This is a genomic window from Sphingobium sp. (genome assembly GCF_032153725.1).
Lineage (GTDB): Bacteria > Pseudomonadota > Alphaproteobacteria > Sphingomonadales > Sphingomonadaceae > Sphingobium.
Genome location: NZ_JALDYQ010000004.1, coordinates 1 through 56578 on the forward strand (window position 1 = coordinate 1; position 56578 = coordinate 56578).

Annotated in this window: 54 protein-coding genes, 1 tRNA gene, 1 other RNA gene and 1 pseudogene (1 of these 57 cut by a window edge); 29 read left to right on the top strand and 28 right to left on the bottom strand. The window is 63.8% G+C overall.

Translation table 11 applies throughout. The features are described from left to right. The 4 genes from RUH75_RS02465 to glgX all read left to right on the top strand — a co-directional run. Positions 1-178 (top strand): alpha amylase C-terminal domain-containing protein (locus RUH75_RS02465; protein WP_313802074.1); only part of this gene is annotated, 178 nt, incomplete at its 5' end. Positions 179-228: 50 nt separating this feature from the next. Continuing rightward, complete coding sequence (gene glgC / locus RUH75_RS02470; RefSeq protein WP_313801851.1) at positions 229-1488, top strand: glucose-1-phosphate adenylyltransferase; 1260 nt, start codon at positions 229-231, stop codon at positions 1486-1488. Between the two features lie 19 nt (positions 1489-1507). Next, complete coding sequence (glgA, locus tag RUH75_RS02475) at positions 1508-2950, top strand: glycogen synthase GlgA (protein WP_313801853.1); 1443 nt, start codon at positions 1508-1510, stop codon at positions 2948-2950. Continuing rightward, complete coding sequence (gene glgX, locus RUH75_RS02480) at positions 2947-4824, top strand: glycogen debranching protein GlgX (protein ID WP_313801855.1); 1878 nt, start codon at positions 2947-2949, stop codon at positions 4822-4824. Before glgA ends, glgX begins: the two co-directional genes overlap by 4 nt. Here the strand turns inward: glgX and RUH75_RS02485 are convergent. Genes RUH75_RS02485 through RUH75_RS02495 form a run of 3 tightly spaced genes read right to left on the bottom strand, consistent with a single transcriptional unit; the run spans position 4808 to position 7204 of the window. Next, positions 4808-5995, bottom strand: a complete 1188-nt coding sequence (locus RUH75_RS02485) for a thiolase C-terminal domain-containing protein (RefSeq protein WP_313801857.1) — start codon at positions 5993-5995, stop codon at positions 4808-4810. The genes glgX and RUH75_RS02485 overlap by 17 nt on opposite strands. A gap of 3 nt (positions 5996-5998) precedes the next feature. Beyond that, positions 5999-6427, bottom strand: a complete 429-nt coding sequence (locus tag RUH75_RS02490) for an OB-fold domain-containing protein (RefSeq protein ID WP_313801859.1) — start codon at positions 6425-6427, stop codon at positions 5999-6001. Between the two features lie 6 nt (positions 6428-6433). Continuing rightward, positions 6434-7204: an enoyl-CoA hydratase/isomerase family protein gene (locus RUH75_RS02495; RefSeq protein WP_313801861.1), complete on the bottom strand. Its 771-nt coding sequence runs from the start codon at positions 7202-7204 to the stop codon at positions 6434-6436. 169 nt (positions 7205-7373) lie between these two features. Here RUH75_RS02495 and RUH75_RS02500 point away from each other — a divergent pair, with 169 nt between their 5' ends. The 8 genes from RUH75_RS02500 (at position 7374) to RUH75_RS02535 (ending at position 17121) form a co-directional block, all read left to right on the top strand. After that, positions 7374-9422, top strand: a complete 2049-nt coding sequence (locus tag RUH75_RS02500) for a PQQ-dependent dehydrogenase, methanol/ethanol family (protein WP_313801863.1) — start codon at positions 7374-7376, stop codon at positions 9420-9422. 169 nt (positions 9423-9591) lie between these two features. Then, entirely contained in the window at positions 9592-10326 is a 735-nt protein-coding gene (locus tag RUH75_RS02505) for a TetR/AcrR family transcriptional regulator (protein WP_313801865.1), read from the top strand. A 95-nt stretch (positions 10327-10421) separates the two neighbouring features. After that, positions 10422-11231 (top strand): enoyl-CoA hydratase/isomerase family protein, encoded by an 810-nt coding sequence (locus RUH75_RS02510; RefSeq protein ID WP_313801867.1) that lies wholly within the window; start codon positions 10422-10424, stop codon positions 11229-11231. 15 nt (positions 11232-11246) lie between these two features. Further along, positions 11247-11900 (top strand): flavin reductase family protein, encoded by a 654-nt coding sequence (locus tag RUH75_RS02515; RefSeq protein WP_313801869.1) that lies wholly within the window; start codon positions 11247-11249, stop codon positions 11898-11900. Positions 11901-12050: 150 nt separating this feature from the next. Then, a complete protein-coding gene (locus RUH75_RS02520) occupies positions 12051-14447 on the top strand; it encodes a CoA transferase (protein WP_313801871.1) in 2397 nt (798 codons plus the stop codon). Positions 14448-14473: 26 nt separating this feature from the next. Further along, entirely contained in the window at positions 14474-15481 is a 1008-nt protein-coding gene (locus RUH75_RS02525; protein ID WP_313801873.1) for an LLM class flavin-dependent oxidoreductase, read from the top strand. A gap of 2 nt (positions 15482-15483) precedes the next feature. Next, entirely contained in the window at positions 15484-16140 is a 657-nt protein-coding gene (locus tag RUH75_RS02530) for a nuclear transport factor 2 family protein (RefSeq protein ID WP_313801875.1), read from the top strand. A 3-nt stretch (positions 16141-16143) separates the two neighbouring features. Continuing rightward, positions 16144-17121, top strand: a complete 978-nt coding sequence (locus RUH75_RS02535; protein WP_313801876.1) for an NADPH:quinone oxidoreductase family protein — start codon at positions 16144-16146, stop codon at positions 17119-17121. 12 nt (positions 17122-17133) lie between these two features. On the opposite strand, the gene RUH75_RS02540 is transcribed toward RUH75_RS02535, so the two are convergent. Genes RUH75_RS02540 through RUH75_RS02585 form a run of 10 tightly spaced genes read right to left on the bottom strand, consistent with a single transcriptional unit; the run spans position 17134 to position 29830 of the window. Then, positions 17134-18174, bottom strand: coding sequence for an SMP-30/gluconolactonase/LRE family protein (locus tag RUH75_RS02540; protein ID WP_313801878.1), 1041 nt, complete (start codon positions 18172-18174; stop codon positions 17134-17136). Positions 18175-18184: 10 nt separating this feature from the next. Next, entirely contained in the window at positions 18185-18601 is a 417-nt protein-coding gene (locus tag RUH75_RS02545; RefSeq protein ID WP_313801880.1) for a Zn-ribbon domain-containing OB-fold protein, read from the bottom strand. Positions 18602-18604: 3 nt separating this feature from the next. After that, positions 18605-19756 (bottom strand): thiolase family protein, encoded by a 1152-nt coding sequence (locus RUH75_RS02550; protein WP_313801881.1) that lies wholly within the window; start codon positions 19754-19756, stop codon positions 18605-18607. Then, a complete protein-coding gene (locus RUH75_RS02555) occupies positions 19753-21828 on the bottom strand; it encodes a 3-hydroxyacyl-CoA dehydrogenase NAD-binding domain-containing protein (protein WP_313801883.1) in 2076 nt (691 codons plus the stop codon). Before RUH75_RS02555 ends, RUH75_RS02550 begins: the two co-directional genes overlap by 4 nt. Further along, positions 21815-23893 carry a PQQ-dependent dehydrogenase, methanol/ethanol family gene (locus tag RUH75_RS02560; RefSeq protein ID WP_313801885.1) on the bottom strand — a complete coding sequence of 693 codons (2079 nt, stop codon included), beginning with the start codon at positions 23891-23893 and terminating at the stop codon, positions 21815-21817. Before RUH75_RS02560 ends, RUH75_RS02555 begins: the two co-directional genes overlap by 14 nt. Continuing rightward, positions 23894-25429, bottom strand: coding sequence for an AMP-binding protein (locus tag RUH75_RS02565; protein WP_313801887.1), 1536 nt, complete (start codon positions 25427-25429; stop codon positions 23894-23896). Further along, positions 25420-26751 carry an MFS transporter gene (locus tag RUH75_RS02570; RefSeq protein ID WP_313801889.1) on the bottom strand — a complete coding sequence of 444 codons (1332 nt, stop codon included), beginning with the start codon at positions 26749-26751 and terminating at the stop codon, positions 25420-25422. Before RUH75_RS02570 ends, RUH75_RS02565 begins: the two co-directional genes overlap by 10 nt. A 32-nt stretch (positions 26752-26783) precedes the next feature. Beyond that, positions 26784-28010, bottom strand: a complete 1227-nt coding sequence (locus tag RUH75_RS02575) for an acyl-CoA dehydrogenase family protein (RefSeq protein WP_313801891.1) — start codon at positions 28008-28010, stop codon at positions 26784-26786. Between the two features lie 23 nt (positions 28011-28033). Continuing rightward, entirely contained in the window at positions 28034-28774 is a 741-nt protein-coding gene (locus tag RUH75_RS02580) for an SDR family NAD(P)-dependent oxidoreductase (RefSeq protein ID WP_313801893.1), read from the bottom strand. A 21-nt stretch (positions 28775-28795) separates the two neighbouring features. Continuing rightward, entirely contained in the window at positions 28796-29830 is a 1035-nt protein-coding gene (locus RUH75_RS02585; protein ID WP_313801895.1) for a phosphotransferase family protein, read from the bottom strand. Positions 29831-29927: 97 nt separating this feature from the next. Here RUH75_RS02585 and RUH75_RS02590 point away from each other — a divergent pair, with 97 nt between their 5' ends. The 5 genes from RUH75_RS02590 to RUH75_RS02610 are packed head-to-tail and all read left to right on the top strand — an operon-like array spanning position 29928 to position 35442. Next, a complete protein-coding gene (locus RUH75_RS02590; protein WP_313801897.1) occupies positions 29928-30647 on the top strand; it encodes a helix-turn-helix domain-containing protein in 720 nt (239 codons plus the stop codon). Positions 30648-30698: 51 nt separating this feature from the next. Next, entirely contained in the window at positions 30699-33092 is a 2394-nt protein-coding gene (cofH, locus tag RUH75_RS02595; RefSeq protein ID WP_313801899.1) for a 5-amino-6-(D-ribitylamino)uracil--L-tyrosine 4-hydroxyphenyl transferase CofH, read from the top strand. Further along, positions 33082-33747, top strand: a complete 666-nt coding sequence (gene npdG, locus RUH75_RS02600) for an NADPH-dependent F420 reductase (RefSeq protein WP_313801901.1) — start codon at positions 33082-33084, stop codon at positions 33745-33747. The genes cofH and npdG overlap by 11 nt, the downstream gene beginning before the upstream one ends. Positions 33748-33761: 14 nt before the next feature. Next, complete coding sequence (locus tag RUH75_RS02605) at positions 33762-34934, top strand: acetyl-CoA C-acetyltransferase (RefSeq protein ID WP_313801903.1); 1173 nt, start codon at positions 33762-33764, stop codon at positions 34932-34934. Between the two features lie 52 nt (positions 34935-34986). Beyond that, a complete protein-coding gene (locus RUH75_RS02610; RefSeq protein ID WP_313801905.1) occupies positions 34987-35442 on the top strand; it encodes a carboxymuconolactone decarboxylase family protein in 456 nt (151 codons plus the stop codon). Between the two features lie 244 nt (positions 35443-35686). Here RUH75_RS02610 and RUH75_RS02615 read toward each other — a convergent pair. After that, a tRNA-Lys gene (locus RUH75_RS02615) sits at positions 35687-35762 on the bottom strand. 45 nt (positions 35763-35807) lie between these two features. Beyond that, positions 35808-36308 (bottom strand): 2-amino-4-hydroxy-6-hydroxymethyldihydropteridine diphosphokinase, encoded by a 501-nt coding sequence (gene folK, locus RUH75_RS02620; RefSeq protein WP_313801907.1) that lies wholly within the window; start codon positions 36306-36308, stop codon positions 35808-35810. Positions 36309-36331: 23 nt separating this feature from the next. Here folK and RUH75_RS02625 point away from each other — a divergent pair, with 23 nt between their 5' ends. Beyond that, entirely contained in the window at positions 36332-36985 is a 654-nt protein-coding gene (locus tag RUH75_RS02625; protein ID WP_313801909.1) for a uracil-DNA glycosylase, read from the top strand. On the opposite strand, the gene RUH75_RS02630 is transcribed toward RUH75_RS02625, so the two are convergent. From RUH75_RS02630 to RUH75_RS02655, 6 genes are all read right to left on the bottom strand, one after another. Next, the gene (locus tag RUH75_RS02630; RefSeq protein WP_313801911.1) at positions 36975-37265 is read right to left on the bottom strand and encodes an antibiotic biosynthesis monooxygenase family protein; all 291 of its coding nucleotides are present in this window, start codon (positions 37263-37265) and stop codon (positions 36975-36977) included. The two genes, RUH75_RS02625 and RUH75_RS02630, sit on opposite strands and share 11 nt — an antisense overlap. Before the next feature lie 15 nt (positions 37266-37280). Then, a complete protein-coding gene (gene aguB / locus RUH75_RS02635) occupies positions 37281-38129 on the bottom strand; it encodes an N-carbamoylputrescine amidase (RefSeq protein ID WP_313801913.1) in 849 nt (282 codons plus the stop codon). Positions 38130-38241: 112 nt separating this feature from the next. Further along, positions 38242-38595, bottom strand: a complete 354-nt coding sequence (locus RUH75_RS02640) for a DUF3147 family protein (protein ID WP_313801915.1) — start codon at positions 38593-38595, stop codon at positions 38242-38244. After that, on the bottom strand, positions 38592-39578 hold the full coding sequence (locus RUH75_RS02645) for an agmatine deiminase family protein (RefSeq protein ID WP_313801917.1): 987 nt from the start codon (positions 39576-39578) through the stop codon (positions 38592-38594). The genes RUH75_RS02640 and RUH75_RS02645 overlap by 4 nt, the downstream gene beginning before the upstream one ends. Positions 39579-39667: 89 nt before the next feature. Then, positions 39668-40225, bottom strand: coding sequence for a PilZ domain-containing protein (locus RUH75_RS02650; RefSeq protein ID WP_313801919.1), 558 nt, complete (start codon positions 40223-40225; stop codon positions 39668-39670). A 189-nt stretch (positions 40226-40414) separates the two neighbouring features. Beyond that, a complete protein-coding gene (locus RUH75_RS02655; protein ID WP_313801921.1) occupies positions 40415-42067 on the bottom strand; it encodes a M28 family peptidase in 1653 nt (550 codons plus the stop codon). Between the two features lie 122 nt (positions 42068-42189). Between RUH75_RS02655 and RUH75_RS02660 the strand changes: the two genes are divergently transcribed. Next, complete coding sequence (locus tag RUH75_RS02660) at positions 42190-44178, top strand: S9 family peptidase (protein ID WP_313801923.1); 1989 nt, start codon at positions 42190-42192, stop codon at positions 44176-44178. Between the two features lie 65 nt (positions 44179-44243). Here RUH75_RS02660 and rpsD read toward each other — a convergent pair whose 3' ends face one another. After that, complete coding sequence (rpsD, locus tag RUH75_RS02665) at positions 44244-44858, bottom strand: 30S ribosomal protein S4 (RefSeq protein WP_046762747.1); 615 nt, start codon at positions 44856-44858, stop codon at positions 44244-44246. 176 nt (positions 44859-45034) lie between these two features. On the opposite strand from rpsD, the gene RUH75_RS02670 reads away from it, so the two are divergent. Continuing rightward, the gene (locus RUH75_RS02670; protein ID WP_313801926.1) at positions 45035-45331 is read left to right on the top strand and encodes a chorismate mutase; all 297 of its coding nucleotides are present in this window, start codon (positions 45035-45037) and stop codon (positions 45329-45331) included. Here the strand turns inward: RUH75_RS02670 and RUH75_RS02675 are convergent. The 4 genes and pseudogenes from RUH75_RS02675 to rpiB all read right to left on the bottom strand — a co-directional run. After that, positions 45328-46041 (bottom strand): annotated as a pseudogene (locus RUH75_RS02675) (RNA methyltransferase); the annotation flags it as partial. The gene RUH75_RS02670 and the pseudogene RUH75_RS02675 sit on opposite strands and share 4 nt — an antisense overlap. Positions 46042-46054: 13 nt before the next feature. After that, positions 46055-46516: a transcriptional regulator NrdR gene (gene nrdR, locus RUH75_RS02680; RefSeq protein ID WP_313801927.1), complete on the bottom strand. Its 462-nt coding sequence runs from the start codon at positions 46514-46516 to the stop codon at positions 46055-46057. A gap of 6 nt (positions 46517-46522) precedes the next feature. Further along, a complete protein-coding gene (gene glyA, locus RUH75_RS02685) occupies positions 46523-47848 on the bottom strand; it encodes a serine hydroxymethyltransferase (protein WP_313801928.1) in 1326 nt (441 codons plus the stop codon). A gap of 11 nt (positions 47849-47859) precedes the next feature. Then, on the bottom strand, positions 47860-48297 hold the full coding sequence (gene rpiB, locus RUH75_RS02690; protein WP_313801929.1) for a ribose 5-phosphate isomerase B: 438 nt from the start codon (positions 48295-48297) through the stop codon (positions 47860-47862). A 102-nt stretch (positions 48298-48399) separates the two neighbouring features. Here rpiB and RUH75_RS02695 point away from each other — a divergent pair, with 102 nt between their 5' ends. Continuing rightward, positions 48400-48594: a hypothetical protein gene (locus RUH75_RS02695; RefSeq protein WP_313801930.1), complete on the top strand. Its 195-nt coding sequence runs from the start codon at positions 48400-48402 to the stop codon at positions 48592-48594. On the opposite strand, the gene RUH75_RS02700 is transcribed toward RUH75_RS02695, so the two are convergent. Next, positions 48591-49676, bottom strand: a complete 1086-nt coding sequence (locus tag RUH75_RS02700; RefSeq protein WP_313801932.1) for an HPP family protein — start codon at positions 49674-49676, stop codon at positions 48591-48593. The two genes, RUH75_RS02695 and RUH75_RS02700, sit on opposite strands and share 4 nt — an antisense overlap. 139 nt (positions 49677-49815) lie before the next feature. Beyond that, positions 49816-50472 carry an alpha/beta hydrolase gene (locus RUH75_RS02705; RefSeq protein ID WP_021319762.1) on the bottom strand — a complete coding sequence of 219 codons (657 nt, stop codon included), beginning with the start codon at positions 50470-50472 and terminating at the stop codon, positions 49816-49818. A 177-nt stretch (positions 50473-50649) separates the two neighbouring features. Here RUH75_RS02705 and RUH75_RS02710 point away from each other — a divergent pair, with 177 nt between their 5' ends. The 8 genes from RUH75_RS02710 to lon form a co-directional block, all read left to right on the top strand. Continuing rightward, the gene (locus RUH75_RS02710) at positions 50650-51714 is read left to right on the top strand and encodes a cysteine desulfurase family protein (RefSeq protein WP_409592311.1); all 1065 of its coding nucleotides are present in this window, start codon (positions 50650-50652) and stop codon (positions 51712-51714) included. Beyond that, positions 51711-52799, top strand: coding sequence for a cysteine desulfurase family protein (locus RUH75_RS02715; RefSeq protein WP_313801939.1), 1089 nt, complete (start codon positions 51711-51713; stop codon positions 52797-52799). Before RUH75_RS02710 ends, RUH75_RS02715 begins: the two co-directional genes overlap by 4 nt. Positions 52800-52874: 75 nt before the next feature. After that, entirely contained in the window at positions 52875-53210 is a 336-nt protein-coding gene (locus tag RUH75_RS02720) for a 2Fe-2S iron-sulfur cluster-binding protein (protein ID WP_313801941.1), read from the top strand. Positions 53211-53212: 2 nt separating this feature from the next. After that, entirely contained in the window at positions 53213-54142 is a 930-nt protein-coding gene (gene blaSGM / locus RUH75_RS02725; protein WP_409592308.1) for an SGM family class A beta-lactamase, read from the top strand. A 111-nt stretch (positions 54143-54253) separates the two neighbouring features. Next, an RNA gene (gene ffs / locus RUH75_RS02730) (signal recognition particle sRNA small type) lies at positions 54254-54351 on the top strand. A 52-nt stretch (positions 54352-54403) separates the two neighbouring features. After that, a complete protein-coding gene (locus RUH75_RS02735; protein ID WP_313801943.1) occupies positions 54404-56011 on the top strand; it encodes a DNA polymerase III subunit gamma/tau in 1608 nt (535 codons plus the stop codon). Continuing rightward, positions 56008-56331 (top strand): YbaB/EbfC family nucleoid-associated protein, encoded by a 324-nt coding sequence (locus RUH75_RS02740; protein ID WP_313801945.1) that lies wholly within the window; start codon positions 56008-56010, stop codon positions 56329-56331. Before RUH75_RS02735 ends, RUH75_RS02740 begins: the two co-directional genes overlap by 4 nt. Positions 56332-56462: 131 nt before the next feature. Beyond that, on the top strand, positions 56463-56578 hold the 5' end (the start) of the coding sequence (gene lon / locus RUH75_RS02745) for an endopeptidase La (protein WP_313801947.1). 2281 nt of this gene lie beyond the right edge of the window; 116 of the gene's 2397 nt are visible here — the first part of the coding sequence; it begins with the start codon at positions 56463-56465; its stop codon lies off the right edge, out of view.

Here is a 56578-nt window from a genome sequence, read left to right on the forward strand (position 1 = left end):
GGGCTACAGGATGCGCTTGCCTTGCGCTGGACGCTGGCGTGAAATCCTGAACAGCGATGCGGCCGATTATGGCGGCAGCGGCATAGGGAATATGGGGGTCGTCGCCGCCGATGAGGAAGGATGGGCCAATATCACCATCCCGCCTTTCGGCACGTTGATGCTGGAACTGGACTATTGAAACCGACGGACGCGCGCCAAGCGATCGCGGGCATGAAGGAGAGGATGCCGATGCCACCCAGAAACCAGCCGATCGCCCGTGACGCCATGGCCTATGTGCTGGCCGGGGGACGGGGCAGCCGGCTTGGCGAGTTGACCGACAGGCGCGCCAAGCCAGCCGTCCATTTCGGCGGCAAGGCGCGGATCATCGACTTCGCGCTGTCCAATGCGCTTAACAGCGGCATCCGGCGCGTCGGCGTCGCGACGCAGTACAAGGCGCATTCGCTGATCCGCCATCTCCAGCGCGGCTGGAACTTCCTGCGGCCCGAACGCAATGAAAGCTTCGACATCCTGCCCGCCAGCCAGCGCGTGTCGGAAAGCCAGTGGTATGAGGGCACGGCCGACGCCGTCTTCCAGAATATCGACATCATCGAAAGCTATGCGCCCGAATATATGGTCATATTGGCGGGCGACCATGTCTATAAAATGGACTATGAGCTGATGCTCCAGCAGCATGTCGACAGCGGCGCGGACGTCACCGTCGGCTGCATGGAAGTGCCAGTGAAGGAGGCCAGTGGCTTCGGCGTCATGCATGTCGATGAAAAGGACGTCATCACCGCCTTCGTCGAAAAGCCGAAAAATCCGCCCAGCATCCCCGGCAATCGCGCCATGGCGCTGGCGTCGATGGGCATTTACGTGTTCAGCACCGCCTTTCTGATAGAGGAACTGCGCCGGGACGCGGATGACCGCGACAGCAAGCGGGATTTCGGCGGCGACATCATCCCGCACATCGTCAAACATGGCAAAGCCGTCGCCCACCGCTTTTCCAGCAGCTGCGTGCGCGCCGAAAGCGAACCCGTGCCCTATTGGCGTGACGTCGGCACGATCGATGCCTATTGGCAGGCCAATATCGACCTGACCGATGTGGTGCCCTCGCTCGATCTTTATGATCGCAGCTGGCCGCTCTGGACCTATTCCGAAGTCACGCCACCCGCCAAATTCGTCCATAATGAGGAGGGGCGGCGCGGGTCGGCCACGTCTTCCCTGGTCGCGGGCGGTTGCATCGTTTCCGGCTCGTCGCTCCATCGCAGCCTGCTCTTTTCGGGCGTGCGGACGCACAGCTTCTCATCAGTCACGGAAAGCGTCATCATGCCGGACTGCGTGATCGGGCGTGGCGCGCGGCTGCATAAATGCGTGCTGGATTCGGGCGTCATCATCCCGCCGGGCCTGATCGTGGGCGAGCATCCCGACCATGACGCGCGGCGTTTCCGCCGCACCGACAGCGGCGTGACGCTGATCACCCAATATATGATCGAACGGCTGGTGGACTGATTTGGGCAAGACGGCTTCGATGCAGGTCCTTTCGGTCGCGTCCGAAATCTATCCGCTGATCAAGACGGGGGGACTGGCCGATGTCGCCGGTGCGCTTCCCGGCGCGCTGATCGCCCATGGCATGGGGGTGCGGACGCTGGTGCCGGGCTATCCCTCCGTCCTGCCACGGCTGGGCAAGGCGAAGGCGGTGCGGCGCTATGACGCGCTGTTCGGCGCGCCTGCGGCGGTTCTCGCCGCCAGGGTCGGGGAACTCGACCTGCTGGTGCTGGACGCGCCCGATTTCTTCGCGCGCGAAGGTGGGCCCTATGGCGACCCCGCCGGGGGGGAATGGGGCGACAACTGGAAACGCTTCGCCGCCTTGTCCCGTGTTGGCGCCGACATAGCCGCCGAGGGGCTGAAGGGTTGGCGGCCCGATCTCGTTCATGCGCATGACTGGCAGGCGGCGATGACGGCGGCCTATATGCGCTTTGGTCCCGCTCATGCGGTGCCCAAGGTGGTGACGATCCATAATCTGGCGTTCCAGGGGCGTTTCGGCGCGGATATCTTCACGCATCTTGGCCTGCCGCCCGAAGCATGGGGCGTCGACGGCGTCGAATATTATGGCGGCACCGGCTATCTGAAGGCGGGGCTGGTTTCCGCCGATGCCATCACGACCGTCAGTCCGACCTATGCCGACGAGATTCGTTCTTCCGTCCATGGCATGGGGCTGGATGGCCTGATCAACGGGCGGGCCGACCGGCTGCACGGCATTTTGAACGGTGTCGATACCGCCATCTGGGACCCGATGGCCGACCCGCTGATCATCAAGCCGTTCAGCGCGCGCACACTTGGCGGGCGCAGCGCGAACCGCCGGGCGCTGGAGGCGCGCTTCGCCCTGGATCGCGATGATGCGCCGCTGTTCATCATCGTCAGCCGCCTGACCTGGCAGAAGGGCATGGACATGGTGATGAGCGCGATCGATCATCTGGTGGGACAGGGCGGCAAGCTGGCGGTTCTGGGATCGGGCGATCACCCGCTGGAGGGCGCTTTCCTTGCCGCGGCGGACCGGCATCGCGGCCGGGTGGGGACGCAGATCGGCTATGACGAACCTCTCTCCCATCTGATGCAGGCGGGGGCGGACGCCATATTGATCCCTTCGCGTTTCGAACCCTGTGGCCTGACCCAGCTTTACGGGCTGCGTTACGGCTGCGTGCCGGTCGTGGCGCGCATCGGCGGGTTGGCCGACACGGTCATCGATGCCAATGAGGCGGCGGTGAACGCCGGGGCTGCGACGGGGATCGTTTTCCCGTCATCCGATCCGCTGGGGCTGCACGGCGCCATCACGCGGGCTGTCCGGCTGCATGCGAACAAGGCCGATTGGCGGGCGATGCAGAAGGCGGGGATGCGCGCCGATTTTTCCTGGACCCACAGCGCGGCGCGCTATGCCGAACTGTTCCGCGCGCTGGTCCGGGAGGCGGAATGAGCCCGAGGGCGCTTGGGCCGGACCTTCATGGGAAGGGAACCCGGTTTCGCGTTCATTCGCCCGATGCCGATCGGCTCTGGCTCTGCCTGTTCGATGCCGACGACGAAGAGACGCGCCTGCCCATGGAGCGGGATAGGGAGGGCGTCTGGTCCATCGATGTGCCGGGCATGGGCGAGGGCGCGCGCTACGGCATCCGGGCGGACGGCCCCTATGATCCGGTGGCAGGACTCTGGTTCGATCCGGACAAGCTGCTGATCGATCCCTATGCGAAAGCGATCGACCGGGCGTTCGCCCATGATCCGGCTCTGGCGGCGCGAAGAGGCGAGGGGAAGGATACCGCGCCGCTGATGCCCAAAGCGGTGGTGACGGCGCCGCTTCCACCTCTTGCCCCGCAGCCGCCGATATTCCGTCCTGGCGGCCTGATCTACGAAGTGCAGGTCCGTGGCTTCACCATGTTGCACCCGGACATTCCCCAGAGGCAGCGCGGGACCATAGCGGCCCTGGGCCATCCCGCCATCATTGATCATCTGCGTCGCCTGCATGTGTCGGCGGTGGAATTGATGCCGATCAACGCCTGGATCGATGAGCGGCATCTGGGGCCGCTCGGCCTGCGCAATGCCTGGGGTTATAATCCCGTCAGCTATTTCGCGCTCGATCCCCGGCTGGCCCCCGGCGGCATGGCGGAACTGCGCGGCGCGGTGGAGGCGCTGCACGAAGCCGGGATCGGCGTCATCCTCGACATGGTCTATAATCATGACGGGGAAAGCGACATGTTCGGGCCGACGCTGTCGCTGCGCGGCCTCGATGCGCGCAGCTATTTTCGGCATGAACCCGATGGCCGTCTGATCAACGATACCGGCACGGGGAACAGCATCGACTGCAATCATCCCATCTCGCGGCGCCTGATCCTGGATTCGCTGCTGCATTTCGTGAACGGGGCGGGCGTGGATGGATTTCGCTTCGATCTCGCTCCGGCGCTGGGGCGTTCGCTGACCGGTTTCGATGCGCGGGCGCCGCTGCTGGAAGCGATGCGCGCCGATCCGCTGCTGGCCAGCCGCATCCTGATTGCGGAGCCGTGGGATATCGGTCCCGGCGGCTATCAGCTTGGCCATTTCGGGGAAGGCTGGCTCGAATGGAACGACCGTTATCGCGACGACGTGCGGCGGTTCTGGCGCGGTGACGGGGGAATGCTTGGCGCTCTGGCGACGCGGCTCGCTGGATCATCAGACATATTCGGTAACGCCCCGGCCACGCGCTCCGTGAATTTCCTGGCCGCGCATGACGGTTTCACGCTCGCGGACCTGACGGCCCATGAACGCAGGCACAATGAGGCCAATGGCGAGCAGAACCGCGATGGCCATGGCGAGAATTTCAGCTGGAACAATGGCGTGGAAGGGGCAAGCGCCGACCCGGCCATCCAGACGGCGCGACAGCGGGACATCAAGGTGCTGCTGACGACGCTGTTCTGTTCCCGCGGCACCATCATGCTGACGGCGGGCGATGAATTCGGTCGCACGCAGCAGGGCAATAATAATGCCTATGCGCAGGATAATGCGGTCGGTTGGGTCGACTGGATCGGGCGCGATCGGGAGGTTCAGGCTCATGCCTTCACTCTTGCGAGCCTGCGCGCTTCGCAGTCTGACCTTGGCGGGACGCGCTGGCTTTCCGATGCGGATGTCGAATGGATGGACGAACAGGGGGAGCCGTTGTCCGTCGCGCAATGGCAGGACCCGGAACGGCGCAGTCTGGCGATGCGATATCGCGCGTCCGGGCTCACCCTTTATGTCAACGGCACGGATCGGCCCCGCTTGTTCGGCGTCATGGAAGTGCCGGCCCGGACGATCCTGCCCGTCCCGCCTACCCATCCCTGCTGAACAGGAAGGCGGTTGATTTCGCCAGCCCGTTGGAGATCGTCGCCAGCGATCGCGACGCGCCCGGCACCTGCCGCGCGCCGGCCCGATCCGTGACCTGCATCACCGCTTCGGCCAGCTGCGTCATGCCGTGCAGCCGTCCCTCGCCCAGTGCCCCGCCGCCCGTGTTGATCGGCAATCTGCCACCTGGCTTGCCCTGCCCCTCCCGCAGAAAGGCCAGGCCTTCGCCATCGCCAACGAAGCCCATGCCCTCCAGCCAGGTGAGGACCAGCACGCTGAAACCATCATAAAGCTGCGCGTTGTCCACATCCGCGGGCGACAGGCCGGTAGCGGCCCACAGTCTGCGCGCGACATCCTTCGCGCCATCCCGCATATCCTCAAGATTCATCGGCGTGCCGCCCGCCCCCTGATAAGTGGATGCGGCAAATCCGGTCAGCAACGCGGGCGGCTGGCGCAGGTGCCGCGCCCGTTCGGCAGAGGTCAGGATCAGGGCGCAACAGCCGTCGACCGGAATGTCGCAGTCGAGGATGGATATGGGATCGGCGATCATCCGGCTGCTCAGATAATCCTCCGCCATGATCGTCCTGCCCCGCCAATAGGCATGGGGATTGAGCTGCGCATTGGCGCGGTTGCCGGCGATATAGGTGGCGAAGTCCGACCGGGCATAGCCATATAGTTCGAAATAACGGCGCAGCACGACCGCCGCCCAGGCAGGCGGCATGCTGAAGCCGTAGGGCGCCAGATATTGATCTGCTCCCACGGCATCAGGGGACTCGAAATTCACATAGCGCCCATCGGGCACATGCAGCGCGCGATAGACCAGCACATGGTCGCAAAGCCCGGCGATGATGGCCAGCGCCCCGTCGATCAGGCTCTGCGTCACCATGCCGTTGGTGGAACCGATCCATTGCACGGCCGGGCCCACGCCCAGCAGGCCGGCCAGATACCAGGGCGTCACCACGTCGATCCCTTCGTCCACACCCTTTCTGCCGCCATAGCGTGGCATGGATGGCGACGTCGCAATGCCGTCAAGGTCGCTGCGTTGCAGCCCGGCATCGGCCAGCGCCGCATCGCACGCTTCCAGCGTCAATGCGGCCAATGTCCGATCCGACCGCCGTTCCAGCTTGCTGTATCCGACCCCGGCTATGGCCACCTTGTCCCGATAGTCCCACATGGCTCAGTGCTCCGCCGGACCGAATTGCACGAGCGTACAGTCGTCCGTCACATCCTCGAACCGTGCTTCAAGGGCCAGGCCGATGCGCAACGCCTCGGGCGCGATGCCGACTAGGTCGCTGCTCATCAGCAGGCGCGCCTGTTCCTCCAGTTCCACCACCGCCAGGATCACCGGCAGACGGTCGCGAAAGCCGGGTGAAGGCGGATCGTGCAGAACCGTCCAGCTGTGCAGCGCCGCCCGCCCGGATACTGGCGTGAAGCGCAGTTCAGTCCCGCCACAGGCGCGGCAGGCGATCTCGGGCGGATAGGCCATGCGCCCGCACGCGTCGCATGTCTGCATATGCAGTTCATGGCGCCGGGCCGCTGCCCAGAAAGGCTCCGACAGCGGATCGGGCAGGGGCAGGGGGCGCTCGGGAGAGTTTGTGTCCGGCATGGATCTTCAAAGCCCTCGAAACTGCGGCGGCCGCTTTTCCCGCGCTGCGGACAGGCCTTCCCGATGATCCTCGGTGGTTGCCATCAACGGCTGCATGGCGAATTCCAGCTCCAGATACTGGTCGAGGGAAAGGGCCTGAGCCGCTTCGAACTGCCGCTTGGCCATGCCGGTGGCAAGCGTCGGCCCTCGCGCCAGCGACCCTGCCATCTCCAGCGCCCGCGCCATCAATGCATCACTCTCGACCAGTTCCAGCACCAGCCCCAGGCTCAGCGCTTCGGGTGCATCGATCATGCGGCCGGAATAAACGATCTCCTTGGCGCGCATCGGGCCGACCAGGCGGCTCAGCTGCCATACGGCCCCTGCATCGGGCACATAGCCGATCCTGCCGAAGCTTTGGCAAAAGCGCGCCCCCGGCGTGGCGATGGCGATATCGCAGGCCAGCGCCAGGCTCCATCCCGCACCGACGCAGGCGCCGTCGATCGCCGCGATCACCGGCTTGCGGATGCCGCTGACCGCCTTCACCATCCGGTGCAGCCAGCGCATCCGGCGCAGGAAGGCCGCCGTGTCCTGCCGGCCCATGTCGCCGGTGTCGGCGCCTGAGCAGAACTGGCCCTTGGCGCCGGTCAGGATGAGGGCGCGGATGGCGTCATCTTCCGCCAGATCGTCAAAAGCGCGCCAGATTTCCTCGCGCATCGCCATGGTGAATGCGTTCGCCCGCCCCGGTTGGTCGAGCGTGACCACGCCGACCTGCTCCTGCCTTTCGACTCGGACGGTCATAGGGGCGCTCCACGGTTCACGATCCTGCTCCTGAAATATGATCTTTAGTGCAATATTAAAGCTGGCACTGCGTTCCTGTCAATCGATGAGTCGCGTTGACAAGTCCATAATATTGCACGATGGTGCAAGAAAAGACGGGCTCGACGCCCCCGACAAGAGGATGGGACCCATGAAGGCAGGATTATCGGTTTTGGCGGCGGGCGCCGCTGCTCTCTCGCTCTCCACCGGTGTCATCTCCCGTTCGGCCCAAGGTGCCGGTCCCGGCGCGGTCAACTGGTCCAGCTTTGGCGGTGACGACAGCGAACAGCATTACAGCCCGCTCCAGCAGATCACCGAAGCGAATGTCGGCAAGCTTGGCCTCGCCTGGTCCTATGATGTCGATAGCTATGACAGCTATACCCAGCCGCTGGCGGTGAACGGGGTCATCTATTTCGCCGTAGGGCTCAGCGTCGTCCATGCGGTCGATGCGCGCACCGGCAAGCTGCTCTGGCAATATGATCCCGACGTGGCGAGCCAGCCTGAAGCCAAATGGCGTATGCGCGCCGGCTGGGGCACGCGCGGCATCGCGTACAAGGACGGCACCATTTTCACCGCCACCCGCGAAGGCCGCCTGATTGCGGTCGATGCCCGGACGGGCAAGCCGCGCTGGTCGGTCAAGACGCTCGATGAGGCCGAGGGTGGCTATATCACCGGCCCGCCATGGGTCGCGGGCGACAAGGTGGTGATCGGCTTTGGCGGGGCGGATTACAGTCCGGTTCGCGGTTATGTGACCGCCTATGACATCAAGACCGGAAAGAAAGCCTGGCGCTGGTATGTCGTGCCCGGCGATCCGGCCAAGGGGTTCGAGAACAAGGCGATGGAAGCCGCCGCCAAGACCTGGACCGGCGAATGGTGGAAGTTCGGCGGAGGCGGCTCCGTCTGGCACGCCATGGCCTATGACGCCAAATATGACCGCATCTATCTGGGCACCGGCAATGGCTTCCCATGGAACCAGAAGATCCGCAGCCCCGGCGGTGGCGATAATCTCTACCTTTCCTCTATCGTCGCGCTGGACGTGAAGACCGGCGAATATGTCTGGCATTATCAGGTGAACCCTGAGAACAGCTATGACTGGAACGACGCGATGGATATCGAACTGGCCGATATCATGATCGGCGGCAGGAAACGGTCGGTGCTGATGCATGCGCCGAAGAACGGCTTTTTCTATGCCATCGACCGTGAAACCGGCAAATTCATCCAGGCCGGCGAGTTCGCCCGGCAGAATTGGGCCAAGCGCATCGATCCGGCGACCGGACGGCCGGAACTCAATCCGGAGGCGGCCTATCCCAATGGATCGGCGTTCATGATGTATCCCTTCCCCAACGGCGCGCACGGGATTCAGGCCATGTCGTTCAGCCCGAAGACGGGTTACAGCTATATCCCGGTCATGGAGGGCGGGCGCGTCGTCACCGATCCGGCGAACCTCAAGGACTGGAACTACAAGCCCGGCATGATGGTGAACACGGGTCTTGGCGCGCCGCCTGCGAACCTCGTCCCGCCGGCCGCCGTCAGCAAGCTCGTCGCCTATGACGTCGCCGGCAACAGGATTGCCTGGTCGGTGCCACAGCCCGGTGTGTTCAACGGCGGAACGCTGGCGACGGCGGGCGATCTGGTGTTCCAGGGCACCAATGACGGCATGCTCAACGCCTTCTCGACAAAGACCGGGCGCAAGCTCTGGTCCTATCCGGCGCAGAACGGCATCCTGTCCGCGCCGATCAGCTATTCGGTTGGCGGCAAACAATATGTCAGCGTCATCACCGGTTTCCGCAGCAGCTTCCCCAACAAGCCGAACTGGGATTATCGCCAGCAGCAGCGGCGCTTGCTGACCTTCACCATTGGCGGGGCCAGGAAGCTGCCCACAGTCGATCCGGTAGACGAACCCATTCAGGACGATCCCGCTTTCGTGGTGGATGCCGACAAGGCGAAGATCGGCGCGGGCATCTACAACAGCAGCTGCGTCATCTGCCATGGCGCGGGCATGATGGCGGGCGGCGCCGCGCCGGACCTGCGCAAATCGGGCGTGCCGCTGGACGCCGAAACTTTTAAATCCGTGGTGCATGACGGCGCGCTGATGGCGCGGGGCATGGGGTCTTTCGGCCAGCTGACCGATGCCGAACTGGAAGGGCTGCGCCACTATATCCGGCAGCGCGCGCGGGAAACCGCGCCGAAGGGAAAGTAGGAAGATGCAAGGTCCGCTCCACTCCCGGCGGGCCTCTGGCTGCCCCGCTCCGCCTTTGGGCGGGGCGGGGCTTTTCTGCGTCCGGGGACGATGAATTTGCACGTTCATGCAATCCCGCTATGATCCCGTCATGGAAGGGACGGTCATTTGGGTATGAAGGCGAGCGACTTTGGCGAGTAAAGCGAACGAAGAATTGAAGGAAAGCGGCGAGCGGCCCCAGACCTATTCCAGCCCGGCGATCATCGATCGGCGGCGCAGAATTCTGGAGGAAACCCGCAAGGTCATCGCTGAACAGGGCATAGCCGCGCTCAGCATGAACGAGATCGGCCAGCGCGCGGGCGTGGCGAAGCGCACGCTTTACAACGCCTTCCAGACGCGCGAACGGATGATCGCGTCGGCCATTCAGGAATATTTCGACGAATATGTTGGCCGCATCGCCTATGCCAGCGCGCCCGGCACGATGCAGCACAATCTGGAACGCATGATCTCCGTCGTGCAGCGCAACCGCAAGATCCGCAATTATATCCGCGCGATCATGGCGCTCTATTTCAGCTCCGATGTCGATCATGACATCTGGGCGGCGATGCACTCGCCCGCGGTTCACCATAACCGCCAGTGGATCGAGGTGCTGGAGGCCAAGAAGCAGCTTCAGCCCTGGGTCGAAGTCGACAAGCTGGTCGAGGATCTGGTGCGTTTCGAATATGCGACGATCAACGACTGGGCGCAGGGCCGCATTCCCGATGACGAGGTGATCGTGCGGCTGGTGAGCAGCTATCTGACCAGCCTGCTGGGCGCGCTCAAGGGCGCCGCGCGCAAGGAAGTGGAGGCGCTGATCAAGGACATCGCCGAACGCGGCATGGCTGCTCTGCCCACGATCCAGCGTCCCAAGGCTGCGGTTGCATGAATTTGCACATGAATGCAAATTTACTTGAAGTGGAGTGCACTGTCGGCTAGTCATTTCCTGCGCCTGACGAAGGGCGCGGGAATGGAGAGCGAGAGATGAACGGGATGAGCGAAGCCCCCGAATTGCTGTTCGATCTGAACGATGACGGGATCGCGCATATCGTCCTTAACCGACCCCGCGCGAAGAACACGGTGTCCTTCGCGATGTGGGAGCAATTTTCCGCTGCGCTCGATATGCTTGAAAATGCGACGCCGGCCCGCCTGCTGATCATCAGCGGGGCGGAGGGCTATTTCTCCAATGGCGGCGATGTGAAGCTGCCTCCGGCAAGGGGCGAGGGCGCTCTGGCTCTCGCGGCGCGACTCGAAATGGGGCAGCGGATCATCAGCCGCATCCGCGCCCTGCCGATCCCGACCGTGGCCGCGGTGGAAGGGGGCGCCTTTGGCGTTTCGTGGAGCCTCGCCATGGCCTGCGACATGATCTTCGCCGCGGAGGACGCGCGTTTCGGGGCACCTTTCCTGGAGTTCGGACTGGTGCCGGATGGCGGCGCCGCCTGGTTCCTGACGAAACAACTGGGCCGGGCGCGGGCGGCGGAGATCATCTTTTCGGGTCGGACTCTGGATTCGGCAGAGGCTCTGTCGCTGGGGCTGGTCAGCCGTGTCGTGGCGCCTGGGATGGCCGTTGAGGCGGCCATTGCGCTGGGGAAAGTGATCGGTGACGGCAATCGCCACGCGGTCGAACTGACCAAGCGGCTGCTCCAGCAGGCGGAAAGCAGCGATCTGGCGACCATCCATGCGTTGGAAGTGGTCTATTGCCACACATGTCAGGCGGGTGAGGAAGTGCCGCGTGCACGGGAAAAGTTCAAGGCCCGTGCCGCCGCCAAAGCGGCCGCCAGGGCAGCGCAGTAGGGAAAGGTCCGGCCCATGCAATTCGACATGCGCGAGCTTCCGATGGTCACGCGGTACAAGATCGTCAATTCCACGATCACGCCCCGTCCCATCGCCTGGATCACCAGCCAGTCGGCGGACGGCATATTGAACGCCGCGCCCTACAGCTTCTTCAACTGCGTCGGGACAGAGCCGCCGCTGGTGGTGCTGGGGCTGCTCAAGGAACCGGCATCGCGCGGCCTCAAGAACACCGCCTCCAACATCATCGCGACCGGCGAATTCGTGGTGAATCTGGTCTGCGAAGCGGATGCGGAGAAGATGAACCTGTGCAGCGTCGATGCGCCCGCGGACGTCAGCGAGATCGACTATGCCGGCATCGAAACCACGCCTTCGGTCGTGGTCGCGCCGCCGCGCATCGCCACCAGTCCGGTCAGCTTCGAATGCCGCAAGGTCGCAGCCATGGATATCGGCGCGATGCAGACCGTGGTGATCGGCGAAATCCTGATGGCGCATATCCGTGATGAATTCATCAGCGACCGGGAACGGGTCTATTTCGACACGCCGGCGATGAAGCTGATCGGCCGTACCCATGGCAGCGGCTGGTATGTGCGCAACAGCGATAGTTTCCAGATGAACCGCCCCCACTATGACCCGTCGCGACTGGCGGCGAAAGACAAGGCGGCCGAATGAATTTGAACCTATGGTGCAAAATTACTTGCACTTGGGGTCGAACTGGTGTTTCTTGCATCCAAGAGCATTTTTCGATCCGTCGGAAGATGCGAGGCCATAAATATAATTCCCAAAAGGCAGCGGGCGTCAGCCCGCCATAGGAGTGATGAGATGCCCGGTCCCCTGGATCATCTGACCGTCATTGAACTGGCGGATCAAATGCCTGTCGCCATTGCCGCCATGCTGCTTGCCGATCATGGCGCCGACGTGCTGAAGGTCGAGCCGAAAGGCGGCGCCTTTTTCGCCCATGATTTGAGCCGCAAGAGCTGGGACAGGTCGAAGCGCAGCGTCGAGCTGGATGTGCGGGCTGCGGAGGGCCTCGAATCCCTGCGGGGCCTGCTGGAAGGGGCGGACATCTTCATTCACGCGCTGGATGAAAAGGATGCGGCCTCCCTCGGCCTGGATGGCGGGAGCCTGGCCCGCGATTTCCCCGAACTGGTGGTCTGCGCGCTCACCGCCTATGGCGCCGACACGCCCTTTGCCGGCCGCCCCCATGGGGAATCGCTTGCCGCCGCGCTGCTGGGGACGATGATCGATCGCTCCAGCTCGTTCCGGCTTGGCCCGGTCTATCTCGGCCATCCGGCATTGCATTATGGGCAGGCTTTTCTGGGCGTGATCGGCGCGCTGTCCGCCGTTCGGGCCCGCCGCCATATCGGCAAGGGGCAGCGCGTGGAGGCATCGCTGCTCGATGCCATGCTCGCCCAATCCCCCATGAACAACTGGTGGCAGGAAGAGGGCATCAGCTACATCAAGGCGGGCGATTCCGGCGCGGTGGACCGTTTCGGGAAAACCCGGCTGGCGACGGGCATGTTCGAATGCGGGGACGGCCTGTATCTCCAGATGCACACGGGCGGGCAGGGCGGCTTCAAGGCGGCGATGGACGTGCTGGGTTTTGGCGACCGGATTCAAACCGTGACGGCGCCGGAAATGTCGGTGCCGCTGACCGACGATGAATATCATATCGCCCGCGTCGAGATTTTCGACGCCTTCAAGACCAGACCGCGCGCCGAATGGATTTCGCTGTTCCACGCGGCGGACGTGGCGGCGCTCCCGGTGCTGGAACCGGCCGAAGTGCTGCTGGACGATCAGGTGGAATTTGTCGGCCAGCGCGTCGCCATGCCGGACAGGGATTTCGGCACCATCTATCAGGCCGCGCCTGCCGTGCGCATGACGAATGCGCCCTGCGCCGCCCCCCGGCCCGCGCCGGAAGTGGGTGCCGACAATGCCGCGCTGGCTGACCTTATCGCCCGCCGCCGCGCAGCGCTCGCCGCCGACGGTAAGCCGCTTGATCGCCCGCTGGAAGGCATCAGGGTGGTGGATTTCTCCTCCTTTTTCGCCGTGGGCTATGGCGGTCGCCTGCTGTCCGATCTGGGCGCGGACGTCATCAAGATCGAAACCCCCGGCGGCGACCAGATGCGCCCGCTGCCCGACTGTTTCGACGCGGCCCAGCGCGGCAAGCGCGACATCGTGCTCAACCTCAAGGACCCGCAGGCGCTGGAAGCGGCGCTCAAGCTGGTGGCGACGGCCGATGTGGTTACGCATAATCTGCGCCCCGGCAAGGCCGACAAGCTCGGCATCGGCTATGAAGCGCTGTCGAAGATTAATCCGCGCCTCATCTATGTCTATCTGCCGGGCTATGGCTCGAAGGGGCCGAAATCGCTGCTCAAGAGTTTCGCGCCCTTGGTATCGGGCTGGACCGGTCTGCTCTATGAAGGCGGCGGTGAAGGCAATCCGCCGACCCGCGCGGTCTTCGGCAATGAGGATTATAATAACGGCTTCCTCGGCGCGGCGGGCATCCTTATGGGGCTCGAACATCGCTCCGTCACCGGCAAGGGCGATTATATGGAGATTCCGCAGCTTCATTCGAGCCTTTGGACCACCTCAGAACATTTCCTCGATGCCGATAAAAAGGTCGTCTATGGCTTCCGGCTCGATCAGGAACAGGCGGGTTTCAACGCGCTCGACCGGATTTACAGGACGACCGATGGCTGGCTCTGCATTTCCTGCCGGTCGGATGAGCGCTTTGCCGCTCTGGCGAAGGCCGTCGGGCAGGAACAATGGCTGCGCGATCCCCGCTTCGCTACGGCGCGCGACCGTTCCGCCAATGATGCGGTGCTGTTGGAAGCACTGAAGCCTTTCTTCGCGGACAAGAGCTGCGAAGACGCCCATGCCCTGCTGGAGGCTGCCGGCGCGCCCAGCGAAATCGCCCGCGAAACCAGTTGGGTCCGCGAAGCGCTTTGGCAGGACTGGGCGACGGCCAGTAACAGGGTGATAGAGAATTTCGATTCCATGTACGGCCATGTCCGCCAGTTCGGCAGCTTCATGCATTTCAGCCTTACGCCCAGCTTCGCCAAGGGTTCAGCGCCGCGTTTGGGCGAGCATACGCGGCAGATATTGGGCGAGGTCGGCTATTCGGACGCCGAGATCGAAGCGTTGATAGAGAACCGCAAGGCGATGCAGGCGGCTGACGTCACCGGTCGCATCGAGTCGCGCGTCTCCGCCGCCTGACAGGACAAGAAGAGAGGAACCGAAAGGTGCAATTGAACCTTCGCTACGACATGAACCGCCCGGATTTCGGTGCCTCCCATCCTGCGCTCTACCGTACCGCGATCGAGCAGGCGCAATGGGCCGACAGGCTGGGCTTCACGCAGGTCTTCCTGGCCGAACATCATGGCGCGGAAGGGGGTTATTGTCCGTCCTCCATGATACAGGCGGCCTCGATCCTGGGCGCCACGCGGAATATCGTCGCGCATCTCTCGGCGCTGGTGGTGACGATGCACGATCCGCTGCGTCTGGCCGAGGATTTGGCCGTGCTGGACAATATCGCGCCGGGCCGTATCTGGCTGACCGCGGGCATGGGCTATCGCCCCCATGAGTTCGAGATGTTCGACCGCGACATGACCAAGCGGTTCGCCATCATGAACGAGGCGATGGCGACGCTGAAAAATGCGTGGACCGGCGAGCCGTTCGAATTCCGTGGCCGTACTGTCCGCGTGACGCCCGCACCGGCGACGCCGGGTGGGCCGAAAATCTATATGGGCGGATCGACCGACAAGTCCGCCATCCGCGCGGCCAAGGGAGGCTATCAATATTTTCCCGGCCATCCCGACCTCTTCACGCTCTACAAGGAAGAGCGGGCGAAGGCGGGCTTCGGGCCGCCGGAGGAACTGCGCAAGCCTGCGGCGAGCTTCCTTTATGTATCGGATGATCCCGATCGCGACTGGCCGCTGGTCGCGCCGCATGTCGCCTATGCCACCAACGCCTATGCCGAATGGGCAAAGGAGCGCGGCACCGGGCAGACCCGCTATCAGCCCGCCGAAACGATCGAGGGGCTGAAGGCCATGCCCAATATCAAGGTGCTGACCCCGGACGAGTGTTTCGCTTACCTCAAGCAATTGGGACGCGGCACGGCGGTCACCTTCCATGCGCTGCTGGGCGGCCTTGACCCCGAGGTTTCCTGGCGCAGCCTGCGCCTGTTCGAAAAGGAAGTGCTGCCCCGTCTGAAGGCCGAGCCGGGCCTGCTGGAAATAGCGGGAGAATGAGCATGGCCATATCTGATCTGGAAAGCCAAAATCGTCGCGGAACGCTGGCCGCCATGCTGGCCGTTCCCTTTGGTCTGGCGGCGGTGGGGCAGGCTTCGGCCGCGACCGCAAAAGGGAAGGGCAAGCCGATGAGCGTGGCCGATCGTCTGGACGTGATCGAATCCAAGCAGGCGATCACCGAGATTCTCTTTGCTTATGCCCGCGCCAATGACCGGGCGGATGAAGCGCTGATGAAGTCGCTGTTCTGGCCGGAATCGACGCATAAACACGGCAGGTTCGAAGGAAAATCGTCCGATTTCGTCGGTTTTGCCTTCAAGATCGTCTCGGCCCTCAAATATGCCTGCCACCATATCTCCAACGTCTCGGTCGAGGTGAGGGGGGATAAGGCCTTTTCCGAATGCTATTATTTCGCGCAGCATCGCCGCGACCGGAAGGATGGCACGGGGGAGGAGGATCAGTTCTTCCAGGGGCGCTATCTGGACGATCTGGAACGGCGTAACGGGGAGTGGAAAATCATTCGTCGCCGGGGGCTGTCGGACTATACATCGCCTGCTTTTCCCTCGGAAACGACCTATGCTCAATGGCCCGCGGGCCAGCATAGCGAGAAATATCCGAACGACGATTACTACAAGATGCGCCAGCAGTTCGAAGGAATCTGATCGATGCGCGCGCTGCTGTGCGAGCATCATGGCCCACCGGAGGAATTGCGCTTTGCCGATGTGCCGGAACCGGTGCCGGGGCCGGGGGAAATCCGTTTCCGGGTGAAGGCAGCCAGCGTCAACTTCCCCGACGCGCTGATGATCCAGAACCTTTACCAGCGGCAGCCGCCCTTGCCCTTCATTCCGGGCAGCGAGGCAGCGGGCGTCATCGATGCTGTGGGGGAGGGTGTCGAAGGGCTGCGCGTTGGGGACAGGGTGGCGACGATCCCCTTTGAGGGCGCCTTTGCCGAACTCGCCATCGCGCCCGCCTTTCGGACGACGGTGATCCCCGAGAGCATGGGCTTCGACATCGGGGCGGGTTTCACCATGGTCTATGCGACGGCGCTCCATGGCCTGGAGCAGCGGGGGCGGTTACGGCCGGGCGAAACATTATTGGTGCTGGGCGCGGCTGGCGGCGTCGGGTTGGCGGCGGTGGAGGTCGGCAAGCTGATGGGCGCGCATGTGATCGCGGCTGCTTCGAGCGAGGAAAAACTGACGCTGGCCCGGGCGCATGGCGCGGATGAGACGGTCAATTATGCGCAGGTTGACCTCAAGCAGGCAGTGAAGGCGCTGACGGGCGAGCGCGGCGTCGATGTGATCTTCGATCCCGTCGGCGGCGCGCTGGCTGAACCGGCTTTTCGCACGATGGGCTGGGACGGGCGCTATCTGGTCGTGGGTTTTGCGGCGGGCACGATCCCGGCAATTCCGCTCAACCTGCCTCTGGTGAAAACGGCCTCCATCGTCGGCGTGACCTGGGGCGTGCATAGCCGCCGCGAACCCGATCTTCATGCCGCGAATATGGCGCAGCTCTATCGCTGGTATGCGGAGGGTGGATTGTGTCCGGCGGTCAGCAAGCGCTTTCCCTTTGAGCAGAGCCGGGAAGCGATCCGCTGGATGATGGACCGGAAGATACAGGGGAAGGTCGTGATCGAGGTGGCTTAAGCCATCCATTCATCAGATTTGCGGCCAGTTCGCCAACGGCAGGCCCGCAACGTCGGTCCGCGCCTTCACCACCATCCCGCTTGCCCGCGAGACGACATAAAGGTCACGCAAATCCGCGCCGCCCCAGCAAAGGTTGGTCGGGCTGGATAGCATCTTCCCCTCGGGATCATGGATGATATCGATTTTCCGTCCATCCGGCGTGATGGCGACGATCCGGTTGGCGAAGGGCAAGGTCACCCAGAGATTGCCCGCTTCGTCGAAGGCGATACCGTCGCAATAGCCAAGCTCTGCGCGCTCCGACGCCGCCATGGCGCGAATGTCCTTCGCCTGATGATCGGGGATCACGACGCCCAGTTGCGGGCCATGATCCTTGGGATCGGTGAGCGATCCATCCGCCCGTCGCCGCCAGCGCCGGACCCGCCCTTCGGCGGTGAGCGATGCATAGACATAACGCTCCTCCCTATCGAGGCAGAGGCCGTTCACCCCCCTCAGACCACGGGCGACGATGGAAGCCTTGCCATCCGGCGCAACCCTGTAGATGAAACCGGCGGGCGTCGTTGTGCCGATATTGCCGATCGGCCCCCATGTGCTGTGCGTGCAATAGATGTCGCCGTCGCGCGTCGTTGCCGGGCCGTTGGAGGCGACCAGTTGCCGCCCCTCCAGTTCCGAAACCAGTGTTTCGACCCTGCCCGTCGCCACATCGATCCGCTGCAACGGTCCCGGCCCTTTTTTGAGCAGGCCCATATTGGCAATGACGACGCGGCCTTCCCGATCGACCGCCACGCCATTGGGGGCCAGCGCCTTGCCGATCTGGCGCAGCGTCCCATCGCGTTCCAGCACGCCGATCGCGCCGCCGCCATTGGAGATGAACAGGCGGCCATCGGGGCTGCTCGCTATGCCTTCGGGTGCGTCCAGTCCCTGACGGACGAGCGCGAAGCCGGCAAGGTTGAGCGGCCCTGGCGGGGAGGCTCGGCCGACTCCCATGGATGGCGCGCAACCGGCGAGGGTCATCGCCGCCCCGCCCAGCAAGACTTCGCGGCGGCCCATTCCCATGGAGCGCGCCTCAATCAAGGGACGCAAAACCGGCGATCTTGTGATCCCCAGCCTGTACCGGCTGGAAACGCAACCGCATGCCGCAGCGCGGCTCGACATCGTCCGCATCAACCAACAGCCCCGGCACGCGCACGCCCGGCGCATCGTCCGGTTCGAACAGGACGACGGTGAAGGGCACCTCCGCCTTGTGATCGCCCGGCAACAGGCTGCGGATCACGGTGGTGAAGGTATAGGCAGTGCCTTCCTGCGAAACCTTGCGCCATTCCAGCACGGCATCGGGCTTTCCGGGAATGACCTCTGGCGGATACCATATCCATTCGCCCGTCTCGGCATCGGCGGTGATGCGCAGTTCGCCTGCTTCCAGCCCGTCATAATAGCCTTGGAACAGCGGGTCCTCGATCTTCGGAGGGTAAATCGGAATGCCCATGGATCAGCTCCGCGCCAAAATGGTGGTGGAGTGGTTGTTTCCGCCAAGCCCCGCGACGGCGCAGAGTCGCGCATTCGGCACCTGCCGATCGCCTTCCTTGCCCCGCAATTGCCGGACCGCCTCGATCAGCAGGTTCATGCCGGGCACATAGCCGCCCGACATGTGCCCGCCGCTGGTGTTGATCGGCATCCGCCCGCCCGGCCTTCCATGGCCGGCCGCATAGAAGCGTGGCCCTTCGCCCCGCTCGCAAAGCCCCAGCATCTCGGTCTGCACCAGTGCGGAGATGGTGAAGCCGTCATAGATTTGCGCGAGGTTTAAGTCCTTGGGATCGCAACCCGCCATGGCATAGGCCAGCTTCGCGGAAACCTCGCCGGGGAAGTCGTAAGTGCAGGGCGTCTGGGTGAACAGTACCCCCTGCGGCCAGTTGTTGAAGCCCAGCCCAAGCCCCTGCACGCTCACCACCGGATGCGGCATGTCGCGGGCTTCCTCGATGGCGCTCACCACATAGGCGCCGCCCCCGTCCGTCGTCAGACAGCAATCCGCCGCCCGTAAAGGCGTCGAGATCATGGGCGACTGGCGATAGGTTTCCAAATCCATCGGATCGCGCTTCTGCGCGCTCGGCGTCAGTACCGCCCAAGCGCGATAGGTCATGGGGATGGAGGCCTGCTCCTCCTCCGTCATGCCATATTCATGGGCATAGCGGTTCGCCATGGTCGCGAAATAGGTGGGCTGGCCGAAGAAGCCGACCGGCATTTCGATGCCCGCCTTTTGCGGCTCGCGGGCATGAAAGCCATAGACGCCGCCCGGCTTGGTCGACTGGATCGCATAGGGCACCAGCACATGCCGCGCCAAGCCCGCCTCGATCGCCATCTGCGCCAGTTGCAGCGCTTGTCCCGACGTCGCCGTACCCCCCACGCTGTCGGTGGTGGCGCAGAAACGCTTCTCGCCGGCCCCTATCGCAAAGGCGACCTCGTCCGACCCATGGCCCGCATATTTGTTGGAGATATAGCCGTCTATCTCCTTCGGCGTCAGGCCCGCATCGGCAATCGCCGCTAAGCTGGCGCGGGTCATCATCTTCATCACCCCTTCCTCGCCTTTGCGCAGGAAGGGGGTTTCACCGACCCCGGTGATGGCGATGCGGTTGCCTTTTATCATGCGTCCTTGAACTCCTTGCCTTCGGCCACCAGCCGCTCGATCAGAGGAGAGGGCGTGAATGCCTCGCCATGGGCAGCCTCCAGCGCCTTCAGCTTCGCCAGAACGACCGGCAGCCCCTGCAAATCCGCCCAGAACATCGGCCCGCCGCGATATTTCGGCCAGCCATAGCCAGTGATCCAGACGATATCGATGTCCGACGCCCGCGAGGCGATGCCTTCGTCGAGAATGCGCGCGCCCTCATTCACCATGGCGAAAAGAATGCGGTCATGGATTTCCTCGTCGCTCACCTCGCGGCGGGCAATGCCCTGCTTGGCGGCGAAATCCTCGATCACCTGCATCGCGACGGGTGAGGGCGTCTGCTTGCGGTTCTCGTCATAGTCATAATAGCCGCCCTTCGTCTTCTGCCCATGACGGCCCATTTCGTTGAGGATTTCCCGCACATTGGCGGAACTGGTCGTCTCCCGGTTCCAGCCGACGTCGAGCCCCACCAGATCGCGCATCTGGAAATGCCCCATGGCAAAGCCGAAATCGTAAAGCACCTTGTCCACCGCCCAGGGCGTCGCACCCTCCAGCACCAGGCGATCTGCCTGCGTATTCCGCGCCGCAAGGATGCGGTTGCCGACAAAGCCGAAACCATTGCCCACCAGCACGCCGATCTTGCCGATGGTCTTGGCTAGCTTCATGGCGGTCGCGGTGATTTCGGGCTTCGTGTCCTTGGTCCGCACCACTTCCAGCAGCTTCATCACATTGGCGGGCGAGAAGAAGTGCAGGCCGACCACGCTCTCCGGCCGCTGGGTGGCGGCGGCGATATCGTCAATGTCGAGATAGCTGGTGTTGGTGGCAAGGATCGCGCCGGGCTTGGCGATCCGGTCGAGTTTCCCGAACACCTCGCGCTTGACGTCAAGATTTTCGAACACCGCCTCGATGATCAGATCGCAGTCGGCCAGATCCTCCATCGCCACCGATCCGGTCAGCAGGCCCATGCGGCTGTCGACATCCTCGGGCTTCATCTTGCCCTTCTTCGCGGTGGTTTCATAATTGCCACGGATGATGCGCAGGCCCCGGAACAGCGCCTCCTCATTCGTCTCCACGATCGTCACGGGAATGCCGGCATTGGCGAAGTTCATCGCAATGCCGCCGCCCATGGTGCCCGCGCCGATCACCCCGACCCTGGCGATGGGCAGCAGCGGCGTGTCTGCCGGGATGCCGTCGATCTTGGCCGCCTGCCGTTCCGCGAAGAAGACATGGCGCTGGGCGGCGGACTGGCTGTCGGTCTGAAGCGCGTTGAACAGTTCGCGCTCATAGGCCATGCCCTCGTCAAAGGGCTTTTCCAGCGTGGCCTCGACGCAGCGGATGATCGCTTCGGGCGCGTTGAAGCCGCGGAATTTCCTGGCATTGGCCTTGCGGAAGTCCGCGAAGATTTCCGGCTTGCCGCGCGCTTCGTCCAGCTTCTCCGTACGGTCGCGCACCTTGAGCAGGGAGCGCTTTTCGTCCAGCACTTGGCTCGCAAAGGCGATGGCCTCTGCGCGCAGATTGCCCTCGCTCGCCAGTTCATCGATCAGGCCCATTTCCCTGGCGGCCCTGGCACCGACGGGCGAACCTGCGGTGGTCAGTTCCAAAGCCTTCTCGATACCCACGATGCGCGGTAGCCGCTGGGTGCCGCCAGCGCCGGGCAGCAGGCCGATATTGACCTCCGGAAGCCCGCATTTGGCGGATGGCACGGCGATTCGGTAATGGGCCACCAGGGCGAGTTCCAATCCCCCGCCCAGCGCCGTGCCATGGATGGCGGCGATGACGGGTTTGGTCGCATTTTCCACGATCAGTTGCAGGTTGCGCAGGGTCGGCTCCACCGGCGGTTTGCCCAGTTCCGTAATGTCCGCACCGGCGAAGAAGGTGCGCCCCTCGCAGATCAGCACCATGGCGCTGACCCCGGTGTCGCCGATGGCCGTCTGCACGGCACCCGCGACGCCCTGCCGCACGGCGTTGGAGAGCGCGTTCACCGGCGGCGAATTGACCGTGATGATCGCGATGGAGCCTTCCACCTCATAGGTGACGACGTCATTGACCTTCATTCAAGCCTCTATGTGTCTGGGCGCCCGGCTGACCCGCTTGTCGAGCGGCCAGCACCTCACGTGCGCGTTGGCGGAAATAATGTTGCAGAGCTTCGATCTCTGCGTCGGTCAGTTCTTCAAAACGCGGCATGCCCCGTTCGCGCAGGATGCCGTTGTGCAGCACCTCTGCGAAGCTGGCCTTGTCCAGTGGCACGCCTGACTGGAGCAGGTCAGGTGCCGTACCGCCCGACACGGCATTGGCGCCGTGGCAGATCGAGCAACGCTGCCCGAAAACGGTCGCGCCGATGGTGGCCTTGGTCGGATCGACCACGAAATCGGGCACATCGATGACCGGCGTTTCGACCGGCTGAACCGGCGGCAGGCTGGCCTTGCCATCCAGCGCGAAGGTCAGCACGCGCCATTGCTGGGTGCGGTAATTCCAGTCCTTCCCCATGCCGGTCGCACTGGGGAAGCGCGCACCCGCGATCACCGTCACATATTGCTTGCCGCGTGCCTTGTAAGTGATCGGCTGCGCCATCACCGCCGTCTGCGCGTCGAAGGACCAGAGCGGCTTCCCGCTGTTCGCCGCATAGGCGATGAACTTGCCCGCCGCATTGCCCTGAAACAGCAGATTGCCCGCCGTGGTCGCCGTGCCGCCGCCGCCTCTGATACCGGGCATGGGCACGCGCCATGCTTCGCTCTGAGTCACCGGATTCCACGCCAGCAGGAAGCTGCTCGCCGCCCGGTCCGGCACCACGCCCGCAGGCGGCGCGCCCGTGCCGACGCTCAATCGCTGGCCATTCAGATGCGTCCAGCCCTTCAGCGGCTCGGCCGGATCGATATAGACCCGCCCCTGATCCATGGTCGGGATATAAACCAGCCCTGTCCCCGGATTGAACGACATTGCCTCGATATTATGCGCACCGAAGGGGGAAGGGTAGACGATCGCCGGCTTCCCGCCGGGATAGCGCGCCGCCGGGTTCTCGATCGGCCGCCCGCTCCTGATGTCGATGCCGCTGGCCCAGTTGACCGGCACGATATTGCGGGCGGAGATCAGCTTCCCCGTCTCCCGGTCGATCACATAGAAAAAACCGTTTTTCGGCGCATGCATCAGCACATCACGCTCTTTCCCGTCGATCGTCAGCCGGGTCAGCTCGATATCCATCGCGCTGTTGAAGTCCCATGTCTCGCCGGGATTGGTCTGATAGTGCCAGACATATTCGCCTGTATCGGCGTCCAGCGCGACGATGGAGCAGAGGAACAGATTATCCCCGCCGCCCGGCGAGCGGATCTTCTGGTTCCAGGGCGACCCATTGCCGACGCCGATGTAAATCCGGTTATATTTGGGGTCATAGGCCATGGCGTTCCACGCGGTTCCGCCGCCGCCATATTTCCACCACTCGCCGGTCCAGGTCTTGGCGGCCATCGCCATTGCCTTGTTCTCGAAACCCAGCTTGGGATCGCCGGGCACGGTGTAGAAGCGCCAGAGCTGCTTGCCCGTCTGCTGGTCATAGGCGGTCACATAGCCCCGGATCGGCGCGAAGTCCGCACCGCCATGGCCGATGATGACCTTGCCCTTGAACACCCAGGGCGCGCCGGTCACATAGCGCTCATCATCCTTGCCGATCGTCTGAGCCGTCCAGACGGGATGGCCGGACTTGGCATTGATCGCGATCAGCCGTCCGTCGATCGTCCCGGTAAAGACCATGCCCTTATCATAGGCGATGCCCCGTATCCCCCAGGCCGCGCGCATCTTCTGCCCGGCGACCTTCCAGCTTTGCGGGTTGTAAGTCCACAGTTCCCGTCCGGTCGAGGCATCCAGCGCATGAATGACGCTATAGCCCGATGCATAATAGACCACGCCATCCACCGCGATGGGCGCGGACAGGCTCGACCCGCCGCCCATGATGTCATGATACCAGGCGAGCTTCAGCTTGCTGACATTGCCGTCATTGATTTCGGTCAGCGGGCTATAATGGTTCTCGTCGATCCCGCCATAGCCGGGCCAGTCGCTGCCGTCGCGCCGGGCTTCTCCCGAAGGTGCGCAGGCGGTGAGCAGCAAAAGAAGGGGCAGGACGAAGCGCATTCAGCCCCCGATGGTCCGGTCGGAAGGCCAGAAACGCTGGCGCAACGCTTTCTTGTTGACCTTCCCCATGACGGTGCGGCCGATATCATCGACCATCTCGTAACCACGCGGACATTTGTAACCGGCGAGGTTCGCGCGGCAGAAGGCGTTGAGTTCCTCGGCCGTCGGCGGATCATTGGCATCCTTGGGAATGACCAGCGCCCGCGCTTCCTCGCCCATCTCGGCATTGGGGGCGGCCACCACGGCGACGTCCGCCACCTTGGGATGGCGCAGCAACACATGCTCGGACTCTGCAGGATAGATATTCACCCCGCCGCTGACGATCATGTCGGACACGCGGTCGGTGATGAAGAGATAGCCTTCCTCATCGACATAGCCCATCTCGCCCAGCGTGAAAACGCCCGGCGCGATATGCGCGGCGGCGGTCTTTTCCGGATCGCCGCGATAGACGATGCCATAGCCGCTGGTGTCGCGGAAGTAGACCTGCCCGACCTCATGCGCGCCAAGAACCTGCCCATCCTCGCTATAGATTACCGTCTCGAAGGGTGGCAGCGCCTTGCCCACAGACCCCGGCCGCTCCAGCCATTCCTGCGAGGTGATGAACGTGGTCGATCCCGCCTCGGTCCCGCCATAGGCTTCCACCAACACCGGCCCGAACCAGTCGATCATCGCCTGCTTGACGGCGCGGGGGCAGGCGGCCCCGGTATGGGCGAGGCGCTGGATGCTCGACACGTCATATTTGGCGCGCACCTCTTCAGGCAGCGCCAGCATCCGCTGGAAATGCGTGGGCACCATCACGGAACCGGCGACCTTGTATTTCTCGATCAGCGCCAGCGTCTTTTCCGCATCGAAATGTTCGACGGTGATGAGGCTCATCCCGCCAAAGACATTGCGCGCCATGCCGAGCGGCCCGGTATGGTAAAGCGGCCCCACCGCAATGCCGGGAGAAGGCGTGATCTTCGGCCGGATCGCTTCGGCCAGAGCCTTCACGCTCGCCACGCGGGGGAAATATTGCGGCGGCGTCTCGGTCGCCTTGGGCCGTCCGGTCGTGCCGGACGTATAGTGGAGATGCGGCAAGGGCGGCACATCAGGGTCCGGCTCATCGGTCGAGGCCGCTGCCAGCCAGTCCTCCCAATGGATGACGCCCTCCCGATCCGGGCAGCGCCAGCCGATCACGGTCTTCACGCCAGCCTCCTCTGCAGCGGTAAGACCTGCCTCCATCGTCTCCGGCCCGACCAGCACCGCCACCGCGCCGCTGTCCTTCAGGATATAAGCCGCCTCCGAAGGCGTCAGGTGGAAGCTCACGGGCACGCTGGAAATCCCCGCCTCCAGACAGGCGACATAGGCGATCACCGCCTCCGCGCTGTTGGGCGCGAACACCGCCACCCGCCGCTCGGTCAGGTCCAGCCCATTCAGCGCATTGGCCGCCCGATTGAGCAACGCGTCCAGCTGATGCCAGTCATAACTCACCCTCTCATCTGCAAGGGCAAGCTGGTCACGGCGCGCGGGATCGACCCCGCCGATGGTCAGAGACATGAAGCATCCTTTCGGGAAGCGATGGCGGGCGCGAGATATTTCAGCGCCATTCGGAAGGAGATGAGCGCGATCACCGAGCAGACCGTCACCACCACGGCGAGCGACTGGCCCAAAGCGCCCTCATCATGGAACACATATTCGGTCAGCGCCGCGACGATCGCCGGACCCGCGCCGAGGCCAAGGATCGTGAACACGAACAGGAAGAATGCCAGCATCCGCGCCCGGATCGTCGCGGGCGCGATCAGCCCCATCACCGACGACACATAGACCATGAACGGCACGGTAATGAACTGCGCCACGCAATAGCAGGCCAGGAACACATAAACGTTGGTGGCGAAGAACATATAGCCGACCACCGGCAGGAACCCCAGGATCAGCCAGCCATAGAAGCGCAGATGCGCGTCCTTCATGCCGTTTGCGAACAGCCGGTCGACGATCCAGCCATTCACCACCAGCGACACGGCCGACACGATGTTCATCATGCTCAGGGCCAGCCCATATTGCACCGGCTTCCACCCGAAATGCCGCTCGATATAGGCGGGCACCCAGTTGGTCATCGAATAGCCGCACATGGCGAGGCAGGAGGTGCCGACCAACATCAGCGCCAACAGCTTCCAGTGCCGCGAGACGAAGGCGCGGATTTCCCCCGAAGCCGCAACCGGAGCTGCGCCGGGCAACCGTCGCCGGCCCGGATCGGGGAAGGTGAACAGCAGCAGCGCGAAGATGATCCCCGGAAAACCGACCATCATCATCACAAGCTGCCACGGCTGGGCCGGGCCATGAAAGGGAATGTGGATGCCCATATGCGCGGTCGCAAAGGCAATCGCGACCCCACCCAGGGCAAAGGCGGTTGCCGACCCGACCTTGCCCGCCATCTGGAAAGTCGAGGTCGCCCGCGTCAGCAGATGCGGCGGGAAGGCATCGGCAATCAGCGAATAGGCCGCGGGCAGCAGCGCCGCTTCGCCCACGCCGACGAAAATCCGTCCGATCAGCAGCGCCTCATAAGTCTGGGCAAAGCCGCAGGCCGTCGTCGCGATCCCCCAGATCACCACCCCGCCAAAGATGATCCACCGCCGGGAAAATCGATCGGCCGCCCACCCCAGGGGCAGGCCGAAAACCGCGTAGAAGATCGCGAAGGAGGTCGAGGTGATCATGCTGATCTGCACGTCGGACAGCAGCAGATGCGTCTTGATGGGCGTCACCAGCATCGACACGATCAGCCGGTCGACCCAGCTCAGCACATACAGCCCGAACAGCACCGCCACCATCCACCAGCTCGTGCCTAATCGGCTGGTCTGGTCGGTCTGATCTTGGGGGCTCATCAGCATGATCCTCGCCTTTCCAGTCAGGAGCTTCAGCGCACCGGCAACTGGTTCAGTTCAGCGATCTTGAGCTTGCCAAGCTGCGCCATGTGCACCTCGTCCGGGCCGTCCGCGAAGCGCAGGTAGCGCGCATTCATGAAGGCGGCGGCGGGCGGGAAGTCGCTCGAAATGCCGATGCCGCCGAATACCTGCATGGCGCGGTCGGCCACGGTCTGGGTCATGCGCGGCGCGACGATCTTGATCGCGGCGATCAGGTCCTTCGCGACCTTGTTGCCGTGGCGGTCCATCGCATCGGCGGCCTTCAGCGTCAGCAAGCGCGCCTGCTCGATCTCGCAGAAGGAGAGGGCGATATCCTGCCGGATGCTCCCCTGATCGGCCAGCTTGCGGCCGAAGGCGACGCGGCTCTCCACCCGCCGCGCCATATATTCCAGCGCCCGCTGCGCCTGCCCGACAAGGCGCATGCAATGATGGATGCGGCCCGGCCCGAGGCGGCCCTGCGCGATCTCGAACCCGCGCCCCTCGCCCAGGATCAGGTTGGCTTTGGGCACACGCACATCCTTGAACAGCATCTCCGCATGGCCGCCGGGCGAATGCACCGCGTTCATGACGTCGAGCGGGCGGACGATCTCGATCCCCGGCGTACCTGCCGGGATCAGTATCTGCGAATGCTGCTGGTGACGCGGCCCGTCATTGGGTGTTTTGCCAAGCAGGATAAAAATCTTGGTGTTGGGATCGAGTGCACCCGAAATCCACCATTTGCGGCCGTTGATGACATAATCGTCGCCGTCCGCGATGATCGTCGTCGCCACATTGGTCGCATCCGATGAAGCCACTTCCGGCTCCGTCATCACATAGGAGGAGCGGATCGTCCCATCCAGCAATGGCTTCAGCCACTGTTCCTGCTGATCCGGCGTGCCATAGCGGGCCAGCACTTCCATATTGCCGGTATCGGGCGCGGAGCAGTTGAAATATTCCGACGATCCGATCACCCGGCCCATGATCTCGGCCAGCGGCGCATATTCCAGATTGGTGAGGCCGGGGCTCCATTCGCCATATTCATGTGGCAGGAACAGGTTCCACAGGCCCGCTTGCCTGGCCTTGGCCTTGATCTCCTCCGTGCCCGGCCAGCGTTTCCATAAATTGGCGGGATCATGGTGGAAATGGTCGCGCTCCTTCTCCCTCGGATAGACATGCGCGTCCATGAATTCGATGAGCTGCGCCCGCAGCGCCTTCACCTTGTCGGAATATTCGAAGTCCATCGCACGGTCCTTTTTGGAAAAATTCAGGTGAGGGTGAGGCCGCCATCCACAACCAGCGTCTGCCCGCAAATATAGCCGGAGAGGGGGGAGGCGAGGAACAATGCAACCCCGGCCATTTCCTCGACCGAACCGAAACGACCCATGGGAATCTTCGCCAGCGCGCGTTCCCGCCGTTCGTCATTCTCCATCGTCACCTTCGTCATCTTGGTATCGACCAGCGACGGCGCGATGCCGTTGACGCGGATGCCTTCGCCCGCCCAGGCAATGGCCAGCGCCCGCACCAGATTGACCGCGCCCGCCTTGGACGCGGCATAGGCCGGATTGCCGAAGGTCGCCTTGAACGCGCCGATGGAACTGACGGCGATGATGCTACCCTTGGCGGCGGCCAGCGCTTCCCGGCAAAGATTGGAAATATGCAGGATGGAGTCGAGATTGACCGCCATCACCTTGTTCCAGCCCTCGACCTCGAATTCCTGCCGCCGATAGAGAACAGCCCCCTGCGAGTGGATCAGCACGTCGAGCTTCTCGAAAGGCACAGGCGCCGCCGCGATCGCCGCCGCATCACTGACATCGACCTGCGTATAGCCCACGCCCTCAAGGTCGGAGCCTTCCTCCCCGGCATAGTCCGCCGCGCTCGCCCGCGTGCCCCAGACATGGACCTCCGCGCCGCGCTGGCGGAAGGCCTGCGCCATGCCATTGCCGATGCCGCTCGATCCGCCGACCACCAGCACCGTCTTTCCGGTGAAGTCGAGTTCGTTGGTCAAAGGAAATTCCCCTTCTGCATGTCAGCGGATCAGCGCTTGCGCGCGCTCGAAAAGATGAATGGCCCGGCCATGGAGCCTGTCGCCCGTCTCCCGCGGCGCCTTGCCCGCACAGGCGCGCGCATAAGTGCCCTCCAGCAGGATGCCGAGCTTGTAACAGGCCAGCACATGATACCAGTCGACCGCCGACAGATCGCGCGCCGACCCTTCGGCATAGCGCGTCACCAGTTCCCCGGCGGTCGGAAAACCATCCCAGGGCTTAACGGATACGGTGCTTTCCGATTTCCCATCCGGCCATGTCGCCAGCACCCATCCCAGATCCAGCAACGGATCGCCAATGGTCGCCAATTCCCAATCGATGATCGCCGCCAGTTCCGGTCCATCCGGCCGATACATCACATTGGCGAGATGATAGTCGCCATGCATGATCCCCGGCCTGAACCGCTCCGGTCGATGTCGTTCCAGCCAGTCTCCAACGGCGCTGACCGAGGGCAAAGCCTCCGGCCCGGCCCATCCGTCAAATTCGCCATAGCTTGCAAGCTGCGAGCGCCAGCGATCCACCTGCCGCCCCAGAAAATTCTCCGGCTTCCCGAAATCGGCCAGCCCCAGCGCCACATGATCCTGCGCCCCCAGCGCCGCGATCCCGTCCACCAGAGCCAGTCCCATCGCATGGCGCATTTCCGGTGAACTCGCATGCGGCTCCGGCAATTGCCCAACCGGATTGAAGCCGTCCACCGGCTCCATCAGATAGAAGGCGATGCCCAGCACGCTTTCATCGCCGCAATCCGCGATCAGTCCCGGATGCGGCACATCCGTGCCGGCCAAGGCACGGAGCAACCGCGCCTCGCGCCGCATCGTCTCATTGCTGTTCGGGCGAGGGTGCGCTGGCGGCCGACGGAACACATAATCGCGCCCGTCACGGCTGAAGCGCAGCAGGATATTCTGGGTGCCCCCCGCCAGCGGCGTCACGTCATTGAGCGGACCGGAGCCCAGCCCCTGATCCGTCATCCACGCTGCCAGCGACTCGATGTCGATTGCCGCTTTTCCTGGCGATTCCACTTAGGCATCCCTCACATTTCTCGACTGTTTGACCGTCGATTAGATCAATTGGATAATGCACTTGACGAAGCGCCTTGGCAATGAGAAAAATGCACACATGGTCAGACTTCAACTCGCCAGGGCCGATGAGGCCATCCGCAGCGCCGCTGCCGAGCAGATCAAGAAAGTCGCGCTTCGCCTGTTCGCCGAACGGGGCGTGGACGGCGTCACCGTGCGTGAGATCGCGGCGGCGGCGGGACAGAAGAATCATGGCGCCGTCGGCTATTATTTCGGCTCCAAGGAAGCACTGGTCCGCGCCATCGTGATGGATGGCGCGATGGCACTGGACCGTGAACGCAATGCGGCGCTTGACGCGCTGGAGGTTCAGGGCGGCCCCCGCACGATCCGGCAAGTGGTGGATATCCTCATCGAGCCGGTTCTGCACTTGCCCGACGAGCATTATGTCCAGTTCATAGTCATCTTCGCCATGACTCATCGGGACATGATGCTGGATGCCATCGATCCGGCCTGGAACAGCGCCTACGGCCGGTGCCTCGACCATTTGCGCCGCTTGATGCCGCATTTGCCGGCGGCGCTCCAGAATCAGCGCTTCGTGTTCATGGGCGCCTATATCAGCGCCGTCCTGTCTGCCCGCCAGCGCGCTTTGGCGGACCATAGCCGCGATCATCCGATGTGGGGCAATGATGCGAGCCTGGAGCATTTCGTCCAATCACTGGTTGCCTTGCTGGATGCGCCGACCGATCTTCCGCCGGCGCTGCTGGCCGGCCTGCCGAAGCGGGAGGGCGTGATGCTGGAACATCCGGGTCCCGTGGGTTGAAGTTGGGGGCAACGTCCAGCAGAACAGAATGAATGACATGGAGCGGTACGAATGACAGGCAGGGACAGGATGAATGAACAGGCAAGTGCGTTGCTGAACGCGCCCCTGCCCGATCTTCTCGCCGCTGCGTCCGCGCTGCGTGATGAGGGGCATGGCCGGGTGCAGAGCTGGTCGCGCAAGGTGTTCATCCCATTGACCCAGCTTTGCCGCAATCTCTGCCATTATTGCACCTTCTCCCAGCCGCCACGCCCGGGCGAAAATGCCTATATGACGCGTGATGAGGTGCTGGCCGTTGCCCGCGCGGGCAGGGCGGCGGGCTGCACGGAGGCGCTCTTCACTCTGGGCGACAAGCCCGAACTGCGTTTCGCCGCGGCGCGTGAGGAACTGGCGCGGCTCGGCCATTCCAGTACCATTTCCTACCTGATTGAAATGGCCGCACTGGTGCGCGACGAAACGGGACTGCTGCCGCATATCAACGCAGGCGTCATGACCCGCGAGGAAATGGCCGCGCTCCGCCGCGTGTCGGTATCGCAGGGCCTGATGCTGGAGTCCGTTTCCGACCGTCTATGCGCGAAGGGTGGGGCCCATTACCGCTCGCCCGACAAGGAACCGGCGGCGCGGCTGGAGACGATCCGGCTGGCGGGCGAACTGCAAATTCCCTTCACCACCGGCATATTGATCGGCATTGGTGAAACCCGCGCCGAACGGATCGAAGCCATCCAAGCGATCCGCGACTTGCATGCGCGCTACGGCCATATTCAGGAAGTCATCGTCCAGAATTTCCGCGCGAAGGAACGCACGGTGATGGCGAACGCGCCGGAACCGGACATGGACGAACTGCTCTGGACCATATCCGTGGCGCGCCTGATTTTGGGGCCGCAGATGAATATCCAGGCGCCACCGAACCTGTCGGCGGCCGATTTCCCGCGCCTGATGTCGGCAGGGATCAACGATTGGGGCGGCGTCTCGCCGGTGACGCCCGATCATGTGAACCCCGAAGCCCCATGGCCCGAAGTTGAGCGTCTGCGCATGGCGACCGAAGGCGAGGGGCGGATGCTGGTGGCGCGTCTGCCGGTTTATCGCGCCTATGCGCAGGATAATGGTCGCTGGCAGGACAAGGCGATGATCCGCTATATCCTCGCCCATGCCGATGCGGAAGGCTTTGCCCGAGAGGATCGATGGTCGCCCGGCATCGCGTTGGAACCCCGCGTCACGCGTCCTTCAACCCTGCCAGTCGATCCGATGATCGCCGCCATCGTCAACCGCGCCACGACAGGCGCGCTGCTGGAAGAGGAGGAAATCACCACCCTCTTCTCGGCCCGCGAATCCGACCTTGAACATATTTGTGACAGCGCCGATGCCTTGCGCGAACAGATGATGGGCGATGCCATCACCTATGTCGTCAATCGCAACATCAACTATACCAATATCTGCGCCTATAAATGCAGCTTCTGCGCCTTTTCGAAGGGGGACAAGGCGGAGCAACTGCGTGGGCGTCCCTATGATCTCGACCTTGAAGAAGTCGTCCGCCGCACCCGCGAGGCATGGGATCGCGGCGGCACGGAGGTCTGCCTGCAAGGCGGCATCCACCCGCATTATACCGGCGATACCTATATCAACCTTGCCAAAGCCGTCCGCGCCGCCGTGCCGGACATGCACATCCACGCCTTCTCGCCGCTGGAGGTGTCGCAGGGCGCGGCGACTTCGGGCCTGACGGTCGAGCAGTTCCTGATCCGCCTCAAGCAGGCCGGCCTCGATACGCTCCCCGGCACGGCGGCGGAGATATTGGACGACGAAGTCCGCGCCATCATCTGTCCCGACAAGCTGACGACCGATCAATGGCTCCATGTCGTCGAAACCGCGCACAAGGTCGGTTTCCGCACCACCTCCACCATCATGTTCGGCCATGTCGACACGCCCCGCCACTGGGCACGCCACCTGATCCGCATCCGCGATCTCCAGCGCCGCACCGGCGGCTTCACAGAGTTCGTGCCGCTGCCCTTCGTCCATATGGAAGCGCCCATGGGCCTGCGCGGCGAGGCGCGCCACGGCCCGACCTTCCGCGAAGTCCGCCTGATGCATGCCGTCGCGCGGCTCGCGCTGCACCCGCATATCCGCTCGATCCAGACCAGTTGGGTCAAGCTGGGCGGGGAGGGGGCGAAGGCCTGCCTCACTTCCGGTGCCAATGATCTGGGCGGGACGCTGATGAACGAGAGCATTTCCCGCGCCGCAGGGACGCAGCATGGCCAGGAAATGCCGCCCCCTGCGATGGAAGGGCTGATCCGCTCGCTCGGCCGCACCCCGCGCCAGCGCAGCACCGCCTATGGGGCGGTCGCGCAGCATATGCATGACCGTGGCATGGCTGCGGCCCCACTCACGCCCATGATCCTTACGCCTCCGCGCAGGCGCCAAAAAGAACAGGAGAGGTTAGCCTATGTCGAATGAAGCTCTGCCCAGGATCGCCGTTCTTGGCGGCACCGGCAAGGAAGGAGGCGGCCTCGCGCTCCGCTGGGCGCATAAGGGCCATCAGGTCATCATCGGCAGCCGCACTGCCGAGCGTGCGCAGGAAGCCGCCGCGCAGATGAACGAGGTGCTGGGCGAAGGCACCGTCACCGGCGCCGCCAACCCGGATGCGGCCGCTCAGGCCGATATCGTCGTCCTTGCCGTACCCTTTGCCGCGCAGCAATCGACGGTGAAGGATGTCGAACCGGCGCTGGCGGGCAAGATCCTGATCGACGTGACTGTCCCGCTGGTCCCGCCGAAGGTCAGCCGCGTGCAGCTCCCCAACGGTGGCTCCGCCGTCGAAGCCGTGCAGAAAATGCTGGGCGAGGGGGTTCGCGTCGTCTCCGCCTTCCAGAATATCAGCGCGCATCATCTGACTAAGCTGGACGAGGAGATCGAATGCGATGTCCTCGTCTGCGCCGACGACAGCGAAGCCGCCGATATGGTGGTCGCGCTGGCGCAGTTAATCGGCCTACGCGCCTGGAATGCCGGGCCGCTCTGCAATTCGGTCGTGGCGGAGGGGCTTACTTCCGTCCTGATCGCGCTCAACCGCAAATATAAGGTTCCCGGCTCCGGCATCCGCATCACCGGCGTCTGAAGAGGAGAGAAATCATGGCAGAAGCCTATATCGCCGCCGTCGCGCGCAGCGCAGGCGGCAAGCGGGGCGGTCGCCTCGCCGCCGTCCATCCCGCCGATCTCGCGGGCAAAGTCCTCGCAGGGCTTGTCGAGCGCTCCGGCATCGACCCCGCCGCTGTCGAGGATGTCATCATGGGCTGCGCCTGTCCCGGCGGCGAGCAGGGCGCGAACATCGCCCGCAACGCCGTCCTCGCTTCGGGCCTGCCCGAATCCGTCCCCGGCACGCATGTCGACCGCCAGTGCGGCTCGTCGCAACAGGCACTGCACTTCGCCGCCGCGACCGTCATGTCCGGCGTGCAGGATGTGGTGATCGCCGCCGGCGTCGAAAGCATGACCCGCGTTCCCATGGGCCTTCCCTGGACGCTGGCCGCCAAACATGGCTTTGGCACCTATCGCAGCCCCGGCATCGAGGCGCGTTATCCGAACCAGCCTTTCAGCCAGTTCGGCGGCGCCGAAATGCTGGCGAAGAAATATGGCCTGAGCCGTGACGTTCTCGATGCCTACGCCCTCGAAAGCCACCGCCGCGCCGCCGCCGCGACGCAAGCGGGCAAGTTCGACGCCGAAATCATCCCCCTGGAAGTCGTCAGCCCGGAAGGCGAAACCGTCCTCCACAGGATCGACGAGGGCATCCGCTTCGACGCCACATTGGAAAGGATCGCCGGCGTCAAGCTTCTGACCGAGGATGGCGTGATCTCCGCCGCCAATGCCAGCCAGATTTGCGACGGCGCTGCCGCACTGCTGGTAGTCAATGAACGCGGCCTCAAGACGCTTGGCCTGACCCCGCTGGCCCGGGTGCATGAAATGACGGTGCTGGGTCATGATCCGGTGATCATGCTCGAAGCGCCCATCCCTGCCACGGAAAAGGCGCTGGCCAGAGCGGGCATGAAGCTGGCCGATATCGACCTCTATGAAGTCAACGAAGCCTTTGCTCCGGTCCCGCTGGCATGGATGCAGGCGCTTGACGCCGATCCGGCGAAACTAAACGTCCATGGCGGCGCCATTTCCCTGGGCCACCCCCTTGGCGGTTCCGGCGCCAAGCTGATGGCGACCCTGATCAGTGCCCTTCATGACCGGGGTGGCCGATACGGCTTGCAAACCATGTGCGAGGCAGGCGGCATGGCCAACGTCACTATCGTCGAAAGGCTCTGAGAGCGTGGCCCGGATCGCCCTCCCGCCCGGCGACGGAGAGGAGGGCGCCCGCATGTGGTCCCTCCGGCCCGATCTGGGCACTGCCGTTCAAGGCTTTGGCGATGCGCTGCAAGCCGGCGCGCATCTGCCCGTCCGCATCCGCGAAGCCGCCCGCATGCGTATCGCCCATATCAACGGCTGCATTCCCTGCTCGGAAACCCGCGTAGAGGATATGCAGCGCCACGGCCTGACCGAAGATTTCTACGCGGGCGTTGATGACCCCGGCGGCCATGGCGCCTATGCGCCGCGCGAAGCTCTCGCCATTGCTTTCGCCGAACGCTTCGCAAAAGGTTCCGTGGCCTTTGATGATGCCTTCTGGGCAGCGCTCCATGGCGTGTTCAGCCCCGACGAATTGCTGGAACTTGCCACGCATTGCGCCAAATGGCTGGGTCTGGGCCGCCTCAATGCCGTGATGGAGATCGCCACATCCTGCCCGATCCGTATCAGCGCGGGTCCGAACGACTGCTGATCATCCCTTCCCCGTTTCAGCATCACGCGTCCGATGCGGTGACCGACTCCTTGCGCCAAACCGCTCCGGGAACCGGATGCATGGTTAAGCCGTTCACCTTGCAGAAAGAATTGGAGAGGGCCGATGAACGATGCACTGAAACCTCATGCCATGTTCGGCATCCTGTTCGGCCTGCTGGTTTCCATCGAGATGTGGTGCTTCGCCGCTCTTGTGATCAAGGCACTGGAATGATCGTGAGAGGAGGTGGTGAGCCCTGCTGGATTCGAACCAGCGACCTACTGATTAAAAGTCAGTTGCTCTACCGACTGAGCTAAGGGCCCTCATGTCCTGAGGTCCGCACGCACTAGAGGCGGCGATGCGGCTGGTCAACCTCCAGAAATCGCTTTTCGCAATCGTGCGCGCAAATGACGCACGGAAAGCCCGGAAACCGGGTCCCGCCAGCCCGGTGCGACAGAATGCAGCGGCGCCAGCACGAAGTCCCGATCGCGAAATGCGGGATGGGGGATGTGCAACGATCGGCTGTTCCAGCGACCGCCAGACCAGAGGATGATGTCGATGTCCAGACGCCGGGCGCCCCAGCGGATGAAGCGCTGGCGCCCAAGGCCATGCTCGATCGCCTGCAACCGCAGGAGCATGGTTTCGGGTGGCAGGCTGCTTTCCACCAGCAGGGCGCTGTTGGCGAATTTCCGGCGTGACGGCCCGATGGGCGGGGTCATCATGATGGGAGCCACGGCCGATACGGTTCCCAGTTCCGCAATCAGGCGCACCGCGTCCTTCAGCAGGCGCGCCGGCGTCTGTCGAGCCGACAGGGAGCGGTTCGATCCCAATGCGAGCGCATAAATATGACGGGGACTTGTCTTGGCCATCAGGCAGCGCCTATCCCCTCACAATGATGCTGCAAAGCCCTATCCCGCACAGCGAACCGCCCCATGACTGTCAACTCTGCCCCCGCCTGGTCGCATATCGCGAAGAAAATCGGGTGGAACATTCCGACTGGTGGAATGCCCCGGTTCCGGCCTTTGGCGATGATCGGGGCAGGATTGCGATCATCGGCCTTGCGCCCGGCAAATTCGGTGCAAATCGTACGGGCCGGCCCTTCACCGGGGATTATGCAGGCGATCTGCTCTTCGCGACGCTCAGCAAATTCGGGTTGGCGCAAGGCGCGTACGAAGGGCGTGCCGACGACAGCCTGGTGCTGCGGAACATCATCATCCTGAACGCGGTCAAATGCCTGCCGCCGCAGAACAAGCCGCTGCCGGACGAAATCCGCAATTGCCGCGCCTTCCTGAAACCCGCTGTCGCGATGCTCCCCCATGCGCGGGTCTTCGTCGCGCTGGGCCAGATCGCGCACCAGTCCGCAGTCAAGGTTCTGGGCGGCAAGCTCCCCAAAGCCCGCTTCGCTCATCTGGCGGAGCATCGCATGCCCAGCGGGAAGATCGTGATCGATAGCTACCATTGCTCGCGCTACAACCAGAATACCGGCCGGCTGACGGCTGACATGTTCGAGGCCGTATTTGCGCGGGCCGTGGCGCTCAGCGCATGAGATAGTCGAGATAGGCCCCGTCCGGCGGCCCATCAAGCGCCGCCATCATCGGCGCGAACAGACCCTTGTCGAGCAGCGCCCCGGCCGCCTTGTGCGCGCCCACATCGGTCCATTGCTCGATGAAGACGAAGCGCCGTTCATTGCCCAGATCGCGCAGCATCTCCACGCCCTCGCAGCCGGGCAGCGGCCGGACGGCATCGGCCACGGCACGCAGGGCGCTTTCCAGCGCGGCATCCATGCCTTCCTTGGCATGCATCACATAATGGCGGGCAATGGTCACGCGCGTCTCCTTCTGTCAGATGTCCTGCGCGATCCGCGCATAAAGCTCCGGCCGCCGGTCGCGAAAGAAGCCCATGCCCGCACGATGCCTGCGCGCTTGCTCCAGGTCCAAGGTCGCCACCAGTGCGCCATTATCCTTCGCATCGGCCTCTGCGGCGAAATCGCCCCATTCATCGCTGATGAAGCTGTGGCCGTAGAATTTCTGACCATCTTCCTCACCGATGCGATTGGCGGCGATCACGGGCATGCAGTTGCTGACCGCATGGCCGATCATCGCGCGGCGCCACATGCGGCTGGTGTCGAGGTCGGCGTCATAGGGCTCCGAACCGATGGCCGTGGGATAAAACAGCAGTTCCGCGCCCATCAGCGCCATGACCCGCGCGGTTTCGGGATACCATTGGTCCCAGCAGATGCCGACGCCGATCGTGCCGAACTTTGTTTCCCACACCTTGAAGCCCGAATTGCCGGGCCGGAAGTAAAATTTCTCCTGATAGCCCGGTCCGTCGGGAATGTGGCTCTTGCGATAGACGCCCATGATCTCGCCCTCATCATCGATCATGGCGAGCGAATTATAATGATGCTGCCCGTCGCGTTCGAAGAAGCTGGTCGGGATATAGACGCCCTCGGCCTTCGCCACCTTGCGCATTTCCCGCACGGCGGGATGCTCATCCAGGGGCAGGGCGCCCGCGAACAGAGCCTCATCCTGGACCTTGCAGAAATAGGGGCCTTCGAACAGCTCGGGCGGGAGGACGATCTTCGCGCCCCGCGCCGCGGCTTTCACGACATGGCCCGCGACCATTTCGATATTGTCCGCCTGATCGTCGGAAAAGGCGAGCTGGAGCGCGGCGACGGTCACTTTGGTCATTACACGGTCCCTAGAGTGATTCCGAGCCAGATGGCATCATCTGGCGGCTCGAAAATCACGGAAAACAAAAAACTCCCAGAGTCATTCCGGTTCAATCTGAACCGGAATGACTCTAGAGACGGATGCCCATCCGGGCAGCGATGGCAACGGTGAGGAGATAGAGCAGGATTGTCGCCACGCAACCCGCAATCAGCGCGGGCGCGAAGGAAACCCCGCGGCGCAGCAGCATCGGGATCAGCAGGAACATCGGCAGGGACGGGATGACATAATAAAATGTCGCCTCCGCATGCCGCGCCATATTTTCGGCGTCCGGCCTGTCGTTCCACAGCCAGATCATTCCCATCACCGAAATCAGCGGCAGCGAGGCGATCAGCGCGCCCAGCCCCGGATAACGCCGCGACACCACCGACACGATGGCGATGATGATGCCTGAAATCAGCGCCCGCAGCGCCAGCATCGCGCTCATGTGCCGGAGGGCATCTGCTGACTGCAACAGTGGAAGCTGCCGCCGCCCGACAGGATCGCGTCGCTGCGCAGTCCGATGATCTCCCGGCCGGGGAAGAAAGGCCTGAACGCATCCAGAGCCGCCTGATCATTGGGCTGGCCATAGATTGGCACGATGACGGCCGCATTGCCGACGGCGAAATTCATGTAGCTCGCCGGGATGATCTCCCCATCCACCACGACGCGGCCGGGGGAGGGGATGGACGCCACGTCGACGCCATGCGCCCTGGCACGCGCGCGCGCATCGACATAGATGGCCGCATTGGGATCATCCTCCGTGCTCGCCTCTGGCAGCGCCAGAACGCCCGGCGCCACGAAACGGGCCAGATTGTCGACATGCCCGTCCGTATGGTCGTTGAGCAGCCCGTTGCCCAGCCAAAGCATGTCGGACAGGCCCAACGCTCCGGCCAGCAACGTTTCGATCTTGCCCCGATCCAGTTCGGGGTTGCGATTGGGATGGAGCAGGCATTGCTCCGTCGTCACGAACAGGCCGGTGCCGTCGGTATCGACCGCGCCGCCTTCGAACACCCAATGCTGGGTCGATGTCGGCAGGCCCGTCATCGCCGCCAGTCGCGCGCCGATATCCTCATCGCCCGGCATCCGGTATTTGCCGCCCCAGCCATTGAAGCCGAAATCCACCAATGCCCGCTGCGCGCCGCGCAGCACCGCGATCGGCGCCGTGTCGCGCAGCCATACGTCGCCCAGCTTCTGCACCACCACGGTCACACCCGGCGCCACCAGTCCGCGCGCGACCTCCGCATCGTCCTCATCGGCGACCACCAGCCGCACATCCTCGCCCTTGCCATCGGCATGCAGAGCGTTGGCAAAGTCCGCGATCTGCCGCCGCGCCTCATCAAATGCGCCCGGCCATTCCTCGGGACAGGTCGGAAAGCCGATCCAGGTCCACTCATGCGGGGCCCATTCGGCGGGCATACGGAAAGTCATGGGCTTGGCTCCTGTTCACGCGTTCCTGCCGCGCCTCTACAGGATAGCAGTCCGCATGACAGCGGCAAATGCAGGGACGGGCGGTTCGGTTACCCGCTTAATTGCGCAGCCCATTGATCCAGCAGCTTGAAGCCCAGCGGGACATGGAAGCTCAGACCTGCATGAGGGGCCGAGCGCCAGCATACCGTCGCATCGCGCTTGCCAAGTCCATCGATCAGGATCTCGACCTGCATCCCTTCCTCCAGCAAGGCTGCATCGTCCTGGATCATCATGCCGGACAGGGAAATGTCCTTCATCGCGCAGCTGTGCCTGCCGGTTGGCGTCGTCACTGAAACGGGCATGCTGATGTTCAGCCGTACACCGCCCCGTTCGTCGCGTCCGTTTCGTTGCTCGGCCAATATAGTGGAGATGGAGACATGTTCCTCGAACATGAGCAATGCCTGCTCGCCCCGGAAGACGGCGACGATGGCGGGAACGGAAAATCCGTTTCGCAGTCCCAGCGTAACGCTCTGACCAGCCTCCAGCGGCAGGGTGGCGCGAATCAGCGCTTCCCTGGCCGACAGGGAATGAACGACGCATAGGCATTCTCTCTGTGGCGTGATCAGCTTGCCGACGTGTAATATGGTTACAGCGTTATTGATCTCCATGGTGCGACCCATCCCCTCATTTTTGGCGACCCTGATTCTTTTGGGCTTTCTTAAACCTATGGTTTCCGTAGCGTAAACCATGAATGGCGATCGCAAACTGTACGAGAATGGGACAGCATGAAGCGCCGCACCGGGCGCCGTCACGCCAATCCGGAGGTTAGTGGCCGGCGGAAATGCCCGGTCGGATTTTTATTTTCCGCTTCGGCTTCGATCGCGGATGGTGCGGAATTCGTCGCCCGGCACCCAGTTCGGCCAATCCGTCGCGTTCGCGAGCGCGCGCCCCACATCATAGTAAAGCTTCAGATCCGCTTTCACGCCGCTCCAGTCCCAATCGGGATCATATTCGTCCTTGGGGCCGTGATAGCGATGCTCCTCATAATCCTTCGCGGCCTTCGCCCCTGCCGCGGGGCCGCCTTTCACCAGATCCTGCCCACCCTCGAAATAGAGCATCGGCACGCCATGTTTGGCGAAGCTGAAATGGTCGGAGCGGTAATAAAAGCCCTTTTCCGGCGTGGGTTCCAGGCTGGCGACCCGCTTCTGCGCCGCCAGCGCCCGGTCCAGATAGGCGTCGAGCTGTGACTTACCCTTGCCGATCACCACGACATTCTTCGCCAGGCCCGCCATGCTGAGCGCGTCCATATTCACGCCGCCCACGGTCTGGCCCAGCGGAAACACGGGATGATTGCCATAATAGGACGACCCAAGCAGCCCCGATTCCTCCGCCGTCACTGCCAGAAAGACCTGGCTGCGATCCGTTGGTCCCGCCTTCACATTGGCCTGCGCCAATGCCACCAGCGCTGCCGTTCCCGTCGCATTGTCGATCGCGCCGTTGCAGATATCGTCGCCATCGGATGCCGCCTCGCAATGGCCCAGATGATCCCAATGCGCGGCATAGAGTACATATTCATTGGGCCGCGTCTTGCCGGGCAGCAGGGCGACGACATTCTTCGAGCTATGTTTGCGGATGGCATTGTCGAAGCTGAGGTTCGCCTTCACGCCCTTCAGCGGCACCGGCTTGAACCCGCGCTTCTTCGCCGCCGCCATCAGCATGTCGAGGTTCAACCCCGCGCCCGCCATCAGCGCCGCCGCCTTTTCCTTCTGCATCCAGCCGATAGCGGCCGACTGGTCGGCATTGCCGTTCGCGCTGTCCGCCACATGCTGCGCCCCGGTCCAGCTCGACTGCACGACATTCCAGCCATAGGCCGCGGGCACCGTATCATGCACGATGATCGCCGCCGCGGCGCCCTGCCGCGCGGCTTCCTCGAACTTGTAGGTCCAGCGGCCATAATAGGTCATCGCGCGCCCATTGAACGGCCCGCGAAGCGTCGGCGTCTGATAGTCAGGATCGTTCACCAATATGATGACGGTCTTCCCCTTCACATTCACGCCGGCATAGTCGTTCCACTTCTTTTCCGGCGCGTTGATGCCATAGCCGACGAAGACGACCGGACTGTCCTTGATCTCGATATGCGGCTGGCCGGTGCGATAGGTGGCCATCACCATCTCCGGTCCATATTTGGCGGATACCGTCGCCTTGCCGCCGGTAAAGGTCAGCGGCGACACATTCTTCGCGTCGATCTCGACCAGCGGCACATCCTGGAACCAGCTGCCCTTGTTGCCGGGCTTCAGCCCCAGGGCTTCGAAGCGCTGCACCAGATAGGCAAGGGTCTTTTCCTCCCCGACTGTTCCCGGCGCGCGGCCTTCATAAGCGTTGGAGGAGATCTCCTTCACCACCTCCTTCATCGTCTCGATGGAGGGGCCATTGGACGAGGCAGCGAAAACCGGCAGAGCGCAGGACAGCGCTACCAACGGCAGCGGGATCGTGGCGAAAGACAGGCGCATGCAAGGGGACCTCAATATCTGGATCGATGCGATGATGGCACTGCGCAGCGGGGCGGGCAAGCGTCAGCCGTTGACAGTTTTACTGCTGTATATATTGCAAACCCCGCAAGGGGGGTCTTTTCATGCAATTGAAGTTTCTGAATTTTTTGCCATTGATTGCGCTCGCCATGCCGGCACAGGCGCAAAGCGACGCCGCCAAAGCCTTTGGCGCGCGACCGGCCGTTTCCAGTGTCAGCATCTCGCCCGACGGCACGTCGCTGGCGATGATCGAGCCGACCGCGGGTCGCGGATCGGTCGTGTCGGTGCTCAGGATCGGCAGCGCGGAGGAGCGCAGGCAGGTTCTGGCGTCTGACGCCAATCCCGACAATCTGACGTCCTGCGGCTGGCCCACCAATGATCGCATCCTCTGCAACGTCTACCGGATCAGCACCGTGTTCGGACAGAGGACCGGCGAAACGCGCATGCTGGGCGTCAATGCCGACGGGTCGAACATCAGGATGGTGAGCGCCCGGCAAGGCGACACGCAGCTGGGGATAGCGCTGGGCGGCGGCCGGATTCTAGACTGGATGGGGGAGCGGGAGGACGGCACTGTCCTCATGGACCGCTATTATGTTCCGGAACAGACGACCGGACGCATGACCGCGCAGCGGCGGCAGGGTCTGGGCGTCGACCGTGTGAACACGCGCAACCTGTCCCGCTCCATGGTCGAAGTGCCGCGCGGGGACGCGTTTTCCTATATCGCGGATGGCCATGGCACGGTGCGGATCATGGTCACGCGCCCAACCACCAGCATGGGCTATGGTGGCCATCGCTACGAATATTTCTACCGCAAGAAGGGCAGCCGCGACTGGCTGCCGCTTTCGAGCCAGTCCGTGTCGGGCATCGAGGCGAAGGGTTTTCAGGCAGAGGCCGTCGATTCCGATCTGGACGTCGTCTACGGCATCGACGACACCCCAAATGGCCGCGCTGGCGTCTACCGCATCAGCCTGGACGGCAGCATGAGGAAGGAACTGGTCTACGATCGCGCTGATGTCGATGTGACCGACCTGATCCAGATCGGCCGTCAGCATCGCGTCGTCGGCGTCAGCTGGGCCACGGACCGTCGCTATTCGACCTTTTTCGATCCGGAACTGAAGAAATTGGCGGCGGCGCTCGGCAAGGCTTTGCCCAATGCTCCGCTGGTCAGCTTCGTCGATGCCAGCGCGGACGAACAGAAGCTGGTGCTTTATGCCGGCAGCGATATCGATGCTGGCCGCTATTATCTGTTCGACAAGGCGACCAAACAACTGGGCGAGATCATGGCGATCAAACCCGGCCTGGACAAATATAAGCTCTCGCCGGTCAAGCCGGTCGGTTTCCCGGCGTCGGACGGTCAGATGATCCCCGGCTATCTGACCCTGCCGCCCGGCAGCAATGGCAAAGGCCTGCCCGCCATCGTCATGCCCCATGGCGGTCCCTGGTGGCGCGATGAATGGGGCTTCGACTGGCTCGCCCAATTTTTCGCGCATCAGGGCTATGCGGTGTTCCAGCCCAATTTCCGCGGATCGACCGGCTTCGGCACGGATTGGCTGGGCGGCAGCGGCTTTAAATCCTGGCAAAAGTCGATCGGCGATATCAATGATGCGGGCAGATGGCTGGTCAGCCAGGGCATAGCCGACCGGTCGAAACTGGCGATCCTAGGCTGGTCCTATGGCGGCTATGCCGCGCTCCAGTCCGCCGTGGTCGATCCGCAGCTCTACAAGGCGATCGTCGCCATCGCGCCGGTCACCGACATTGGCGATCTTCAGCAGGAATGGAAGAGCGATCTCAGCCCGGCGTCACTGGCGGCGATGTTCGGCGATAGCGCCATCGCCCAGAGCGGATCGCCCGCGCGCCATGCCGATGCCTTCGTTGCGCCGGTGCTGCTCTTCCATGGCGATATCGACCGGAATGTTTCGATCGCGGAGTCCCGTTCCATGGCTTCGCGCCTGAAAGGCAAGGGCAAGTCGGTCGAATTGGTGGAGTACAGGAACCTCGACCATCAACTGAACGACAGCGATGCGCGGGCGCAGATGCTCGACCGCGCCGATCATTTCCTGCGTTCGGCGTTGAAGCTGCCGCCAACCCAATAGGGCAAAGGAAAAGGGCGGCCCAACCGGACCGCCCTTTTCCTTGTTTCGAATATTCGCCGCTGAAATCAGCGCGAATAGAATTCGACGACCAGATTGGGCTCCATCTTCACCGGATAGGGCACTTCGTCCAGCGAGGGAACGCGGACATAGGTGACCTTGGCGGCGCCATCGGGCGACACATAGTCAGGGATGTCGCGCTCGGGCAGGCTCTGCGCTTCCAGAACCAGCGCCATTTCCTGCGCCTTCTTGCCCAAGGTGATCTCGTCGCCCGGCTTCACCAGACGGCTGGCGATGTTGCACTTCACGCCGTTCACATAGATATGGCCGTGCGAAACGATCTGACGGGCCGAGAAGATGGTCGGCGCGAACTTGGCGCGATAGACGACGGCGTCCAGGCGGCGCTCCAGCAGGCCGATCAGGTTCTGGCCGGTATCACCCTTCATGCGGGCGGCTTCGATGTAGCTCTTCTTGAACTGCTTTTCGGTGATGTCGCCGTAATAGCCCTTCAGCTTCTGCTTGGCGCGCAGCTGGATGCCATAGTCCGACATCTTGCCCTTGCGGCGCTGGCCGTGCTGGCCGGGGCCATATTCACGCTTGTTGACCGGGCTCTTGGGGCGGCCCCAGATATTCTCGCCCATGCGGCGGTCGAGTTTGTACTTGGCGCTGGAACGCTTCGACATGATAATTCCTTACAATCGCTAACAACGTCATTCCCGGTCATCGCCTGCTTGCCATAAAGGGGCAGGGCCACCGCTTCACCGGGATGCGGGGCCAATCGCGAAGCGGCGCCTATGACGAAGGGATGACGCTATGTCAACCCTCGACAGGCCCGGTTTCGGGGCTTAGTTGAGCCCTCATGAACCCCGAAAGCTACACGACCATGGCCGAAGTCCGCGCAGGCGTGGACGAACTCGACCGTCAGCTTGTCGCGCTGCTCGACCAGCGTTTCGCCCATATGCGCGCCGCCGCCCGGATCAAGCCGGATCGGGGCCATGTCCGCGATGAACCCCGCAAGGCGGAGGTCGTCGAAAACGTCCGTGCCGAAGCGCAACGCCTCGGCGCGCCCGCCGACGTGATCGCCGGTCTGTGGGAGCAATTGGTCGAAGCCTCGATCGCCTATGAAATGGTGGAGTTCGACCGCCTCAGGGCTTAACGCGCCCGCGGATTCCCCAGCGCGGACAAAACACCGCGCAGGGTCCGAACCTCCAGATGGTTCCAGCCCGGCTTGGTCAGCAGGTTGCGCAAGGTCCGCTTGGTCGCGGGCGCGCGGTCCGGCGGAAAGAAATAGCCCGCGCCTTCGAGCAGAGTCTCGAACTGCGCGATCATCCCCTCCAGCTCCGCCTGCGGAGCCGGTTCGCCCAAATCCACCACGGTCGGCTGCTCCAGAGAAGCCTGTTTGGACCATTCATAGGCGCACAGGATCACTGCCTGCGCCAGATTGAGCGACCCGAACTCCGGATTGATCGGCACGGTCAGGATCTTCCGCGCCAGCGCGACATCCTCGGTTTCCAGTCCCGACCGCTCAGGACCAAACACATAGGCGGAGCGCCTGGTGGCATCATGGATTTCCCGGGCAGCCTCTTCCGGCGTCACCACCGGCTTGGTCACGCCCCGCTTGCGCACGGTGGTCGCATAGACATGCGCGCAGTCCGCGACGGCATCGGCCAGCGTCTCAAACACCTCCGCCTTGTCCAGCACCACATCCGCGCCAGCCGCTGACGGGCCTGCGTCCGGGTTTGGCCAGCCATCGCGCGGCGACACAAGCCGCATCTCGACCAGCCCGAAATTCAACATGGCCCGCGCCGCCTTGCCGATATTTTCGCCCAGCTGCGGCCGGACCAGGACAATGACGGGGGGCAGGGAGGTGGCTCCAGCCTCAGTCACTCCCGACCTCTTTCACGGTCGAGGCGAAATCCTCGAAATCGCGCGCGTCGGTGAAGTCCTTGTAGACGCTGGCGAAGCGGATATAGGAGACGCTGTCGAGGCGCTTCAGCCCGTCCATCACCATCTCGCCAATGGCCCGCGCCGGGACTTCGCCGTCGCCGGATGTTTCCAACTGCCGCTGGATGCCGGAAATCAGCTTTTCCAGACGGCTTGGATCGATCGGGCGTTTGCGGCAGGCAATGCCGATCGACCGCGCCAGCTTGTCGCGATCGAAGGCTTCCTTGCGCCCCTCGCTCTTCACCACCCAGATGTCGCGGAGCTGAATCCGTTCGAAGGTGGTGAAGCGCGCGCCGCAGGCTTCGCACTGACGCCGCCGGCGGATGGCGGCGCCATCCTCCGTCGGGCGGCTGTCCTTTACCTGACTGTCGTCATGGGCACAAAAGGGGCAGCGCAAGCGATCTTACCCTTCGTAGATCGGGAAACGGGCGCAGAGAGCCGAGACGCGCTCCCGCACACTGGCTTCCACGGCGGCATCGCCATGCTCGCCCCCAGAACGCTGGCTGTCGCGCAGGCCTTCCAGAACGTCCGCGATCATGTCGCCGATCGCTTCGAACTCCGCCACGCCGAACCCCCGCGTCGTTCCCGCAGGGGAACCAACACGAATGCCGCTGGTCTTGGTCGGCGGCAGCGGGTCGCCCGGCACGCCATTCTTGTTGCAGGTGATGAAGCTGCGCTCCAGCGCCTCGTCCGCGTCCTTGCCCGAAATGCCATAGGGGCGCAGGTCGATCAGGGCGAGGTGCGTGTCGGTGCCGCCCGAAACCACGGCAAGCCCGCGCTGCTCCAGCTTGCCCGCCAGCGCCTTGGCGTTGGTGACGATGGCCTTGGCATAGGTCTTGAACTCGGGACGCAGCGCCTCACCGAAAGCCACGGCCTTCGCCGCGATGACATGCATCAGCGGCCCGCCCTGAAGGCCGGGGAACACCGCCGAATTGATCTTCTTCGAAATGGCTTCGTCATTGGTCAGGATCATGCCGCCGCGCGGACCGCGCAGGGTCTTGTGGGTGGTGGTGGTCACGACATGGGCATGGCCGAAGGGGGTCGGATGCTCGCCGCCCGCGACCAGACCGGCGAAATGCGCCATGTCCACCATGAACAGCGCGCCGACCTTGTCGGCAATGTTACGGAAACGCGCGAAATCGATATGGCGCGGATAGGCCGAACCGCCCGCGATGATCAGCGAAGGCTTGTTCTCGACCGCCATTGCCTCGACCACGTCATAGTCGATGAGATGCGTATCCTCGCGCACGCCGTACTGCACGGCATTGTACCATTTGCCCGACAGCGCGGGCTTGGCGCCATGCGTCAGATGGCCGCCGGCGTCGAGCGACAGGCCCATGATGGTGTCGCCCGGCTTGGTCAGCGCCAGCATCACCGCGCCGTTCGCCTGCGCGCCTGAATGGGGCTGCACATTGACGAAGCCGCAGTTGAACAGCGCCTTGGCGCGGTCGATGGCAAGCTGCTCGACCTCATCCGATGGCGCGCAGCCCTGATAGTAGCGCTTGCCCGGATAGCCCTCGGCATATTTGTTGGTGAAGACCGACCCCTGCGCCTCCAGCACCGCCTTCGACACGATGTTTTCCGAAGCGATCAGTTCGATCTGGTTCTGTTCGCGCTTCAGCTCCTTGGCGATGCCGCCAAAGACCGCCGGATCGGCATCGGCCAGGCCGCGCGTGAAATAGCCTTCCGAACGGATGTCGGACAGGGGGGAGAGGGTGGCTGTGCTCATGCAAAGTCTCCTTACAGCGCGGGCTTGGACAGTTTCTCGACGCGGCCAGCATGGCGGCCACCGCCGAAGTCAGTGGAAAGAAAAGCGGCGACGCAGGCCTTGGCCATGTCCACGCCGATCAGGCGCGCGCCCAGGGCAAGGACGTTGGCGTCATTATGCTCACGCGAAAGTGCGGCGGACAGTGGTTCGGATACCAGAGCGCAGCGGCAGGCGGGGTTGCGGTTGACGGCAATCGAAATGCCGATGCCCGATCCGCAGAGCGCAATGCCACGCTCTGCTGCGCCCGAAGCCACGGCAATGCCGAGCTTGTAGCCAAAATCGGGATAGTCCACCCGGTCGATTGTCGCCGGACCCAGATCATCGACCTCATGGCCCTCGGCGCGCAGCCAGTCTGCGAGTTCCGCCTTCAGATCAACGGCGGCATGATCGGAAGCGATAGCGATTTTCACCTGAAACTTGTCCAATCACCAAAAAGTTGATTCGTTTCCGCGCCTCATAGGGGCAGAGGCGTGATATTGCCACAGTCCACCCGCCCGCCTATGGCCTGCTTCATGGCAGGCACGATTTTATCCATCCTGATGCTCGCGGGCATGGCTCTGACCGGCGGCGGCCTCTACGCCATCGTGAAGAAGGGCGACCGCAAACGCGGCACGCTGATGATCGTCGCGGGGCTGGTCATGTTCGCCAATGTCGCCATCACCGCCATTCCGGGTCCTGACCTGCCGGTGCTGGAAAATCGCCACTAGGCGCGTGGCGCCACCGCCGCCAGCAAATCGGTCTGGGTGATGAGGCCGTGCAATCTGCGATCCTCATCCACGACGATGGCCTCTCGCCGGGCCCCGCCGGTCAAGGGGCGCAAGAGCGCCGCGACTGGCGTGTCCACGTGCACGATATAGGGTTGCGATGCGATGTCGCGTACGCGCTCGCCCTCCCGCGCCAGATCCAGCGGTCCGATTATGCCACATACATGTCCTGCATGATCCAGTACCGGCAAGGACAGCAACCGCCGGGCATGAAGCAATCGCTGCGCCTCAGCCACTGGCTCGTTTTCCCTTATGGATATCACGTCACGCGACATGATTTCGCCGCAGGTCAGCCTGCCATGCGTCCGTTCAGCCGCGCGCATTTCCGCATCGTGCAACACCATCTGAAGGTCGGCGGCATCGACGTCCAGCGTATCGCCATAGGCGTGCAGCGCTTCCTCGACATCCTGCTCGGACGGCGTGCGCAGGATTGGCGCGGGATCACTGGTGCCATGCGTACTGGCAGCCTTGGGCGCGACATGGGGATAGCTGTGCCCCGCCAGCCGATGGAAGATGATCGCAACGGTCACGAGCAGCGCGGTATTCACGGCCACCGGTACAAAGGCGAACATATAGTCCGGCGGGCCATGAGTGGCCCCCAGCACTGTCGACAATGCCACAGCCCCGCCCGGCGGATGCAGACAGCGCATCAATGACATGGCACCGATAGCGCAACCTACGGCGAGTGCGGCGGCTATGGTCGGATCAGGGATCAGCTTCGCCACGGTGATCCCGGCCAAAGCCGACACCACATTGCCGCCAAAGACCGACCAGGGCTGAGCCAGCGGGCTGGCCGGGACCGCGAAAAGCAACACGGCGGAAGCGCCCATGGGCGCCACCAGCAGGGGATGGGCAATCCCGTTCCCCAGCATCAGCCCGCACAGCAGGCCGGTAATGGCGATCCCGCCGATCGCGCCGCTCGCTGCCTTCAGCCGGTCCAGAAAGCCGGGGCCGGCGGGCGCGGGAATGAAGGCGCTATAATAGCGGCTCCATATCAGGCGGACGTCGTTCTTCTGCTCACTCATCGCGCGCCGCCGCTAAAGCCCGCTGCCGCTCAGGCCAAGCGCAAATTTCCATGCACCCATCCAACGCCAGCTTTTATTCCGCCAAAAAGAAAAGGGGCCGTCCAAGCAGCCCCTTCCACTCTCAACTCTCGCGCAAAATTCACCTGATGGGTGAATCCGGCGAAAGCCGCATATCCAGATAATTGTCCACCGACTTCATCAACTGATCCAGTTCATGTTCGAAAAAGTGGTTCGCGCCACGAATCTCGTCATGATGGATGGTGATGCCCTTCTGCGTCCGCAGCTTGTCGACCAGCTTCTGCACGGCGCTGGCGGTCACGACCTCGTCGGCCGTTCCCTGCACGATGATGCCCGAAGAGGGGCAGGGCGCGAGGAAGGAGAAGTCATACATGTTCGCTGGCGGCGCGACCGAGATGAAGCCCCGGATTTCCGGCCGCCGCATCAGCAGTTGCATGCCGATCCACGCGCCGAAGGAGAAGCCCGCGATCCAGGTCGTCTGCGCCTCGGGATGGAAGCTCTGCACCCAGTCGAGCGCGGCGGCGGCATCGGACAGTTCGCCAATGCCGTTGTCGAACGTGCCCTGACTACGTCCCACGCCACGGAAGTTGAACCGCAGCACCGCAAAGCCGCGCTTCACGAAGGTCTTGTAGAGCGCCTGGGTGATCCGGTCGTTCATCGTGCCGCCGCCCTGGGGGTGGGGATGCAGGATCATCGCGACGGGCGCGCGAGGGCGGGGCGGGGGGCTGAAGCGGCCTTCAAGGCGACCTTCGGGACCGGGAAAGATTACGTCGGGCATGGCACCTGTTATGGTTCTGGGCGGCGTGATGCCGCGAAGGGAGACGGCGCAGCAGCATATGCTGGCGCTGCGCGGCAGACCGCCTATATAGAAGCCGCCACCATTTCCGCAATCAATGAGTGTTTCTTGGGCCTCGCTTCCGACCGCCTCTATCTGGATCACGCCGCCACCACGCCGATGCTGCCTGAGGCGAAAGCCGCGATGGTCGAGGCGCTGGAAAGCTGGTCCAACCCCTCCAGCCCCCATGGCGACGGCCGCGCCGCCCGCGCCGCTCTGGAGGATGCCCGCCGCCGGATCGGCGCGGCGCTGGGCTGGGACGGCCAGATCATCTTCACCTCCGGCGCCAGCGAGGCCATCGCGATCGCACTGACCCGCGCCAAGGCAGCGCGCATCCTGACCTCTCCGGTTGAGCATGATTCGGTGTTGCGCGTGACCCCGCAGGCCGAACGGCTGCCGGTGGACCACAACGGCCTCCTCAACAGCCGTCATTCCCGCGAAGGCGGGAACCCATCTCCCAACCCCACCCCCGTCGCAGCGTCGGGGATGGCTCCCCGCCTTTGCGGGGATGACCAAGCTGGGCTGTTGCTCGCCGTCCAGCACGTCAACAATGAAACCGGCGTCATCCAGCCCCTCGACCAGATCGACCGTGACGGCATCATCCTCTTCGCCGATTGCGCCCAGGGCGCCGGAAAGCTCCCCCTCCCGAACGCCGATATGATCGCCGTCAGCGCCCATAAATTCGGCGGTCCCCCGGGGATCGGCGCGCTGCTCATCAAGGACCTGACCCTGATCCACCCCGGCGGCGGCCAGGAACAGGGTTATCGGGCGGGCACCGAAAACCTCCCCGCCATCATCGCCATGGCAGCAGCGCTCGAAGCGCGTGCCGACTGGCTCCCCAAAGCCGCCATTCTTCGCGCGAAACTTGACGCCGCCGTCGAAGCATCCGGCGGCGAGATCGTCGCCCGCGATGCTCCCCGCATCCCATCCATTGCCAGCTACCGCATGCCCGGCCTTTCGGCCCGCGCCCAGCTTATCCAGTTCGACCTCGCCGGCATTTCCGTCTCGGCGGGCAGCGCCTGCTCTTCCGGGTCGCTCAAGACCAGCCATGTCCTCCACGCCATGGGCTGGGACGAAACGCAGGCGGGCGAAGTCATCCGCGTCAGCTTCGGCCCCGCGACCAGCGAGCCTGACATAGACCGCTTCATCGCGGCCTGGACCAAAATGGCGGCCCGCGCCCGATGACCATCTATCTCGACTATCAGGCGACGACGCCGCTCGCGCCGGAAGCCTTCGACGCGATGGTCCCGCTGCTGCGCGACCAGTTCGCCAACCCCCATAGCCCTCATCGCCTGGGTCGTGCCGCCACAGCGCAGGTTGAAGTCGCCCGCGCGGAAATCCTGAAGCTCCTTCCCGAAGGCGGCCGCCTGCTCTTCACCTCCGGCGCGACCGAAGCCCTCAACATGGCAATCCAGGGCGCGCCCGATGGCGGCATCGTCACCATCGCCACGGAACATGCCGCCGTCCTCGACACGGTCGAAGCACAGGGCAGGGCAGGGCGCGCCATCACGATCCTTCCGGTGGCCCCGGACGGCCTCGTGGACCTGACCCAGGCCGCCAAAGCCATCCGCCCCGGCGTGGCGTTGGTCGCCGCCATGCTGGTCAACAATGAAATCGGCGTGATCCAGCCGATCGCGGAACTGGCCAGCCTTGCTCATAGGGCAGGCGCCTTGTTCCTCTGCGACGCCGTGCAGGGCTATGGCCGCGTCCTCATCCCGCCCGAATGCGACATAGTCGCGATCAGCGCGCACAAAATCCACGGTCCCAAGGGCATTGGCGCCCTCTGGCTCCGCGACGGGGTGACCCTCGCCCCGATCATCCACGGCGGCGGTCAGGAGGGCGGCCTGCGTTCCGGCACCCTTTCACCAGCCCTTTGCGCCGGATTCGGCGCCGCCGCCCGGCTGATGCGGAAACGTACCGAAACCGATCGCGCCCACGTCGAATCACTCTGGCAGGCCGCCCGCGCGCTCTTTTCCCAATGGACACTCAATGGCAGCGAAATCCGGCGCTATCATGGTAATCTGAACCTTCGCCGGGCGGGAATCGACGGCGCGCGGCTGTTGTCGGAATGCCGCGATGTCGCTTTTTCGCTCGGTAGTGCTTGCGCAAGCGGGTCCGGGCGGCCTAGCCATGTGCTGCGCGCACTCGGCCTGTCAGACGTGGAGGCGCGCGGATCGGTGCGGATCGGCTTTGGCCGGTACACGACGCTGGCCGAATTGGAGGATGCCGCGAGGATATTGAACAAGGCAGCCCAAAAATGGGCGCTATGAAGCATCGTGCAAAAAAGTGGGAACCGGTTTTTTGCCCCAACGATGCGACAGCAAAAGATCGGGGAACGTCGCACCATGACCAAGATCGTCTTCATCAGCGCGGATGGAGAGCATCGGCAGGAGGTTGAAGCACCGGCGGGATCGGTCCTCCTGGACGTCGCCCAGGCCGCGGGCCAGCCGCTCGAAGGCACGTGCGAAGGCCAGATGGCCTGCTCCACCTGCCATGTCATCGTCGATGCCGAGGACTTTTCAAGGCTCAAGAAGGCGAGCGAGGATGAGGAAGACATGCTCGACCTCGCCGCCGCCGCGACCCGCACCAGCCGCCTGTCCTGCCAGATCGTGCTGGACGAAGAGCTTGAGAGCCTGACCGTCCGCATTCCCGGCGAATTCTGCAACATGCAGGGAATGTAAGCTTGCCCGGACGCCTGATTCTCGCCGCCCTGCTGCTCGCTGCCCCGGCCGCGGCGCAGGACACCGCGCCACGCCAGTCGCTCCTCCCGCCCGCGCCCCGCTATATGGTGAGCGAATCGGCCATGAAGTCGGTCCGCAATCCCAAGGAAATCGAGGAAAGCACTGGTGGTCGGCTGGGCGTCGCGCTGGTCGACGGCAAGGGTGCGCTGATCCTCGGTTTCAATCGCGACGAGCGCTTCGCCATGTGCTCGACGTTCAAGGCTCCGCTCGCCGCCGCCGTGCTGACGGGTGCGGAAGGCGGAAAATTCGGCCTCGAAGGCCAGATCAGCTTCACCCGGGCCGATATTCTGGACTACGCCCCGGTCGTCAGGAAGAACGCGAAGCGCGGCCGCATGTCGATGGAGGAACTGGCCGCCGCCGCTGTCGAGGTCAGCGACAACAGCGCCGCCAATCTGTTGCTCCCGATGATCGGCGGCCCCGAAGGCCTGACGAAGTTCATCCGCGCCCATGGCGACACGGTGACGCGCCTCGACCGCGCCGAACCCGCGCTCAATGAGAATGTCGAGGGCGACGAACGCGACACCACCAGCCCGGCCGCCATGGCCGGCCTGATGGGCCGCCTGATCTTCACCGATCTCGCGCCGACCAGTGCCGAAAAGCTGCGGGGCTGGCTCAACGCCAGCACCACCGGCGACAACCGCATCAGGGCGGGTCTTCCCAAGGGCTGGACCTCCGGCAGCAAGACCGGAAGCTGCGGCACCGCCTATAATGACGTGGCGTTGGTGAAGGCGCCATCGGGCGAGGAATATATCCTCGCCATCTATCTCGATCGGCCCACGGTGGATTCCAAGGCCGCCGAAGCCGCCATCGCCGAAACCGCTCGCGCCGCTCTGGATTTCGTGGGGAAGGCGCAAAAGACCGGCCTTGAATAGCAATATGCTCCCGTCCCGCGGGCGGGGCAGGCTGGCGCACGCCAGCCATCGTCCGCAATGTCGGAAATAACAGCACGCTTGCCATCCCGCCCCGCATTCGCCATATGCCGCGCCGGGAGTCGGGCGGACGTAGTCGTCGCGAACCTGGTCAGGTCCTGACGGAAGCAGCCACAGTGATTTCGCTGCGGGTCGTTCCGGCTCCCACCTCCATCCAGCTTTTCCGGCTTCGACAGCCTCGCAACTAGCCGCTAGACTGACCCGATGTCCGATTCCCCTCAGCCCTATCGCGTGCTTGCGCGCAAATACCGCCCGCGTAATTTCCGCGAACTGATCGGGCAGGACGCCATGGTCCAGACGCTGGGCAACGCGATCCGTCGGGGGCGGCTGGCTCACGCTTTCCTGATGACCGGCGTTCGCGGCGTCGGCAAGACATCTACCGCCCGCCTGATCGCCAAGGCGCTGAACTGCATCGGCCCGGACGGGCAGGGCGGCCCGACCATCGACCCCTGCGGCGTCTGCGAACCGTGCATGGCGATTGCCGAGGGGCGGCACATTGATGTGGTGGAGATGGACGCCGCCAGCCATACCGGCGTCGACGATGTGCGCGAGATCATAGAGGCGGTGCGCTATGCCGCCGTCTCGGCCCGTTACAAGATCTACATCATCGACGAAGTCCACATGCTGTCCAAGAACGCGTTCAACGCGCTCCTGAAGACGCTGGAGGAACCCCCGGCGCATGTGAAATTCCTGTTCGCGACGACGGAAGTGAACAAGGTGCCGGTGACGGTGCTGTCCCGTTGCCAGCGTTTCGACCTGCGCCGCATCCCGGCGGAACTGCTCGCCGCCCACTTCGCCCATGTGGTGGAGGCCGAATCGGTCGCCGCCGAACCCGACGCGCTGGCCCTGATCGCGCAGGCCGCCGAAGGCTCCGCCCGCGATGGCCTCTCGATCCTCGATCAGGCCATAGCTCATGCGGAAATGGGCGAAGGCGCCCCGCTCGTCACGGCGTCACAGGTCCGCGACATGCTCGGCCTGTCCGACCGCGGTTCGACCCGTCGCCTGCTCGGGCTTTTGCTCGAGGGGGACAGCGGCGCGCTGCTCGGTGCGGTGCGCGACCAATATGCGCTGGGCGTCGAGCCGCTGTCGCTGATGCGCGGCCTGCTTGAACTGGTCCACGCCGTGACGCTGGTGAAGGCGGGGCGGGACATCGCCAATCCCGGCCAGTCCGCAGAGGAACGCGAAGCATTGGCCGAATGGGCGTCGCAGCTTGGCTTCGCGCCGCTCCACCGCCTCTGGCAGCTTATCCTCAAGGGCCATGATGAGGTCGCCAGCGCCGCGCTCCCCATCGAAAGCTGCGAAATGGCCCTGTTGCGCGTGATGCACGCCGCGACCATGCCTGATCCGGGCGAGATCGCGCGCCTGCTCCGCGAAGGCGCGCCCGCCATGGCCCCCGGCCAGACGCAGGCTGCGGCACCCTCCAGCGCCCCTGCCGCCAAACTCCCCGCCAGCTTCGAAGACCTGATCGAAGCCTTCTGGCAAAAGGGCAAAGGGCAACTCGCGCAGGAAATGCACGACTGCATCGGCGTGATCCGCTATGCCCCGCCCGAAATGGACTTTACCGGCGCATCTTCGCTGTTGCCCGGCTTCGTCGGCCGCATCACCCCGGCGCTGCGCGAAGTCACCGGCGTCGCATGGCGCGTCACGCAAAGCAACGGCCCTGCCGTGCCGACCTTGCAGGAGCGGGAAATGGCCGAGGCGGCGGATGCCCGCGCGGAAATCATGGAAACCCCGGTGGTCAAGGCGGCGATGGCCGCCTTCCCCGATGCCGAGCTTGGCGATGAGCTTGAACAATGGAGCGCAGAGCGATGAAAGATCTGAATGAAATTCTAGGCATGGCGAGCCGCGTGCAGGAGGAACTGCAACGCGCGCAGGACAATCTCGACAAGCTGGAAGTGGAAGGCTCGGCCGGCGGCGGTCTGGTCAAGGTCCGCGCCTCGGCCAAGGGGCGCATATTGGGCGTCGCCATTGACGACAGCCTGCTCGCTCCCACGGAAAAGCAGATGCTGGAGGACCTGATCACGGCCGCGTTCAACGACGCGCGCAAGAAGGCCGATGAAGTTTCCAGTGCCGAAATGGGCAAGATGACCGCAGGGTTGCCTCTGCCCCCGGGCTTCAAGCTGCCTTTCTGACCGAAATTATGGCAGGATCAGCCCCTATTCATCATTCCGGCGCTAAAAGGCATGATTGAACGATGCGGTGACTATCCCCATAAAGGCGATGAACCGCATCATCGGGCTGACATGATCGCCCTGGAGAGTGAATGACTACGCAATATCCCCTTCTTCCGCTGCGCGACATCGTCGTCTTTCCGCAGATGATCGTGCCGCTGTTCGTGGGTCGCGACAAAAGTGTGTCCGCGCTGGAAGCGGCGATGGA

What these genes read in the sequence shown, in the direction of transcription:
- RUH75_RS02610 (WP_313801905.1), top strand. Translation starts at nt 34,987, where the DNA reads ATGTGGTCCCTCCGGCCCGATCTGGGCACTGCCGTTCAAGGCTTTGGC.
- RUH75_RS02660 (WP_313801923.1), top strand. Translation starts at nt 42,190, where the DNA reads ATGCAATTGAAGTTTCTGAATTTTTTGCCATTGATTGCGCTCGCCATG.
- glgX (WP_313801855.1), top strand. Translation starts at nt 2,947, where the DNA reads ATGAGCCCGAGGGCGCTTGGGCCGGACCTTCATGGGAAGGGAACCCGG.
- RUH75_RS02535 (WP_313801876.1), top strand. Translation starts at nt 16,144, where the DNA reads ATGCGCGCGCTGCTGTGCGAGCATCATGGCCCACCGGAGGAATTGCGC.
- aguB (WP_313801913.1), bottom strand. Translation starts at nt 38,129, where the DNA reads ATGACCAAAGTGACCGTCGCCGCGCTCCAGCTCGCCTTTTCCGACGAT.
- glyA (WP_313801928.1), bottom strand. Translation starts at nt 47,848, where the DNA reads ATGAGCACAGCCACCCTCTCCCCCCTGTCCGACATCCGTTCGGAAGGC.
- RUH75_RS02540 (WP_313801878.1), bottom strand. Translation starts at nt 18,174, where the DNA reads ATGGGAATGGGCCGCCGCGAAGTCTTGCTGGGCGGGGCGGCGATGACC.
- RUH75_RS02640 (WP_313801915.1), bottom strand. Translation starts at nt 38,595, where the DNA reads ATGAGCGCGATGCTGGCGCTGCGGGCGCTGATTTCAGGCATCATCATC.
- RUH75_RS02570 (WP_313801889.1), bottom strand. Translation starts at nt 26,751, where the DNA reads ATGAGCCCCCAAGATCAGACCGACCAGACCAGCCGATTAGGCACGAGC.
- RUH75_RS02575 (WP_313801891.1), bottom strand. Translation starts at nt 28,010, where the DNA reads ATGGACTTCGAATATTCCGACAAGGTGAAGGCGCTGCGGGCGCAGCTC.
- RUH75_RS02625 (WP_313801909.1), top strand. Translation starts at nt 36,332, where the DNA reads ATGATGCTGCAAAGCCCTATCCCGCACAGCGAACCGCCCCATGACTGT.
- cofH (WP_313801899.1), top strand. Translation starts at nt 30,699, where the DNA reads ATGACAGGCAGGGACAGGATGAATGAACAGGCAAGTGCGTTGCTGAAC.
- glgC (WP_313801851.1), top strand. Translation starts at nt 229, where the DNA reads ATGCCACCCAGAAACCAGCCGATCGCCCGTGACGCCATGGCCTATGTG.
- RUH75_RS02485 (WP_313801857.1), bottom strand. Translation starts at nt 5,995, where the DNA reads ATGTGGGACTATCGGGACAAGGTGGCCATAGCCGGGGTCGGATACAGC.
- RUH75_RS02550 (WP_313801881.1), bottom strand. Translation starts at nt 19,756, where the DNA reads ATGATAAAAGGCAACCGCATCGCCATCACCGGGGTCGGTGAAACCCCC.
- folK (WP_313801907.1), bottom strand. Translation starts at nt 36,308, where the DNA reads ATGGCCAAGACAAGTCCCCGTCATATTTATGCGCTCGCATTGGGATCG.
- RUH75_RS02655 (WP_313801921.1), bottom strand. Translation starts at nt 42,067, where the DNA reads ATGCGCCTGTCTTTCGCCACGATCCCGCTGCCGTTGGTAGCGCTGTCC.
- RUH75_RS02645 (WP_313801917.1), bottom strand. Translation starts at nt 39,578, where the DNA reads ATGACTTTCCGTATGCCCGCCGAATGGGCCCCGCATGAGTGGACCTGG.
- RUH75_RS02495 (WP_313801861.1), bottom strand. Translation starts at nt 7,204, where the DNA reads ATGACCGTCCGAGTCGAAAGGCAGGAGCAGGTCGGCGTGGTCACGCTC.
- RUH75_RS02565 (WP_313801887.1), bottom strand. Translation starts at nt 25,429, where the DNA reads ATGTCTCTGACCATCGGCGGGGTCGATCCCGCGCGCCGTGACCAGCTT.
- RUH75_RS02715 (WP_313801939.1), top strand. Translation starts at nt 51,711, where the DNA reads ATGACCATCTATCTCGACTATCAGGCGACGACGCCGCTCGCGCCGGAA.
- RUH75_RS02555 (WP_313801883.1), bottom strand. Translation starts at nt 21,828, where the DNA reads ATGAAGGTCAATGACGTCGTCACCTATGAGGTGGAAGGCTCCATCGCG.
- RUH75_RS02545 (WP_313801880.1), bottom strand. Translation starts at nt 18,601, where the DNA reads ATGGGCATTCCGATTTACCCTCCGAAGATCGAGGACCCGCTGTTCCAA.
- RUH75_RS02530 (WP_313801875.1), top strand. Translation starts at nt 15,484, where the DNA reads ATGGCCATATCTGATCTGGAAAGCCAAAATCGTCGCGGAACGCTGGCC.
- RUH75_RS02605 (WP_313801903.1), top strand. Translation starts at nt 33,762, where the DNA reads ATGGCAGAAGCCTATATCGCCGCCGTCGCGCGCAGCGCAGGCGGCAAG.
- RUH75_RS02490 (WP_313801859.1), bottom strand. Translation starts at nt 6,427, where the DNA reads ATGCCGGACACAAACTCTCCCGAGCGCCCCCTGCCCCTGCCCGATCCG.
- RUH75_RS02510 (WP_313801867.1), top strand. Translation starts at nt 10,422, where the DNA reads ATGAACGGGATGAGCGAAGCCCCCGAATTGCTGTTCGATCTGAACGAT.
- RUH75_RS02705 (WP_021319762.1), bottom strand. Translation starts at nt 50,472, where the DNA reads ATGCCCGACGTAATCTTTCCCGGTCCCGAAGGTCGCCTTGAAGGCCGC.
- RUH75_RS02740 (WP_313801945.1), top strand. Translation starts at nt 56,008, where the DNA reads ATGAAAGATCTGAATGAAATTCTAGGCATGGCGAGCCGCGTGCAGGAG.
- npdG (WP_313801901.1), top strand. Translation starts at nt 33,082, where the DNA reads ATGTCGAATGAAGCTCTGCCCAGGATCGCCGTTCTTGGCGGCACCGGC.
- RUH75_RS02650 (WP_313801919.1), bottom strand. Translation starts at nt 40,225, where the DNA reads ATGGAGATCAATAACGCTGTAACCATATTACACGTCGGCAAGCTGATC.
- RUH75_RS02735 (WP_313801943.1), top strand. Translation starts at nt 54,404, where the DNA reads ATGTCCGATTCCCCTCAGCCCTATCGCGTGCTTGCGCGCAAATACCGC.
- glgA (WP_313801853.1), top strand. Translation starts at nt 1,508, where the DNA reads ATGCAGGTCCTTTCGGTCGCGTCCGAAATCTATCCGCTGATCAAGACG.
- RUH75_RS02560 (WP_313801885.1), bottom strand. Translation starts at nt 23,893, where the DNA reads ATGCGCTTCGTCCTGCCCCTTCTTTTGCTGCTCACCGCCTGCGCACCT.
- RUH75_RS02700 (WP_313801932.1), bottom strand. Translation starts at nt 49,676, where the DNA reads ATGAGTGAGCAGAAGAACGACGTCCGCCTGATATGGAGCCGCTATTAT.
- RUH75_RS02670 (WP_313801926.1), top strand. Translation starts at nt 45,035, where the DNA reads ATGAACCCCGAAAGCTACACGACCATGGCCGAAGTCCGCGCAGGCGTG.
- RUH75_RS02695 (WP_313801930.1), top strand. Translation starts at nt 48,400, where the DNA reads ATGGCAGGCACGATTTTATCCATCCTGATGCTCGCGGGCATGGCTCTG.
- RUH75_RS02720 (WP_313801941.1), top strand. Translation starts at nt 52,875, where the DNA reads ATGACCAAGATCGTCTTCATCAGCGCGGATGGAGAGCATCGGCAGGAG.
- RUH75_RS02500 (WP_313801863.1), top strand. Translation starts at nt 7,374, where the DNA reads ATGAAGGCAGGATTATCGGTTTTGGCGGCGGGCGCCGCTGCTCTCTCG.
- RUH75_RS02520 (WP_313801871.1), top strand. Translation starts at nt 12,051, where the DNA reads ATGCCCGGTCCCCTGGATCATCTGACCGTCATTGAACTGGCGGATCAA.
- RUH75_RS02590 (WP_313801897.1), top strand. Translation starts at nt 29,928, where the DNA reads ATGGTCAGACTTCAACTCGCCAGGGCCGATGAGGCCATCCGCAGCGCC.
- RUH75_RS02515 (WP_313801869.1), top strand. Translation starts at nt 11,247, where the DNA reads ATGCAATTCGACATGCGCGAGCTTCCGATGGTCACGCGGTACAAGATC.
- rpsD (WP_046762747.1), bottom strand. Translation starts at nt 44,858, where the DNA reads ATGTCGAAGCGTTCCAGCGCCAAGTACAAACTCGACCGCCGCATGGGC.
- RUH75_RS02710 (WP_409592311.1), top strand. Translation starts at nt 50,650, where the DNA reads ATGCTGCCTGAGGCGAAAGCCGCGATGGTCGAGGCGCTGGAAAGCTGG.